General features: G+C 73.0%; 58 protein-coding genes and 1 tRNA gene (1 of these 59 running past the window's edge). 25 read left to right on the plus strand and 34 right to left on the minus strand.

Going from position 1 to position 53,765, the window contains the following annotated elements; genetic code table 11:
* From Mam01_RS32270 to Mam01_RS32285, 4 genes are all read right to left on the minus strand, one after another.
* Positions 1-551, minus strand: a 551-nt coding sequence (locus tag Mam01_RS32270; protein WP_204288967.1) for a cellulose-binding domain-containing protein, incomplete at its 3' end; no start/stop codon positions are given.
* A gap of 505 nt (positions 552-1,056) precedes the next feature.
* A complete protein-coding gene (locus tag Mam01_RS32275) occupies positions 1,057-1,905 on the minus strand; it encodes an alpha/beta fold hydrolase (RefSeq protein ID WP_204288968.1) in 849 nt (282 codons plus the stop codon).
* 41 nt (positions 1,906-1,946) lie between these two features.
* Positions 1,947-2,864 carry a DUF72 domain-containing protein gene (locus Mam01_RS32280; protein WP_204288969.1) on the minus strand — a complete coding sequence of 306 codons (918 nt, stop codon included), beginning with the start codon at positions 2,862-2,864 and terminating at the stop codon, positions 1,947-1,949.
* 64 nt (positions 2,865-2,928) lie between these two features.
* Positions 2,929-3,402: a MarR family winged helix-turn-helix transcriptional regulator gene (locus Mam01_RS32285; protein ID WP_204288970.1), complete on the minus strand. Its 474-nt coding sequence runs from the start codon at positions 3,400-3,402 to the stop codon at positions 2,929-2,931.
* 76 nt (positions 3,403-3,478) lie between these two features.
* Here Mam01_RS32285 and Mam01_RS32290 point away from each other — a divergent pair, with 76 nt between their 5' ends.
* Positions 3,479-3,916, plus strand: coding sequence for a hypothetical protein (locus Mam01_RS32290; protein WP_204288971.1), 438 nt, complete (start codon positions 3,479-3,481; stop codon positions 3,914-3,916).
* Entirely contained in the window at positions 3,910-5,475 is a 1,566-nt protein-coding gene (locus Mam01_RS32295) for a multicopper oxidase family protein (RefSeq protein WP_204288972.1), read from the plus strand. The genes Mam01_RS32290 and Mam01_RS32295 overlap by 7 nt, the downstream gene beginning before the upstream one ends.
* On the opposite strand, the gene Mam01_RS32300 is transcribed toward Mam01_RS32295, so the two are convergent.
* The 3 genes from Mam01_RS32300 to Mam01_RS32310 all read right to left on the minus strand — a co-directional run bounded on the left by Mam01_RS32300 (position 5,459) and on the right by Mam01_RS32310 (position 9,451).
* Entirely contained in the window at positions 5,459-6,604 is a 1,146-nt protein-coding gene (locus Mam01_RS32300; RefSeq protein ID WP_204288973.1) for an acyltransferase family protein, read from the minus strand. The genes Mam01_RS32295 and Mam01_RS32300 overlap by 17 nt on opposite strands.
* A gap of 10 nt (positions 6,605-6,614) precedes the next feature.
* The gene (locus Mam01_RS32305; protein ID WP_204288974.1) at positions 6,615-8,258 is read right to left on the minus strand and encodes a serine/threonine-protein kinase; all 1,644 of its coding nucleotides are present in this window, start codon (positions 8,256-8,258) and stop codon (positions 6,615-6,617) included.
* Between the two features lie 287 nt (positions 8,259-8,545).
* The gene (locus tag Mam01_RS32310; RefSeq protein WP_204288975.1) at positions 8,546-9,451 is read right to left on the minus strand and encodes a DUF72 domain-containing protein; all 906 of its coding nucleotides are present in this window, start codon (positions 9,449-9,451) and stop codon (positions 8,546-8,548) included.
* A gap of 127 nt (positions 9,452-9,578) precedes the next feature.
* On the opposite strand from Mam01_RS32310, the gene Mam01_RS32315 reads away from it, so the two are divergent.
* Positions 9,579-10,370, plus strand: a complete 792-nt coding sequence (locus tag Mam01_RS32315; protein WP_204288976.1) for a hypothetical protein — start codon at positions 9,579-9,581, stop codon at positions 10,368-10,370.
* The gene (locus tag Mam01_RS32320; protein ID WP_204288977.1) at positions 10,357-11,559 is read left to right on the plus strand and encodes a helix-turn-helix domain-containing protein; all 1,203 of its coding nucleotides are present in this window, start codon (positions 10,357-10,359) and stop codon (positions 11,557-11,559) included. Before Mam01_RS32315 ends, Mam01_RS32320 begins: the two co-directional genes overlap by 14 nt.
* On the opposite strand, the gene Mam01_RS32325 is transcribed toward Mam01_RS32320, so the two are convergent.
* From Mam01_RS32325 to Mam01_RS32380, 12 genes are all read right to left on the minus strand, one after another.
* Positions 11,529-12,950, minus strand: a complete 1,422-nt coding sequence (locus tag Mam01_RS32325) for a DHA2 family efflux MFS transporter permease subunit (RefSeq protein WP_204288978.1) — start codon at positions 12,948-12,950, stop codon at positions 11,529-11,531. The two genes, Mam01_RS32320 and Mam01_RS32325, sit on opposite strands and share 31 nt — an antisense overlap.
* The gene (locus tag Mam01_RS32330; protein ID WP_204288979.1) at positions 12,947-13,492 is read right to left on the minus strand and encodes a PadR family transcriptional regulator; all 546 of its coding nucleotides are present in this window, start codon (positions 13,490-13,492) and stop codon (positions 12,947-12,949) included. The genes Mam01_RS32325 and Mam01_RS32330 overlap by 4 nt, the downstream gene beginning before the upstream one ends.
* 58 nt (positions 13,493-13,550) lie before the next feature.
* Positions 13,551-13,919, minus strand: a complete 369-nt coding sequence (locus Mam01_RS32335) for a group I truncated hemoglobin (RefSeq protein ID WP_204288980.1) — start codon at positions 13,917-13,919, stop codon at positions 13,551-13,553.
* Between the two features lie 189 nt (positions 13,920-14,108).
* A complete protein-coding gene (locus Mam01_RS32340) occupies positions 14,109-15,242 on the minus strand; it encodes an endo-1,4-beta-xylanase (RefSeq protein WP_204288981.1) in 1,134 nt (377 codons plus the stop codon).
* Positions 15,243-15,477: 235 nt separating this feature from the next.
* Entirely contained in the window at positions 15,478-16,461 is a 984-nt protein-coding gene (locus Mam01_RS32345) for a GerMN domain-containing protein (protein ID WP_204288982.1), read from the minus strand.
* A 286-nt stretch (positions 16,462-16,747) separates the two neighbouring features.
* On the minus strand, positions 16,748-17,878 hold the full coding sequence (locus Mam01_RS32350; protein WP_204288983.1) for a glycoside hydrolase family 12 protein: 1,131 nt from the start codon (positions 17,876-17,878) through the stop codon (positions 16,748-16,750).
* Positions 17,879-18,012: 134 nt separating this feature from the next.
* Positions 18,013-18,588: an alkaline shock response membrane anchor protein AmaP gene (locus tag Mam01_RS32355; RefSeq protein ID WP_204288984.1), complete on the minus strand. Its 576-nt coding sequence runs from the start codon at positions 18,586-18,588 to the stop codon at positions 18,013-18,015.
* Positions 18,589-18,624: 36 nt separating this feature from the next.
* Positions 18,625-19,233, minus strand: coding sequence for a DUF6286 domain-containing protein (locus tag Mam01_RS32360; RefSeq protein WP_204288985.1), 609 nt, complete (start codon positions 19,231-19,233; stop codon positions 18,625-18,627).
* Complete coding sequence (locus tag Mam01_RS32365) at positions 19,208-19,534, minus strand: Asp23/Gls24 family envelope stress response protein (protein WP_204288986.1); 327 nt, start codon at positions 19,532-19,534, stop codon at positions 19,208-19,210. The genes Mam01_RS32360 and Mam01_RS32365 overlap by 26 nt, the downstream gene beginning before the upstream one ends.
* A complete protein-coding gene (locus Mam01_RS32370) occupies positions 19,531-19,716 on the minus strand; it encodes a hypothetical protein (RefSeq protein ID WP_204289038.1) in 186 nt (61 codons plus the stop codon). Before Mam01_RS32370 ends, Mam01_RS32365 begins: the two co-directional genes overlap by 4 nt.
* 2 nt (positions 19,717-19,718) lie before the next feature.
* Positions 19,719-20,075, minus strand: a complete 357-nt coding sequence (locus Mam01_RS32375; RefSeq protein WP_239101788.1) for an Asp23/Gls24 family envelope stress response protein — start codon at positions 20,073-20,075, stop codon at positions 19,719-19,721.
* 11 nt (positions 20,076-20,086) lie between these two features.
* Entirely contained in the window at positions 20,087-20,560 is a 474-nt protein-coding gene (locus tag Mam01_RS32380) for an Asp23/Gls24 family envelope stress response protein (protein WP_150939955.1), read from the minus strand.
* A 339-nt stretch (positions 20,561-20,899) separates the two neighbouring features.
* On the opposite strand from Mam01_RS32380, the gene Mam01_RS32385 reads away from it, so the two are divergent.
* From Mam01_RS32385 to Mam01_RS37080, 13 genes are all read left to right on the plus strand, one after another.
* Positions 20,900-21,463 carry a hypothetical protein gene (locus tag Mam01_RS32385; protein WP_204288987.1) on the plus strand — a complete coding sequence of 188 codons (564 nt, stop codon included), beginning with the start codon at positions 20,900-20,902 and terminating at the stop codon, positions 21,461-21,463.
* A gap of 4 nt (positions 21,464-21,467) precedes the next feature.
* Positions 21,468-22,970, plus strand: a complete 1,503-nt coding sequence (locus Mam01_RS32390) for an SRPBCC family protein (RefSeq protein ID WP_204288988.1) — start codon at positions 21,468-21,470, stop codon at positions 22,968-22,970.
* A 54-nt stretch (positions 22,971-23,024) separates the two neighbouring features.
* Positions 23,025-23,441, plus strand: coding sequence for a gas vesicle protein GvpJ (gvpJ, locus tag Mam01_RS32395; protein ID WP_204288989.1), 417 nt, complete (start codon positions 23,025-23,027; stop codon positions 23,439-23,441).
* 1 nt (position 23,442) lies between these two features.
* Entirely contained in the window at positions 23,443-24,231 is a 789-nt protein-coding gene (locus Mam01_RS32400; RefSeq protein WP_150939946.1) for a GvpL/GvpF family gas vesicle protein, read from the plus strand.
* 39 nt (positions 24,232-24,270) lie between these two features.
* Positions 24,271-24,504, plus strand: coding sequence for a gas vesicle protein GvpG (locus Mam01_RS32405; RefSeq protein ID WP_204288990.1), 234 nt, complete (start codon positions 24,271-24,273; stop codon positions 24,502-24,504).
* A 6-nt stretch (positions 24,505-24,510) separates the two neighbouring features.
* Positions 24,511-24,843 carry a gas vesicle protein GvpO gene (gene gvpO, locus Mam01_RS32410; protein ID WP_204288991.1) on the plus strand — a complete coding sequence of 111 codons (333 nt, stop codon included), beginning with the start codon at positions 24,511-24,513 and terminating at the stop codon, positions 24,841-24,843.
* Positions 24,840-25,346, plus strand: coding sequence for a gas vesicle protein (locus Mam01_RS32415; RefSeq protein ID WP_239101789.1), 507 nt, complete (start codon positions 24,840-24,842; stop codon positions 25,344-25,346). The genes gvpO and Mam01_RS32415 overlap by 4 nt, the downstream gene beginning before the upstream one ends.
* Positions 25,339-26,268 carry a GvpL/GvpF family gas vesicle protein gene (locus Mam01_RS32420; protein ID WP_239101790.1) on the plus strand — a complete coding sequence of 310 codons (930 nt, stop codon included), beginning with the start codon at positions 25,339-25,341 and terminating at the stop codon, positions 26,266-26,268. Before Mam01_RS32415 ends, Mam01_RS32420 begins: the two co-directional genes overlap by 8 nt.
* Entirely contained in the window at positions 26,265-26,591 is a 327-nt protein-coding gene (locus tag Mam01_RS32425) for a gas vesicle protein (protein ID WP_239101791.1), read from the plus strand. Before Mam01_RS32420 ends, Mam01_RS32425 begins: the two co-directional genes overlap by 4 nt.
* Positions 26,572-26,958, plus strand: coding sequence for a gas vesicle protein K (locus Mam01_RS32430; protein WP_239101792.1), 387 nt, complete (start codon positions 26,572-26,574; stop codon positions 26,956-26,958). The genes Mam01_RS32425 and Mam01_RS32430 overlap by 20 nt, the downstream gene beginning before the upstream one ends.
* A gap of 67 nt (positions 26,959-27,025) precedes the next feature.
* Positions 27,026-27,262 carry a hypothetical protein gene (locus Mam01_RS32435; RefSeq protein ID WP_204288992.1) on the plus strand — a complete coding sequence of 79 codons (237 nt, stop codon included), beginning with the start codon at positions 27,026-27,028 and terminating at the stop codon, positions 27,260-27,262.
* Between the two features lie 61 nt (positions 27,263-27,323).
* Entirely contained in the window at positions 27,324-28,064 is a 741-nt protein-coding gene (locus Mam01_RS32440; protein WP_204288993.1) for a class I SAM-dependent DNA methyltransferase, read from the plus strand.
* Entirely contained in the window at positions 28,064-30,421 is a 2,358-nt protein-coding gene (locus Mam01_RS37080; protein ID WP_239101793.1) for an iron-containing redox enzyme family protein, read from the plus strand. Before Mam01_RS32440 ends, Mam01_RS37080 begins: the two co-directional genes overlap by 1 nt.
* Positions 30,422-30,691: 270 nt before the next feature.
* On the opposite strand, the gene Mam01_RS32455 is transcribed toward Mam01_RS37080, so the two are convergent.
* Entirely contained in the window at positions 30,692-30,934 is a 243-nt protein-coding gene (locus tag Mam01_RS32455; RefSeq protein ID WP_150939936.1) for a CDGSH iron-sulfur domain-containing protein, read from the minus strand.
* A 55-nt stretch (positions 30,935-30,989) separates the two neighbouring features.
* Complete coding sequence (locus Mam01_RS32460) at positions 30,990-31,847, minus strand: hypothetical protein (RefSeq protein WP_204288994.1); 858 nt, start codon at positions 31,845-31,847, stop codon at positions 30,990-30,992.
* A gap of 139 nt (positions 31,848-31,986) precedes the next feature.
* Between Mam01_RS32460 and Mam01_RS32465 the strand changes: the two genes are divergently transcribed.
* Positions 31,987-32,169 carry a hypothetical protein gene (locus Mam01_RS32465; protein ID WP_204288995.1) on the plus strand — a complete coding sequence of 61 codons (183 nt, stop codon included), beginning with the start codon at positions 31,987-31,989 and terminating at the stop codon, positions 32,167-32,169.
* A gap of 708 nt (positions 32,170-32,877) precedes the next feature.
* On the opposite strand, the gene Mam01_RS32470 is transcribed toward Mam01_RS32465, so the two are convergent.
* The 3 genes from Mam01_RS32470 to Mam01_RS32480 all read right to left on the minus strand — a co-directional run bounded on the left by Mam01_RS32470 (position 32,878) and on the right by Mam01_RS32480 (position 37,254).
* Entirely contained in the window at positions 32,878-33,630 is a 753-nt protein-coding gene (locus Mam01_RS32470) for a hypothetical protein (RefSeq protein ID WP_204288996.1), read from the minus strand.
* Complete coding sequence (locus Mam01_RS32475; RefSeq protein WP_150939930.1) at positions 33,630-34,610, minus strand: MinD/ParA family ATP-binding protein; 981 nt, start codon at positions 34,608-34,610, stop codon at positions 33,630-33,632. The genes Mam01_RS32470 and Mam01_RS32475 overlap by 1 nt, the downstream gene beginning before the upstream one ends.
* Before the next feature lie 61 nt (positions 34,611-34,671).
* Complete coding sequence (locus Mam01_RS32480; RefSeq protein ID WP_204288997.1) at positions 34,672-37,254, minus strand: hypothetical protein; 2,583 nt, start codon at positions 37,252-37,254, stop codon at positions 34,672-34,674.
* 622 nt (positions 37,255-37,876) lie between these two features.
* On the opposite strand from Mam01_RS32480, the gene Mam01_RS32485 reads away from it, so the two are divergent.
* Together Mam01_RS32485 and Mam01_RS32490 are read left to right on the plus strand one after the other, a co-directional pair.
* On the plus strand, positions 37,877-38,488 hold the full coding sequence (locus Mam01_RS32485; protein ID WP_204288998.1) for a DUF998 domain-containing protein: 612 nt from the start codon (positions 37,877-37,879) through the stop codon (positions 38,486-38,488).
* A gap of 69 nt (positions 38,489-38,557) precedes the next feature.
* The gene (locus tag Mam01_RS32490) at positions 38,558-39,853 is read left to right on the plus strand and encodes a cryptochrome/photolyase family protein (RefSeq protein WP_204288999.1); all 1,296 of its coding nucleotides are present in this window, start codon (positions 38,558-38,560) and stop codon (positions 39,851-39,853) included.
* Between the two features lie 11 nt (positions 39,854-39,864).
* Here the strand turns inward: Mam01_RS32490 and Mam01_RS32495 are convergent, their stop codons facing one another.
* Both Mam01_RS32495 and Mam01_RS32500 read right to left on the minus strand, forming a co-directional pair.
* Complete coding sequence (locus Mam01_RS32495) at positions 39,865-40,503, minus strand: NADP-dependent oxidoreductase (RefSeq protein ID WP_204289000.1); 639 nt, start codon at positions 40,501-40,503, stop codon at positions 39,865-39,867.
* Positions 40,504-40,555: 52 nt separating this feature from the next.
* Positions 40,556-40,723 (minus strand): hypothetical protein, encoded by a 168-nt coding sequence (locus tag Mam01_RS32500; protein WP_204289001.1) that lies wholly within the window; start codon positions 40,721-40,723, stop codon positions 40,556-40,558.
* Between Mam01_RS32500 and Mam01_RS32505 the strand changes: the two genes are divergently transcribed.
* Positions 40,722-40,979, plus strand: coding sequence for a PNPOx family protein (locus Mam01_RS32505; RefSeq protein ID WP_204289002.1), 258 nt, complete (start codon positions 40,722-40,724; stop codon positions 40,977-40,979). The genes Mam01_RS32500 and Mam01_RS32505 overlap by 2 nt on opposite strands.
* On the opposite strand, the gene Mam01_RS32510 is transcribed toward Mam01_RS32505, so the two are convergent.
* Together Mam01_RS32510 and selA are read right to left on the minus strand one after the other, a co-directional pair.
* The gene (locus Mam01_RS32510; protein WP_204289003.1) at positions 40,971-42,752 is read right to left on the minus strand and encodes a selenocysteine-specific translation elongation factor; all 1,782 of its coding nucleotides are present in this window, start codon (positions 42,750-42,752) and stop codon (positions 40,971-40,973) included. The genes Mam01_RS32505 and Mam01_RS32510 overlap by 9 nt on opposite strands.
* A 51-nt stretch (positions 42,753-42,803) precedes the next feature.
* On the minus strand, positions 42,804-44,087 hold the full coding sequence (gene selA, locus Mam01_RS32515) for an L-seryl-tRNA(Sec) selenium transferase (RefSeq protein WP_239101794.1): 1,284 nt from the start codon (positions 44,085-44,087) through the stop codon (positions 42,804-42,806).
* Positions 44,088-44,233: 146 nt separating this feature from the next.
* On the opposite strand from selA, the gene Mam01_RS32520 reads away from it, so the two are divergent.
* Positions 44,234-45,010, plus strand: a complete 777-nt coding sequence (locus Mam01_RS32520) for an IclR family transcriptional regulator (RefSeq protein ID WP_204289005.1) — start codon at positions 44,234-44,236, stop codon at positions 45,008-45,010.
* A gap of 119 nt (positions 45,011-45,129) precedes the next feature.
* Here the strand turns inward: Mam01_RS32520 and Mam01_RS32525 are convergent.
* A tRNA-Sec gene (locus Mam01_RS32525) sits at positions 45,130-45,223 on the minus strand.
* Positions 45,224-45,316: 93 nt separating this feature from the next.
* On the opposite strand from Mam01_RS32525, the gene selD reads away from it, so the two are divergent.
* A complete protein-coding gene (selD, locus tag Mam01_RS32530; protein WP_204289006.1) occupies positions 45,317-46,330 on the plus strand; it encodes a selenide, water dikinase SelD in 1,014 nt (337 codons plus the stop codon).
* Positions 46,331-46,365: 35 nt separating this feature from the next.
* Here the strand turns inward: selD and nrfD are convergent, their stop codons facing one another.
* The 3 genes from nrfD to fdh all read right to left on the minus strand — a co-directional run bounded on the left by nrfD (position 46,366) and on the right by fdh (position 51,323).
* A complete protein-coding gene (gene nrfD / locus Mam01_RS32535) occupies positions 46,366-47,301 on the minus strand; it encodes an NrfD/PsrC family molybdoenzyme membrane anchor subunit (RefSeq protein ID WP_239101795.1) in 936 nt (311 codons plus the stop codon).
* A gap of 103 nt (positions 47,302-47,404) precedes the next feature.
* Positions 47,405-48,157, minus strand: a complete 753-nt coding sequence (locus tag Mam01_RS32540) for a 4Fe-4S dicluster domain-containing protein (RefSeq protein ID WP_204289007.1) — start codon at positions 48,155-48,157, stop codon at positions 47,405-47,407.
* Positions 48,150-51,323, minus strand: a complete 3,174-nt coding sequence (gene fdh / locus Mam01_RS32545; protein ID WP_204289008.1) for a formate dehydrogenase — start codon at positions 51,321-51,323, stop codon at positions 48,150-48,152. Before fdh ends, Mam01_RS32540 begins: the two co-directional genes overlap by 8 nt.
* A 176-nt stretch (positions 51,324-51,499) precedes the next feature.
* On the opposite strand from fdh, the gene Mam01_RS32550 reads away from it, so the two are divergent.
* Positions 51,500-51,802 (plus strand): hypothetical protein, encoded by a 303-nt coding sequence (locus tag Mam01_RS32550; RefSeq protein WP_150939898.1) that lies wholly within the window; start codon positions 51,500-51,502, stop codon positions 51,800-51,802.
* Positions 51,803-51,865: 63 nt separating this feature from the next.
* On the opposite strand, the gene Mam01_RS32555 is transcribed toward Mam01_RS32550, so the two are convergent.
* Together Mam01_RS32555 and Mam01_RS32560 are read right to left on the minus strand one after the other, a co-directional pair.
* Entirely contained in the window at positions 51,866-52,873 is a 1,008-nt protein-coding gene (locus Mam01_RS32555; protein WP_204289009.1) for an alpha/beta hydrolase family protein, read from the minus strand.
* A gap of 56 nt (positions 52,874-52,929) precedes the next feature.
* Positions 52,930-53,286 (minus strand): hypothetical protein, encoded by a 357-nt coding sequence (locus tag Mam01_RS32560; RefSeq protein ID WP_204289010.1) that lies wholly within the window; start codon positions 53,284-53,286, stop codon positions 52,930-52,932.
* A gap of 86 nt (positions 53,287-53,372) precedes the next feature.
* On the opposite strand from Mam01_RS32560, the gene Mam01_RS32565 reads away from it, so the two are divergent.
* A protein-coding gene (locus Mam01_RS32565; RefSeq protein ID WP_204289011.1) for a helix-turn-helix domain-containing protein crosses the window boundary here: on the plus strand, positions 53,373-53,765 show its 5' portion. The gene runs 141 nt beyond the window's last position; only the first 393 of its 534 coding nucleotides appear in the window; the start codon lies at positions 53,373-53,375; its stop codon lies off the right edge, out of view.

Consider the following 53,765-nt stretch of genomic DNA (forward strand, 5'->3'; position numbering starts at 1 on the left):
CCGGCGGCGTAGATGTCACACGGCCGGTTGCCCGCCGGTGACGAGGGCGACGCCGAAGGCGATGCCGAGGGAGACGCCGAAGGGGACGCCGAGGGCGAGCCGCCGGGGGACGGAGAGGTGACGCCGCCGGTGCAGGTCACGCCGTTCAGGGCGAAGCTCGCCGGCTTCGGGTTGGAGCCGCTGAAGGCTCCGTTGAACCCGAACTCGGTGCTGCCACCGCTGGGGATGCTGCCGTTGTACGAGACGTTCGTGACCGTGACCTGGGAGCCCGACTGGGTGTAGGTGCCGTTCCACAGCTGGGTGATGGTCTGCCCGGCGGGGAAGGACCAGGTCAGCCTCCAGCCGTTGATCGGGTCACCGAGGTTGTCGACCTTGACGCTTGCGCCGAATCCGCCCGGCCATTCGCTGGACACCGTGTAGGTGACCTGGCATCCGGCCGCGGCCGCCGAAGCCGCGTGCGTCCCTGCCACACCGGCGCCGGCCACCAGAAGGGCGGCGACGGCGGCGGCCGAGAGCTTCAGGCGCCGACGTAATGAGCTGACATTTAGCACAGGTGTTTCCCATTCTCCGAGATGTGCGTGTTCTCCGCGGCGTCATCGCCGCGGACGATCAGGCCACCTGTTGGGAGTCGGTGCATATCCGTGTTTTGTTAGCGTTAACATTTACCGGCCGGTCACGGACGCGGCTCCGTTCATGGTGGTGGTGTGCTGTTGAGCCAATCCCGGCGCGCGGCATCAGTCAATCGGCCGGACCCCGGGTACACCTCCCGCGCGACTGTCGACCGTGTTGAAGTGGAACGATGAACCGCGGCGAAGACCGGCGGTTGTCACACAAAGTGAAAGTTTCAGTCCTCCGACCATTCCACGAGGGTCCGAGAACTCCGAGAGGTGTTCCCAAAGATAGAACGTCACAATAATGACGACCGGTTATCCGACCTTTCCGCCAAACATCGGGTCACGGCCGCTCCGCGGCACAGGATCGCGAGCACGGTGGGCGAGCACGGTGGGCGAGGCCGCACCTGTAGCCCCGGGACCCGGGACGGCTCTGAGCGGCGCGTCAGGGCCGGGTGAGGAACTCCGCCGTCGTCGTCGTGAAACGGCGGGCGTCGTCGAGCCAGGGGAAGTGCCCCGCCCCCGGCTGTACGACGAACTCGGCGTGCGGGAACAGCGCGGCGAACTCGGCGACGACGTCCGGCGGCGTGTTCAGGTCGACCTCCCCGGCGAGCAGCAGCACCGGAGCGGTGAACGCGCCCAGCGCGGCGCGGGTGGCCGGCGGGTCGAACGCGCCCGGGGCGCCGAAGACGGCGGCGGCCTCCTCGTTCCGCCGGCCCTCCTGGGCCGCCTGATGGGCCCGGGCGGCGGTGTCCCAACGCCCGTAGAAGAAGGGGTCGACGCGCTTCCAGTCGTCGTCGTCGGCGGCACCGGCCACGATCGCCTCGAGGGCCGCGAACGCGTCGCCGAACCACGGCTCGTCCCGGCGCAACCGGGCGGTCGCGAGCCGCGACTCCCCCGTGGCCTCGATGCCGACGGCCCTGGTGCTCGGAGTGATCAGGGCGAGCCTGCGTACCCGTCCGGGGTGCCGGGCGGCGTACAGCGTCGCGAGGTTCGCGCCGGCGCAGTGCGCGAGCAGGTCGATCCGGTCGGCGCCGAGATGCTCGCGCAGCGCCTCGACGTCGTCGACGAGCCGGTCGCAGCGGTAGGAGGAGACGTCCTCCGGTGCCGCGGACCGGCCGGCGCCCCGGGGATCGAGCTTGAGCAGGCGCCGGTGCGCCGGCAGGCCGCCGAGTTCGCCGAGGTAGTCGGCGCTCTGCATCGGGCCGCCGGGCAGGCAGACCACGGGATCGCCCGTTCCGGACACGCGATAGGCCAGGGTCGTTCCGTCATGGGCGGAGTATGTCTGAAGCATGCCGAGAACCCTGTCAACGGCGTTTCGCCTGCTGCAACGGATTAACGCGGCGGCACGGGATCCGGGCTGACGACATCGGCGCCGAGCCGCCCCAGCAGCTCGGTCAGCCGCTCGGCGTTGCGCTGGGCGTTGTCGGCGCAGCAGTTGTTGTGCAGCACGTGGGTGGTCACCGCCTGGCCGGCCAGGCCCGCGATCCGGTCCGCCCAGCTCCGGAGCTCGTCCTCCGAGTAGAGGTAGCCGAAGCGCTCCTCGATGACGCGGCTCGTCCACTTGTCCGAGTGACCGTGCAGGCGGACGACCGCGAGGTCGGAGGTGGCCGCGAGCACGGGCGGGATCGACGACGGATGCCCCTGCGGCATGTCCACTCCGACGTACGGCAGGTCGTTGTCCGCCAGGAAGCCGAGGGTCTCGTCCCGCGCGTCGGGGGTCATCCACGCCGCGTTGCGGAACTCGACGCACACCCGCATCGGCAGGCAGCGGTCCCGGCATTCGAGGATGTAGCGGCGGTTGGCGCTGCCGGGCGGGAACCACTGGGGGAACTGGAACAGCACCGCGCCCAGCTTTCCCGCCTCGTGCAGCGGCTCCAGCGCGGAGAGGAAGCGCCGCCACACCTCCTCGACGACCTCGGTGGGAAGGTCACGCGCGTAGAGCGTGCGCCTGGGCTCCCCCAGCGCGGCCCGCAGGTCCTTGTACAGCGCCGAGGGCCGGGTCGGATGCCCGGTGAGCAGCGAGAACGCCTTGACGTTGAAGGTGAAGCCCTTGGGCGTGCGGTCCCGCCACAGCTCGGCCGTACGCCGGGCGGGCGGGTTGTAGTAGGTGGCGTCCACCTCGACCAGGGGGAAGCGGGCGGCGTAGTAACCGAGCCGGGTCTCGGGTGTGGACGCCTCGGGGGGATACCAGCCGGACGCGAGAAGCGACTTGTCGGTCCAGGAGGCCGTACCGATCAGGATCTTGCCCATCCCCCGACCGTAGGCGCTTCCGCCTCTCCGCGGTGGTCCTACGCGGTGGTCCTACGCGGTGGTCCTACGCGGGGTCCGGGCCGACGACGTCGGGAACGGTGAAGCCGGGGGTGCCGAGGGCGACGAAACGGACCAGCAGGGCGCGGAACGCCCGCTGTTCCTCAGGAGTGAAGCCGCCGAGCAGGTCGGCCGACACCCGCTGGGCGATCTCACTGGCCCGGGCCAGCAGCCGCCGGCCCTCCGGGGTCAGCTCCACGGTACGGGCCCGGCGGTCTCCGGGCACCGGGCGGCGGACGACCAGTCCCTGCTGCTCCAGCACGTCGACGGTCCGCATCATGGCGGTCTTGTCGCTGCCCAGCTCGCCGGTCAGCCGGGACTGGGAGGCCGGCCCGAGCCTGGCCAGTGTGGTCAGCACGCCGAAGTGCCTGCCCTCGATGCCCAGCGGAGACAGCGCCCGGGTGAACTCGCGGGCCGCGTGCTGGTGGGCCAGGCGCAGCAGCAGCCCGACCTCCGGCCCCACCGATCTCTCCGACGTCATCTCCTCAGAATATTCCCGGCCAAATTCGTCTCAGATGAGAAGCTCTCACTTGAGAGCATATTGCTAGGCTGGGCGCATGGCTGAGGACAAGAGACCGGGCTGGGCGCACTGGCCCTTCCGGGTGGCGATGACCGTCGCGGCCCTGATGCTGTTCGACCAGGCGGTCTTCGCCGGGCAGATGCTCTCCGGCTCGTTCGGGGCGCTGCACACGCACCGGGAGAACGCCACCTACGCGGGCATCGCCGTGATCGTCGCCGCGCTCTGCGCCCTCCTCCTGCGCTGGCCCGGCCGGGGGCCGTTGTGGCCCGCCCTGGCGTGCGCCGGCCTGTTCGGCCTGATCGCGCAGCAGATCGTCCTGGGATTCGCCCGTACGGTCACGCTGCACATCCCGCTCGGCGTGGCGATCATCCTGCTGGGTGGAGCGCTGACGCTCTGGGCCTGGCGCTATCGGCCCGCGCCGCCGCGCGAGGGGATCGAGCGCGCTGCCGCGAAGGCCGGAGCGGAGGCATGGTGATCGGCAGGCGTCGCTTCCTGGGGATCCTCGGCGGCGCCGGCTCGGCGGCCGTCGTCGGGGTGCCGCTGATATCGGGGATGGGCGGGTCTTCCAGCACGGGCGAACTCCTGCCCAGCCGGCTGCCGCTGCCCCGGCCGTACACCCTGCCGTTCCGGGTGCCGCCGGTGCTGCGGCCCACGAGCACGGACGGCGCCGCGGACCGCTACGAGATCGTCCAGCGTACGGCGGTCGCCGAGATCCTGCCGGGCGTGCGGACCGAGATCTGGGGATACAACGGGATCTTCCCCGGTCCGACCATCGTGTCCACCAGTGGCCGCCGAACGATCGTCACCCACCGCAACCGGCTGCCGGCGCCCGTCGTCGTCCACCTGCACGGCGGCCGCACGCCCCCGGAGCACGACGGCTACCCGACCGACCTGGTGTATCCGGAGGGCGCCTCCGGCCACCACATGGCCGGCGCCGGGCACACGGCCATGAGCGGCGACGTCTCCATGGGGCGGCGCGACTACGTCTATCCCCTCCGGCAGCCCGCCGCGACGCTCTGGTACCACGACCACCGGATGGACTTCACCGGCCCCGGGGTGTGGCGCGGCCTGGCGGGCTTCCACATCGTCCACGACCGGCACGAACTGTCCCTCGGCCTGCCCGGCGGCGACCGGGACATGCCGATCGCGATCATGGATCGCTCGTTCGCCGAGGACGGCGGCCTGCGGTACCCGAGCCTGGACCCCACTCTCACGCACACGCCGGGGGTGCGCTCCCCGTACGGGCCCGGGGTCCTCGGAGACGTGATCCTGGTCAACGGCGTGCCGTGGCCGCTGGCCCCGGTGCCCGCCGTACGGCACCGCCTGCGCCTGCTCAACGCGTCCAACGCCCGGCGCTACCGCCTCGTCCTCGACCCGCCCCCGCCCGGCGGGAACGCCTTCGTACAGGTCGGCACGGACGGCGGCCTGCTCAGCCGGCCGATCCCGCACGACGCGCTGGAGATGGCGCCGGCCCAGCGTTTCGACGTGGTGGTCGACTTCGGCCGCTACCGTCCGGGCCAGTACGTCACGGTGCGCAACGAGTGGGGCGACGGCACCACCGCCGACGTCATGCGCTTCCACGTCACCGCCCGTGCCGACGACCGCAGCCGGGTGCCGGACGTGCTCACCGCGGCCGTCCCCCTGCGCGAGAAGGACGCCGTCGTCACCCGCCGGTTCGAGTTCCGGCACGACACCGTGCGCGGGATGCCGGGCTGGACGATCAACGGCCGGGCGTTCTCGCCCACCGACAGCATCATGAGCCCGAAGCTCGGCACCACCGAGATCTGGCGGCTGCTCTCCGACTTCCACCACCCGATCCACGTCCACCTGTCCCACTTCCAGGTCCTGTCCCGGGGCCTCGGCGGGCCCGGGCCGTACGACCACGGGCCGAAGGACACCGTGGACCTGCGCCCGGGTGAGCAGATGGCCGTCCTGGTCAGGTTCGACGACTACGCGGGCCGGTACGTCATGCACTGCCACAACCTCGAACACGAGGACATGGGGATGATGGCCACCTTCACCACGGTCCGCTGATCTCGGCCGCCGGCGCCCGGGACGACCGGGCCAGGCGGCGGCCGAGGCGCTGGCCCGGGGCCTCCACGAGGCGGTGGGTCACGTGGCCGAGCGCCACCGTGGCGAGGAGGAACAGCGGCAGGTTCGGCGCGATCCGCAGCAGGAGCGGATGTAAGAGGTAGAGCGAGAAGCTGATCACTCCGAGGTGGGTGAGCCACCGGGGGAACGCCCGGCCCCGCAGCGCGAAGGCGGCCAGGAAACAGGCCGCCGCGAGCACGATCGCCACCGTGTGCGTGGGATCGTGCTCGGCGACCACCGTGCAGGCCAGGACGGCCAGCAGGGCCGCCGCGGCCGTACGCCACCGGATCGCTCCGCGCTCGGCCCGGTAGACGGCCGTCCCGGCGAACATCGCCGCCGCGATGACCAGCCCCTGTCCGGCGCCGCCCCGGCTGCCCAGCACGACCAGCGCCAGACCGAGGAGGCCCCCGATGACCGCCGCCGCCCTGCGGACGGCGCCGTACGGCCCCGCGGACGCCGCGATGGCCAGCACGACCGCGACGGCGAGGACCAGAGCGGCGGCGCCCGCACGGCCGTTGATCGTCGCGCGCGGCAGCAGCAGGCCGAGGGGCACCGCGGCGAGCGCCAGGACGACGGCGACCGGCGCCGGCCGGTGTGCCTGCCGTACGGCGAAGAGCCCCGCGACCATCAGGTAGAACGCCATCTCGTAGGAGAGCGTCCACATCACGTTGATCACGGCGGGCAGGCCGAGCAGTTCCTGCAGCATCGTGAGGTTGCCGAGGGCGACGAGCGCCAGCGGACGCCGGTTCAGGTCGGGTGACGGCACGAACGCGCCGGCGTACGCGAGGAGCAGCGCGAGGGCGAGCGCGGTGAGCAGCAGGGGCAGCAGCCGGAAGGCCCGGCCGGTCCAGAAGGCCCGCAGGTCGCCGCGCCGTTCCAGGGAGGCCGGGATGATGTATCCGCTGACCAGGAAGAACGCGAAGACGCCCCAGGTGCCGACGTCGACGGCCCCGTCCACTTCCGCCCAGAACTCCGGGACGAAGGTCCAGGCCCCGTGGTGCAGTGCCACGCCCAGCGCGGCGACTCCGCGCAACGCGTCCAGCCATGCCAGCCGAGAGGGGTTCGCCGCCATTCAGGTGACTTTAGCCCGCCTTGCGCACGCTGAAGTCGTCGAACGAGACGGTGACCGTGCCGCCTCCGGCCTCGGGCACGCGGGCGAGGACCCCCGCCTGGCTGTGCGGGCCCGCAGGGAGAGGATGGGCGTCCACGGCGTCGAGGGCGCGCGTGCCGTCGACCCAGAACGTCAGCCGGGACCCCCGGCAGGAGGCCTGGAGGCGCACCGCGCGCCCGGCGTGCGGCGCGGCCGCCTTCACCGGCGGGACGACGTCGAGGTCCAGGCCCTCGGACCGGCGCACGACGCGGGCGGTGCCGTCGAAGCCCAGCAGGAACGCGTAGCCGTTGGGGACGTCCTCGTCCCACCGGCACACGAGCCCGAAGCCGCCCTGCCCGGGGGCGTCCCGCGGCTCGGCCGTCACGCCGACCAGCACGTCGCGCCCCGCCGCCGCGTCGGTCTTGGCGGGTACGGGCGACAGCGCGACATTGCCCGGCTCGGTGCCGTCGGCGCGGAGCGTGTAGACGCCGCGCTCGATCTCGTAGCCGTGCGTCGTGCGCTGGTCGCCGGTCGCGTCCGGGTCGAAGGTGTAGCCGTCCCAGTTGCCCCGGTCGCCGAAGTCGTCGCCGTACAGCAGGCTCCCGCCCCGGGGCCCCGCCTCGCCGCCGCGGGACGCGTACAGGAGGATCCAGCCCACGACGAGCACGGCCGTCACTCCCGCCGCGAGGCCGACGAGCCACCGCCGCCGCGGCGGGTCGCCCGTGTCCGCGCCTGCCGGGATCGCGCCGCCGCCGGAGACGACCGTATGGGCCGGATCGGCCGGTGCCTGGGTGAACGCCGGCGTGGTGGACGCCGACGTGGCGGCCGTGACCGCGTCGTCGCCGGTGAGGGCGCGCAGCACGGCGGAGGCGGCCGGCCGGGCGGCCGGGTCCTTCGCCAGGCACGCCTCCAGCAGTGGCCGGAAGTCGGCGGGCACGCCGGACAGGTCGGGCTCGTGCGCCGAGATGGCCATCAGAATGGCCGGAACGGTCGGCCCGCCGAACGGCAGGCGCCCGGTCGCGGCGTACGCGATCGTCACGGCCCAGCTGAAGACGTCGGAGGCGGGGCCGGGCCGCTGCCCGGCGAGCTGCTCGGGGGCGATGAAGGCGGGCGTGCCCGCCATCGCGCCGCCGCTGACGGTGTGGTCGGCGGCGCTCGCGATGCCGAAGTCGATGACCACGGGCCCCTCGGGTCCGAGGATCACGTTGCCGGGCTTGAAGTCGCGGTGCACGATCCCGGCCCGGTGGATCGCGGCGAGGGACGTCAGCGTGGCGACGGCGAGGCGGTGCAGCCCGCTGCCCGTACGCGGGCCGTCCCCGGCGACCGCCGCCGCCAGCGAGGGCCCGGGAATGTACTCGGTGACGATGTACGGCCGTCCGTGGTGGGACCCGGCGTCGAGCACGCGGGCGGTGCAGAAGAGGGCGAGCCCGCGCGCCGTCTCCGCCTCCCGGAGGAAGCGGCGGCGGCTCGTGGCGTCCGCGGCCTCCCTGGCGTGCAGCAGCTTGATCGCGACCTGGCCGCCCGAGGCGTCCTGAGCGAGGTAGACCGTGCCCTGGCCGCCCTCGCCGAGCACGCCGACGAGGCGGTGGTCGCCGATCCGCTCGGGGTCACCGGGGTCGAGGGGGCGTCGCGGCACGGCGGGGCCCGTCACGCGCGGCGGTCGCAGGTGATCCGTTCCGGCAATTCCCGCATTCGTCCCGCTCCCTCGCGATGCCGCCGGTATATCGGTGGAACAGGCCGGATCCTGTCATATCTGGAGATAGGTCGGCAGCGAAATCGCACCCCCGGCTCAGGGGCGGGAGGAGATGCGCCGGTGCCGGGACGAGCCCTCCGAGCCCCCCGGCGCGTGGGGGCGGGCCGGGCGCGTGGGGGCGGGCCGGGCGCGTGGGGGCGGGCCGGGCGCGCGGGCTCCGGCCACGCGCCTCACCGAGGCGGCCGGGGGCGGACCTCGCAGTCCGGCATGCCCGCCAGCACGGCGGCGAGTTGCCGGGCGTTGGTCTGCGCGTAGTCGCGGTAGCAGTTGTTCATCAGCACGTGCGTGGTGGTCGCCTCGGCGCCCAGATCACGCAGCCTCGGCGCCCACCGCTCCAGCTCCTCCGGCGAGTAGTGGTAGCCGAAGCGCTCGTGGACGTCGTGGCTGGTCCACTTGTCGCTGTGCCCGTGGAAGCGCACGACCTCCAGGTCGGAGGTGGCCGCGACGACCGGGGGGACCGAGTCGGGATAGCCCTGCGGCATGTCCACGCACACGTACGGCAGCCCGTACGACCGGAGGAAGTCGAGGGTCTCGGCCCGGTTCTCCTCGCTCATCCAGGTGTGGTTGCGGAACTCCACGGAGATCCGGAGCGGTTCGCAGCGCCGCTTGCACTCCAGGATGTAGTGCTTGTTCGCCCGGCCGATCGGGAACCACCGGGGGAACTGGAAGAGCACCGCCCCGAGCTTGCCCGCGTCCCGCAACGGCAGCAGGGCGCTGAGGAACCGCTCCCAGACCTGCTCGACGATCCGCGGATCGAGGTCGCGGGCGTACAGGTTCTTGCCGTCGCCGCTCGGCCGCAGGTCCTTCGGCAGCGCGGCCGGCCGGGTGGGATGCCGCGTGAGCAGGGAGAACGCCTTGACGTCGAAGACGAACCCCGGGGGCGTGCGCGCGGCCCACAGCCTCACGGTGGCCTCGGCGGGCGGCGCGTAGTAGGTCGAGTCGACCTCCACCAGCGGAAACTCGCCCGCGTAGTGGCGCAGGCGTTCCTCGGGTGTCGTGACGCCGGGCGGATACCACCCGGACTCCAGCAGCGTCTTGTCGGTCCACGACGCCGTGCCGACCAGGATCTCCCCCATATCTCACGATAAGTCAGGAGAGGTGTGTCGGGTGTGACGTGTGAAGCGCCGACGGGTCTATGATGTTGGAAAATAAAGCGGCTCCGGCGTGCGCCGGTCGCCGGCCGAAGCGCACCGGAGGTGGCCGATGCTGTCGACCTGGGCCCTGGAGACGTTCGGGCCACGCGCCGGGCAGATCCGCCGCGGCGTCGCCGAGGCGCTGGCGATCGCCCTGGAGAACGCCCGGGACGCCCAGCAGACCGCGCGGACCCGGCATCTGCATCCGTTCGGCTTCACGATGATGTCGCGCAAGTTCGAGGCGCTGGCCCGCGCGTTCGCGGACATGGCCGACGTCGAGATCGTCAAGCCGCCGGGCTCCCAGCACGAGCTCGTCGTCCTCGGCGGCAACCTGCTCTTCCCCTTCCGCTACGCGAAGGACCGGTCGGTCGGCGTCGTGAACGCCCGGATCGGCGACGGCAGGCCGTCGGGGCTGGTCCAGGCGTTGTTCACCCGGTTCGGCCCCCGGCCCTGGACCGAGCAGCTGACGCTGGGCGGCGTCGAGGACGGCATGCCCGAGCCGGTCACCCCGGCCGCCCGGGCGCTGACGCAGCTCCCCGAGGGCACCCGCCTGGTGCTCATCGCGTACGCGTGCAACGCCGGGGCCGGGCTGCTCGACGCGTGGTGGGGCGAGGCCGAGCTGCTCGACCGCACCGGCAACCTGCGCTGGCACCACTACGAGGAGATCCCCCTCGCCGGGGCCGCCCTCGCGGGAACCCTGTCCGCCGGGACGTTGTCCGTCGAGACGCCGCCCGTCTTCTCCGGGGGCGCGATGCCCGCCCCCGAGATGAACACCCGCTCGCCGTACGAGCGCGCGGCGGCCCTGCCGCCGGAGAGCGAGGCGCCGGCGGACGCGCCGGACGTCGCCGATGAAGGACGATAGGCGACCGCGCCTGGTCGCGAGGCAGCCGGACGGGGAGCCGGGCGAGGGCCGCGCCCCGCGCGAGCCCAGCCCGCAGGCGGTGGCGGACGCCTTCGACGGGACGCGGCTCACCCAGGCCAGACGGCTCGCCGCGCTGACCAAGAAGGAGGTGGCCGAGCGCGTCGGCGTGTCGCCCGCCGCGGTCGGCCAGTACGAGGCCGGGGTCACCCGGCCGCGTCCCGACCTGGTCCCGCTCCTCGCCGAGGTGCTCGCGGTGCCGGCGGCGTTCTTCCTGCCGGGCCGCCCGCACGGCAAGCTCGACGGCTCGATGGCGCACTTCCGCAGCCTGCGCTCCACCCGGGCCTACCAGCGGGCCAAGGCCGTGGCCTTCGTCGAGCAGGTCTGGGAGCTGACGTACGCGCTGGAGAAGCGGGTGCGGCTCCCCTTCGTCGACCTGCCGGGTTTCGCCGGGGGCGAGGTCGACTCCGGCACCGCCCTCCCCCGCGATCCCGTGGGCGCGGCCCGCGCGCTGCGGGCCCACTGGGGCCTCGGCGCCGGGCCGGTCAGCCACCTGGTGCGGCACATGGAGTCGCGGGGCATCGTCGTCGTCTTCCCCCGGGCCGACGAGGACGCGGTCACGGTCGACGCCTTCTCCACCTCCAGCCTGCCCCGGCCCATCGTCGTCCTGACGCCCAACCGCTTCGACGACGTCTACCGGCACCGCTTCACCGCCGCCCACGAACTGGGCCACCTCGTCCTGCACGGCGACGCGGCGGCCGGGGACAGCCAGCAGGAGCGCGAGGCCGACTCCTTCGCCGCCGAGTTCCTCACGCCGCGCGACAGCATCGGGCCGAGCCTGCCCGCCCGCGCCGACCTGCGGCGGCTGGCCGAGCTGCGCCGCGTCTGGGGGGTGTCGGTCGACTCCCTGCTCTACCGGTGCCGGGAGGTCGGGCTGCTCTCCGACTCGGCGGCGGGCCGGGCCTGGCAGCGGCTCGCCGCACTGCGCGACCAGCCGGGCTTCGCGGCGGAGCCGGTGTCGGGCTACCCCGGCGAGCAACCCGTGCTGCTCGCCCGGGCCTTCGAGATGGCGGCGGCCGAGGCCCGGCTGACCGTGTCCGCGCTCGCGCGGGAGCTCGCCTGGCCGCCGGCGCGGGTGCGCGAGCTCATCGGCCTCCCGAATCACCGCCCGGAGCTGAAACTGGTCCTCTGACCAGGGGCGCCCGCTCCGTCTGCCGCCTGTCGCCGCAGCAGCGCCGCGCCGGGAGCGCCGAGCAGCGCCGTCGCGGCGAGGACCAGCATGGTCTCCCGGAAGCCCGTGAGCGCGGACCCGGCGGCCGCGCCACGGGTGGTGAGGAACGTCACCAGCAGCGCGATCCCGAACGACCCGGCCAGCCGCTGCACGACGCTGAACAGGGTGTTCGCATCCGGGACGCGCTCGGGCGGCAGCCCGCCCAGCAGCGAGACGACCAGGGGCTGGCTGGTGAACCCGATCGCCAGGCCGCGGCCGCAGAGCAGGAGCGTGGTCAGCCAGACGGGCGTGCCGGCCGACAGCAGCGCCATGAGACCGGTCGTGACCGCGAGGAACAGCATGCCGGCCACCACCACGAACCGCACCGAGAAGCGCTCGGCGACCCTGGTGCCGGCGGCGGCCGACACTCCCATCGCCAGCCCCTGCGGCAGGAGCGCGAGCCCGGTGACGAGGCCGGTGTGGTGCTGGATCGTCTGGAGATACAGCGGCGCGAGGAACAGCACGGCGAACAGCACGATGCTCGACACCGCGCACAGGGCGAGCGTGAGCGCCCGTACGGGATCCCGGGCCAGGTCGAGCGCCAGAGCGGCCTGCGGCCGGCGGCGCGCCCACAACACGTAGGCGGCCAGGAGCACCAGGCCGGCCGGCCAGGAGAGGGTGGCCCACCCGTGCGCCGCCGCCCGCTCCACTCCGTAGGAGGTCAGGCCGAGCCCGGCCGCCAGCAGGACCAGCCCGAGCAGGTCCGGCCGTACGGCGCGGTCGCCCCTCGCGCCGAGGCCGGCCCGGCGGGCCGCCAGCGCGCCGGGCAGGGCGAGCAGCCCGACCGGCAGGTTGACCAGGAAGATGGAGCGCCAGCCGTACGCGCCGATCAGCAGGCCGCCCAGGGAGACGCCCAGCGCGGGCGCGGCGAAGAACGCGAGACCGGCGGTGAGCGGCACCCTGCCACGCGCCCCCTCGGTGGCGCCTCCCTGTCCGATGAGCAGGCCGATCGCCAGCGGGACCAGGGGCGCCCCGGCGAGGCCCTGCACGACCCGGAAGCAGATCAGCATGCCGGCGTCCGCGCTGAGCGCGCACGCGACGGAGGAGACCGTGAACAGGGCCAGGCTCCCGGCGTACGTCGGCACCAGGCCGAAGCGCCTGGCCAGGTACGACGTGGCGGCCAGGCCGATCGCCAGGGCGAGCAGATAGCCGCTCACCGTCCATTGGACGACCTCCAGCGGGCGGCCCAGCTCGCGGACGAGATCCGGCACCGCGAGGTTGACCACCGACGAGTCGATCATCGAGAGCACCGGCCCCGCGACGAGGCCGGCCGACATGAGGCGGGTGGGTGTCGCGCCCGCGGCGGCGGTCACCCCTTGTCCTCCAGCGCCGTCTCCTCAGGCGCCGTCTCCTCCAGCACCGCCTCCAGCTCGGCCAGCCAGAGCAGCTCCAGCCGGAGCCGTTCGACGGTGAAGGCGAGGACGCGCTCGCCCCAGGGCGCGTGCCCGGCGGCGGCGGCCAGCTCCTCCTGCAGGGCCAGCTCGTGTTCGACGCGCTCCCGCCTGACCTCGACGATCCTGCGCCGGTCGGCGACGGGCAGCAGGTCGAACAGGCCGACCCTGACCTGGAACTCCTCGTCCTTCACCAGCACCTGGGGATCGGCGGTGCGCAGCAGCGCCAGCAGGCGTTCCCGCCCCTTGCCGGTGATCCGGTAGACGGTGCGCTGGGGACGGCCGGGCGCCACCTCCTCGGCGATCTTCTCGATCTCCCCGCGCTGCTCGAAGCGGCGCAGGGCGGGATAGAGCGTGTTGTTGTTGAGAAGACCGCCCGTGAGGCGCTCCATGTACTTCTTGATCTCGTAACCGTGCTTCGGCGCGGTGAGCAGGCCGCGCAGGATCATTATGTCGGAGTACACCCATCCAACATAACCTAGGTTATTTTAACCTACGAGTCCCGGCGTGCCGAGGGACGGATCAGGCGACGGCCTGGCTCTGCACGACCTGGTCCTTCAGCGGGGCGAGGGCCCCGGCGATGGCGCCGATCGTCTCCCCGTCCACCCCGCACGACTCCAGCGCACCGGCCAGGTGGACGACCACCTGGCCGAACTCCTCGGCGGTGATGCCGAGCCCGGCGTGCGCCACGTCCATCGACTTGCCCCGGTACTCCTGCGGACCGCCGAGCGCCGCGGCGACGAAGCTGCGCTGGTGCGCCTTCAGCTTGTCCATGTCGACGTCCGCGAAGTATCCCTGCAGCATCGGATCGGCGACGACCCGTGTGTAGAACTCGTCGACCACGGCCGAGACCGCTGCCGATCCGCCGATCTGATCGAAGATGGACGGCATACCGTTTCCTCTCGTGTCTGTGTGACCTCCTCGCCCGATGCTCGACACGGAAAGTTACAGTGCGATTACCACCCGGAAATACGTGCGTAGCGGCCCGCTCACGCAGTCGACACGTTCGACCCGGAACGGTGCCCGCACCCCCGAGCGCGGGCACCGTCGTACCGGAAGGGCCGGAACCGTGCGGAGGGGTCAGTGCCGTCCCGCGCTCCGCAGCGCGTCCCGGATCGCGGTGTACGCGGGCTTGGGTTGGAGGTTCTCGTCGTACGGCAGCGCCGCGCCCTCACCCTGGAAGACGGCGGGAATCCAGGAGTACTTGTCGGTGTAGTCCCAGACGGTGATGCCGACGCAGCGGCGGACGGCGAGGCAGGCCTTGGTGACCCTGGCGTACCAGTCGGCCTGGGTGGCGAGCTTGGTCGCGTCGGCCGGGACGTACATGCGGATGTCCAGTTCGGTGATGGCCACGTCCAGGCCGAGGTCCGCGAAACGCCGCAGGTTCTGCTCAAGCGTGTCGGGATACCCGTACTGCAGCGCGAGGTGTCCCTGGAAGCCGACGCCGTCGATCGGCACGTGCTGGGCCCTGAGCGACTTCACGAGGGCGTAGTACGCGTCGCTCTTCGGCCCGATCGCCTCGATGTTGTAGTCGTTCAGGTAGAGCTTCGCGTGCGGGTCGGCCTCACGCGCCCAGCGCAGCGCGTCGGCGATGTAGCCGGGGCCGAGCGTCCGGTAGAAGATCGTGTCGCGGTAGGTGCCGTCCTCGTTGAACGCCTCGTTCACGACGTCCCACGAGTAGACCTTGCCCTTGTAGTGGCGGGCCACGGTCGTGATGTGCTTCTTGAGGATCGCCCGGAGCTGGTCGGCGGTGAAGGTGCCGTTGTTCAGCCAGTCGGGCAGCTGGTTGTGCCAGACCAGGGTGTGCGCCCGGAACGACATGTGGTGCCTGCGGGCGAAGTCGAGCACCTGGTCGCCCTGGGTGAAGTCGAACACGCCCTGCTGCGGCTCGGTGGCGTACCACTTCAGCGCGTTGCCCGCGGTGGTGGAGTTGAACTCGCTGCCGAGGATGCCGAGGTACGCCGCGTCCGAGAACTCGGGGTTGTCGGTCGCCGAACCGAAGTAGCGGTGGGTGTCCGCGGCCAGCCGGCCCAGCGTCGTGTCGTCGTGCCGGTCGGGGCCGGCGGAGGCCGGCGTCGCCGCCATCGCGGTGACGAGCCCGGCGGCGGCCAGTGAGGCGGCGACTGAGGCGGCGAGTCTGTGCGGCATGAGGAAGGTCCTCCGGTGGGGGATACGGAGCGGGACGTCCAGATCCACGAGCAAGACTGCGCTCACCCGAGCATCCGAAATGTTTCGATATATTGCCCTAACTTTCCGTTGACGTACCCTATGAATCCTTCACTCGCCGGTCAATACGAGATGACAAATCGCCTTTCTAACAGCCATAATGACATTGGACGACTTGACAGACGTCCGAAACTTTCAGCTCCGCGTCCTTCTCAGGGGTAAGGACGCGGTCATGGAAAGGGGAGGGCCGGGTCGTCCCGGCCCTCCCCTCCGTACGATCCGGTCAGGGCTCCAGGCTCTCCGGGACGGAGTCGGAGCGGCCCGCCGGGTGCTGGGTGCGGCCCCTGGCGTCGTAGATCTTCACCCAGTGGATGCCGGGCAGCCGCTTGAGCGTGGGCGTGATCTCGTCGGCGACGGTGAACGCCGACCCGCCGCTGCCGACCGCGCCGGTGAGCCGCACGTGGGCGACCCCGCCGCGGACGACCACGGACCGGAAGCCGGTGGCTCCCGAGGCGACGAAGCGCAGCCCGGCGGCGTACTCCGCCCGGGTCGGCCCGGCGAACAGCCGCTGGAGCGCGCCGCGCGCGAGGGACGGCGGCGCCACCGGCCGCCGCACCGCCCGCGTGTACGGCTCCCGTCCCGCGTCGTAGCGGCGGGAGTCGAGGAAGTGGACGCCCACCGGCACGGTGCGGCGCGGCGCCTTGATGTCCACGACCACCCGGCTCGGACGGCTGAGCGTGTAGACGCGGTAGGGCGCCTTGCGCGCCAGGCCGATGCCGAAGGTGAGCACCGCCTCGAAGTCGCCGGCTCTGACGACCTGGATCACCTCGGGCAGCGCGAAGGTCTCGCGGGCGGGGCCGTGGGTGGAGGCGCCGCTCCCGTCGTGGCCGACCGCGCGCTCGAAGCGCAGGCCGAGGATCGCGTCACCGGCCACCGGGATGGTGTCTCCCGAGCCGTCGGCGATCAGCCGGGACACGTAGCCGGCGGTCCGCCGCGCCGGGAGCGGGCCGCGGAACTCGAAGACGACCCGGTCCAGGCCGGGGTGGTGCGAGGCGCGCACGCCGACCAGGGTCGCCACGGGCGCGGCCGCCCGCGTCGCGGCGACCGGGGCCGCGGCGTTGGGGGCCGCGGAGACCGGGGCCGCGGAGACCGGGGCCGCGGCGACGGGCGCGGCGGCCACCGGGGACGACGGCGTCACCACCAGCGTGGCCGCGCTCACCAGCGACGCGGCCGACGCCGCGAGCGAGCGCATGGGGGGCAGAAACATGAGGGCTCCTCTGCCGGGTTCCTTTCGCGGGGTTGGGGGACCCGCAGGGGCCGGGACCGTTCCAGCGGTCCGGCTCCTGACTGGAGTATCTCCACATGGCCACAGCCCCCGGCGCGACAGACATGTCACTTTCGGTCGCACTTTTCTACCCCAGGGACGGCAGAGTGAGGTCTCAGCCGCCCCCGCCGGTCCGGCGTACCCGGAACGTCCGTGGAAACGGAGCGCCGCCGGAGGGACGTCCCTCCGGCGGCGCTCCTTCTCAGGGGGTGTCAGGCGTTCAGCGGGGTCAGGCGTTGGTGCAGGCGGTGCCGTTCAGCGTGAAGCCGGTCGGGTTGCCGTTCGAGCCGCTCCAGGTGCCCTGGAAGCCGAACGAGATGCTGCCGCCCGCGCCGACGGAGCCGTTGTACGACAGGTTCTTCGCGGTGACCGAGGACCCGTTCTGGGTCACGGTGGCGTTCCAGCCACTGGTGATCTTCTGGCCGTTCGGGAAGTTGAAGCCCACGGTCCAGTTGTTCACCGCGCTGGAGGGGGTGACGGTGACGTCGGCGGTGAAGCCGCCCTGCCACTCGTTCTTCGTGTACTTCACCTTGCAGCCGCCGCCGTTGCCCGGATTGGTCGGCGTGGAGGTCGGCGTCGAGCTCGGCGTCGAGGTCGGGAGGGAGCCGCCGATGCTGTAGGAGAAGTTGTTCACGGCGAGGCCGGCGCCGCCCACCCAGGGCTCGAATCCGGCCTGGACGCTGGTGAGGTACCACGACCGCTGGCCGTAGCCCCGGTTCACGGTGTCGTCGTAGAAGTTGCGCACCGCGAAACTGATCGAGTTCGTCGGCGAGGTCCGCACGTAGGAGATGACGTTCCAGCCGATGTTGCCGAACCAGACGTCCCAGGTGGCGCCGGCGATGTTGGCGGTGCCGACGCGGGATCCGACGGGCTGCACGGACCCGGTGTGGTTGAGCCACACCATGATCTCGGCGCCGGTGTTCTGGCCGTCCTTGCGGGGCGTGGGGTCGAACCAGATGTCGTACGCCGCGTCGTAGATCCCGGAGCCCGGGTAGCTCATGCTGACGCTGGTCTGCACCGTGTTGAACTGGCTGTTGCTCGCCTGGAGAGGCAGGCCGCTGTTGGTGGAGCAGTTGGCGTAGTGGCAGCCGGCGTAGATGGCCGGGTAGGCCGCCGGGGTGCCGCCCGTGTTGTTGTGCTGTGCCTGCGTCACCGTGAAGCCGTTGTTCGTGACGTTGATGCACTGGGTGGCGCTGCTGCCCCACACGTTGTTGATGACGACGTACTTCCCGTTCTGGACGGTCGTACTGCCGTACTTGTCGCAGATCACCGTGTCCGCATGCGCCGCCTGACCGACGACGAGCGACGCGGCGACGGAGCCGAGCATGGCGAGGCTCGCCGTGATCATTCGCATCCTCATGACCCGGACCATAGACACTTGACCATGGACCGCAACATGAGTTGATTTGGTCGACAAACTGGACGAAACCGCAACCAGCCACAACGCTGTGACGGTAGGTGAAACTTTCACCTACACCTCTGTCACTTTGTCCGTCAGTGGACCACCCGCGTACGACGGCCGGAGGCGAGGCGCAGCCGGACGAGCGTGGGGAGGCGGCGCAGCCCGAGGGTGGTGCGCAGGCCGGGGACGGCCTCCTCGTGCAGCCGGGTGACCAGCGCCCCGAGGTCGGCCGGTGCGACGGCGGAGACCCCGAGGTCGAGGTGCGGGTCGTCGGAGGAGCCGCGCAGCACGGCGTGCGCCCTGCGCACGTCCGGGTACGCGCTGACCTGCTCGGCCAGGGCCGCGCTCGCCGGGTAGGCGTCGACCTCCGTCACGCCGGAGGCGCCCGACTCCAGGCGCAGCCGCCGCGGCCGGTCGAGCCGGAGCAGCGCGAGCAGCCAGGCCAGCCCGAGAAGCGCGAGCACCACGCCGATCGCGGCCACCACCGGCCAGAACCACGGGGTGGTCGCCGCGAAGGACGTGGTCCCCGCGTCGAGCACGGGCCGCCGCGCGGCGTCGCCGCCGAAGGCCCCGAGCGCCCGCGCCAGCGCCAGGCCGCCCGCGGCCAGCAGGACCAGCCCGAACAGCGTGAGGCCCGTCCTATTCCCCTTGGACGGTTTCGTCGTCACTGCCCCGCCTCCTTCGGCGTCTTCGGTTCGGGCGGCCTACCTGGGCCCGTGGACCCGGACCCGCAGCGATATCGGGTGAGCGGGGGCGAGCCGGGCGATCTCCCGCTCCGCCGCCGCGCGGACGCGCTCTCGGAGGAGGGCGGTGTCGCGCAGGTCGGTCCGGACGGACACGTCGGCGTGCCATCCGCGCACCCGTGCGCCCGCCGCACGCACGCCGTCCACGCGGCCTGCCGCGCCGGTCAGCACGCGCGCCAGCGCGCGGCGCGGCACGCCGACCACCAGGTCGGGGTCGGCCGTGCGCAGCGCGACCAGCCGTCCCCGCCCGGGCACGGCCGCGATCAGCACCAGCACCAGCCCGATCAGGGCCAGCGCGGCGGCCGCCGCGAGCGCCCGGTCGTCGTTCCACGCCGTGGTCCTCGCCCACCCGGCCACCTGTTCGTACGGCACCAGCCCGGCGGGACGCCCGAGCAGCGCGGAGATCACCTCGACGGCGGTCAGCACGCCGATCGCCAGCAGCGCGAGCGCGGCGACCACGGCGGGCAGGCCCCGGCCGGGCCGGAAGGCCCGTTCGGCCCCCGCGCCGTCGAACCCCCGCACCGGCACGAAGAGCGGGGTCCTCTCAGACCGGCCTCCGCCTTCGCTCATCGCCACTCCTCTGCTCGGGCACGAGCCCGACGACCTCGATGTCCACGTTCTCCACGGCGACGCCGGTGAGTTCGCGGACGCGCCGCCGGACCCGCTCACGGATCTCTCCGGCCACCCGCGGCACCGGCGACGGGTAGCGGATGGTGACGTCGCAGCGGACCGCCGCGACCATCCCGCTCAGGGACGCCGACACGTGCGGAGGCTCGGTCACATGTTCCTCCTCGCCCACCACCCGCTCGACGATCTTCGTGAGCGCGCGCTCGGAGATCGTCGTCGTGCCGCGCTCGGCCGGGAGGCTCACTGCCGTCTCGGGTGCATCTGGGGCATGCGTACGCCGCCTTCGAGCACCATGCCGACGAAGAACCCGGCGATGCCGAGGACCAGGACGATGAGGAACGCGTTGAGGCCGCCGAAGGCCCCGACCACCCCCAGCACCGTGCCGAACAGCAGCCCCGCGAGGGCCCAGATCGGATACCCCTGCATGATCATTCCTTCTTTCCGTCGGTTGTGACGACGTCGGCGATCGCGACGTCCGTCCTGCGGCCCGCCGCGAGGTCGCCGATCGCGTCGCGGATCAGTTCGGCGACCTCCGGGAGCGGCCTGCCGTACCGCGCGACGACGTGAACTTCGATCACGTCGTCCCGTACGGCCACGCCCGGGACGAGGTCGCCGGGGAGATAGGTCGCCACCGCGCCGAACGGCCCTCTGGACAGGCCGGCGACGTCGGGGCAGGACAGCACGCGTTCGGCGATCCGCCGTGCCGTCGGGGGCTGGGGTCCGGCGGCCGCCTCCCGGTCGCCGCCCTCCCGGCTCGCGACCGCGTCGCCCGGGCCCGCGTTCATGGGGCCGGCGTTCACTGGACCCGCGGTTCCCCGTCGGCGGGCGCCGACGACTCCTGCCGGGGGAGATGGACGTCGTCGACGGCGATGTTCACCTCGGTGACTTCCAGCCCGCACATACGCTCCACCGCGCGGATCACGTTGCCCCGTACGGCCTGCGCGAGGTCGGGGATCGCGACGCCGTACTCGACGACGAGATGGATGTCGGCGGCCGCCTGCCGCTCGCCCACCTCGACCGACACCCCTTTGGTGACGCCGTCCTCCCCGCCGAGCGCGCCCTTGATGGCCCCGAACGCGCGGACCCCGCCGGCGCCGAACTCGTGGACGCCTTCGATCTCACGGGCGGCCATCCCGGCCACCTTGGCGACCACCTCGTCCGCGATGGTGGTGCGCCCGCGCTCGGTCATCAGGCTGGAGCCGCCCTGGCCTCCGTGTGGTCGGACGGGAGCCTGCTCCGCGGTCACGGACGACGTTCTGGTCTCGGTCATGGGACTCCCCCGCTTCGCGTGCGCGGCAGATATGGCCGCTTCCCGCCGATTCACGGCCGTAATACCCGGTTCGCGCACAGTAATCGTGCGAGGTGAGGCGAGGTTGGGTCATCGGAGATCCTCGAACACACCAAGACCACGGAGCCGGTCACAGCTCCGGGCAGGGCCGGAACCCATGCCCTAAGGAAGGGGTTATGGCACGCCAAAACTGTCCGCTATGTCATCGATTGAGTTTTTGTGTCACCTTCTGGGGCATTCATACCGTTCGATTGGATCGCAGCGCCGCGCGGCGAGACGACCGGCATCGGCGCTCCGGGCCGGCCAGTAGGAGGCGCGATCATGAAAGACGGACTGAAGGTGGCGCTGGCCGTCATCGCGGGCTACTACCTGGGGCGGCATCACAAGCTGCGCTTCGCGCTGGTGCTCGCCCTGGCCATTCTCGCCGCTCGCCTGCGCGGAGAGGGAGCCGCCGGCGCCCTCCTGGAGCAGGTGCCCAAGATCCTCGGCGGAGCCGCCCCCGACTTCAGCAAGATCACCGATCGGGTCCGCGGCGACCTGGTGGACATCGGCAAGGCCGCGGCCAGGCGCGCCACCAGCCGGCAGATCGACACGCTCAGCGACAAGCTGCACGAACGCGCGGAGGCGCTCCGGCAGCCCCGGGGGCGCGGCCGGGCGGCGGAGGAAGAGGAAGAGGAGCGCCCGGAGGAGCCCCGCCGCAGGCCGGGGCGCGGGCGGGCGCGCCGGGCCGAGCCCGAGCCCGAAGAGGCCTACGAGGAGGAAGAGGAGTACGAGGAGGAGCCGTACGAGGAAGAGGAAGAGGAAGAGGAGCCCGAGCCCGAGCCTGAGGAGCGGCCCAAGCCCCGAGCCCGGTCTGCCCGGCCCGTGACACGGACCCGGAGGTGAGCCCATGACCGAGGAGACACGGGAACGGGCACGGGAATCGGAAGAGACCGCGCTCCCCACCGAGCGCCTGGGCCAGGAGGTCCAGAACCTGCTGACGGCCGCGGCGGAACGCGCGCTGTCCGGTGTGGCCGGAAGGGTCGACCGGATGGCCGGCCGTCTCACCGAATACGTGGACCAGGGCGGCTCCGGCCTGTTCGACGCGGTCACCGGCAGGCAGCGGAACGGCGGTCCCGGAGTGCTCGGCAACCTGACCGAGCGGCTGACCGGAGGCCAGGGTGGCCAGGGGCTGCTGCGGTCGCTCGCCGACCGCCTCGGCGCCACCGGCGGAGGCGGCCTGCTCGGCACCCTCACCGAGGCGCTGACCGAGGGCGGCGGCGGTGGCGGCGGCAGCCACCCCGTACGCGCCGCCCTGTTCGCGTACGGCAAGGAGAAGATCAAGGGCCTGTTCGGCGGCGGAGGCAAGGGCAAGGGCCGCAAGGGCAAGAAGCTGAAGCTCACCAACATCGTCGAGTCGCTCGACGTCGGCGCGCCCATCCGCGTGGTCTACAACCAGTGGACGCAGTTCGAGGACTGGCCGGGCTTCATGAAGAAGGTCGAGACGGTCGAGCAGAAGTCCGACGAGAAGCTCGCGTGGAAGGCCCAGGTCTGGTGGTCGCACCGCACGTGGGAGTCGACCATCGTCGAGCAGGTCCCCGACAGCAGGATCGTCTGGCGGTCGCAGGGGCCCAAGGGCTGGCCGGACGGCTCGGTCACCTTCCACGAGGTCACACCCGAGATGACCCGGGTCCTGCTGGTGATCGAGTACAACCCGCAGGGCCTGTTCGAGCGCATCGGCAACCTGTGGCGGGCCCAGGGCCGCCGGGTCCGGCTGGAGTTCAAGCACTTCAGACGGCACGTCATGAACAACACCCTGCTGCACGCCGACGAGATCGAGGGCTGGCGGGGCGAGATCCGCGACAGCAAGGTCGTCAAGGACCACGAGACGGCCCTCCGCGAGGAGCGCGAAGAGGAAGAGGGCGAGGAGGCCCGCGAAGAGGCTCCCGAAGAGGCCGCCGAGGCGGCGGAGGAGGAGGCCCCTGAAGAAGGCGCGGAAGAAGGCGCGGAAGAGGCCCCCGAGGAGGAGCCCGAAGAGGAAGAGGCCCCCGAGGAGCTCGAAGAAGAGGAAGAAGAGGAGAGCGAGGGGGAGGAGCCCGAAGAGGAGGAGGAGCGCGAGCGCGCTCCGGCCCGCGCCGAGGCGGGCGGACGGGCCAGGGCCCGGGTGGTCACACGGAGACGCGCGCCGGAGCGGGAACCGGAGGAACAGGAGCCCGAGGAACGGCGGACCACCCGGACGCGCGGAGCCCGGACCGCCGAACCCGCGCGGCGTGGCGCCCGGACGCCCGCACGGCGGCGTGCGGAGAGCGCGGCCGAGCGCGGCGAAGGCGAGCAGGAGCGCGGGGCCGAGGAGGCCGGCGAGCCCGAGCAGCCGGCGCGGCGTCCGGTCCGGCGCCGCCGGCCCCAGGAGTGACACGCGGGGACATCTGACCACGGCACCGGACACAAGGACAAGGAGGAAGCGCCCATGACGATAGCCGTTCCACCAGCGGGTGGCGGCGGCGGACTGCCGGGCCGGTCGTCGGGATCCGGCCTGGCGGACGTCATCGACACGATCCTGGACAAGGGCCTCGTGATCGACGCGTACGTGCGGGTGTCACTGGTCGGGATCGAGATCCTGACGATCGACGTGCGGGTCGTCGTCGCGAGCGTCGACACCTATCTCCGCTTCGCGGAGGCGGTCAACCGGCTCGACATCGCCGCACAGCAGAAGGGGCTGCCCGACCTCCTGTCGGAGGCGCCGCAGAGCATCGCCCGCGGCAAGTCCAAGGGCATCGCGCAGGGCGTGCTGGAGGCGGCCGGGGAGAAGCTGCAGGACCTCATGACGAACTACGGGGAGGAACCCGCCCCGCGGGCCCGCCGCCGGCGACGGGAGGAGGACTGAGATGTCCCGCGCCATCAGGGAGTCCGGACCCGGCGACCGCGCCGAGACCCGTCCGGACGTCGCATGTTACGTCTACGGCATCCTCCCCGAGGACGTCGAGATGACCGAGGACGCCCTCGGAGTGGGCGATCCCCCGGCCAAGGTCAGGATCGTCCGGCACGGCGAGATCGCCGCGCTGGTGAGCGACGTCGACGTGGACCGCCCGCTCGGCCGGGCGCAGGACCTCGTGGCCCACGAGCAGCTTCTCGACGACGTCGCCGCCGAGGTCCCCGTGCTCCCCCTGCGGTTCGGCGCCGTGATGACCACGCCGGAGGCGGTCGTGGAGGAACTGCTGGCCCCGCACCACGACTCGTTCGCGGCGGCGCTGAAGCAGATCGAGGGCCGCGCGCAGTTCGTCCTCAAGGCGCGGTACGCCGAGCAGCCGGTGCTGATCGAGGTGCTGTCGGAGAGCGCCGAGGCCAGACAGCTGCGCGACCGGATCAGGCAGTTGCCCGAAGAGGTGACGCGGAGCGAACGAATGCGGCTCGGCGAGCTGATCACGCACATCATCGCCGCCAAGCGGGAGGCCGACACGCAGGCGGTCGTCGACCGGTTCGAGCCCGTCACCGCGGGAGCGGTCGTACGGGAGCCCAGTCACGAACGCGACGCCGCGCACGTGGCGTTCCTCGTGGAGAACGACCGCCGGAACGACTTCGAGCGGGCCGTCGAGGAGTTGCGCGGCGAGTGGGGCGCCCGGGTGGAGGTCCGCCTGCTCGGGCCGATGGCGCCGTACGACTTCGTCGTCAGCTGACTCGTCAGCCGACCCGTCACCATCTGGAGGGAGGCCGCCGTGGGACTGGTCAGTCTGCTGTTCACCTGGCCGCTCGCCCCGGTCCACGGAGTGATCCGGCTGGGCGAGCTGATCCAGCAGCAGGTCGAGCACGAACTGAAGGACCCGGCGGCGGTGCGGCGGCGGCTGGAGGCCGTCGAGGAGGCCAGGCGCTCGGGACAGATCTCCGAAGAGGAGGAGGCCCAGGCCGTGGAGGAGATCCTGCGCCTCATGAGCGGACCGCGGAGAGGGTGACGTCCCGTGCCTCCGCGGCGGAAGGACCGCTTCGACGAGGACACCGGTGAGGAGGAGCCGCGCCGGCGGCGCCCGCTGAACGCGGCCTCGGCCGGCCGGCTCGGCCTGCGGTACATCGCCGACCTGACGTCCAAGGACACCGAGGGGATCACGCTGGTCGAACCCCTGGAGGACGGCTGGGTGGTCGACGTCGAGGTCGTCGAGGACCGCAGGATCCCGTCCTCCAGCGACATGCTGTCGACCTACGAGGTGCAGGTCGACGACGACGGCGACCTCCTGTCCTACCGCCGCACCCGGACCTACCGGCGCGGCACGGGCGCGTTCGGCGGTGGCGTATGACCGATCCCCGCTCGCGTCCCGTGCTGCGGGAGTCGTACGCGCCGCCGTCCGCCATGCCCCGGGAGTCGACCAACCTGGGCGACATCCTGGAGCGCGTGCTCGACCGGGGCATCGTGATCGCGGGCGACATCCGGGTGAACCTGCTGGACATCGAGCTGCTGACGATCAAGCTGCGGCTGGTCATCGCCTCGGTCGACACCGCCCGGGAGATCGGCATCGACTGGTGGGAACGCGACCCGTGGCTCAGCGGCAAGGACCGGGAACTGGTCGAGGAGAACCGCCGCCTCCGCGAACGCCTCACCGCGGTCGAGGAGCGCCTCCTCGCCTGGGAGGACCGGGCGGAGCTGGAACCGGGCGAGAGCCGGTACGAGCGCCCCGGCGGCCACACGGACACCACGTCCGGAACCCCCGCGACCCGCAGGGCACCCGGAACCTCCGCCGGCACGGTACGGCCCGCGCGCCCGCGCGACGCTCCGCGCGACAGGGAGCGCGACCGTGACTGACCACGCGCCCGCCGACGTGACCCGGCCGCCGCCGCCCGGCCCGGCGGACACACCGCGCGCCGGCGGCACGGGCGGGGCGGGGCCTGGTCAGGGCGTCTACCTGTACGCGGTGACGCCCGCCCGCGAGACGTACGCCCAGCACGACGGCGTGGCAGGCGGTGAGCTGCGGGGTGTGGGGGGCGGTGCGGTGCGGCCGGTCGCCCGGGGTGGCCTCGTGGCCCATGTCAGCGACGTGCCGCTCGACGAGTTCGGCGAGGAGCCGCTGCGGCGGCACCTGGAGGACCTCGACTGGGTGGAGGGCGTCGCCCGCGCCCATCACGCGGTCGTCGAGGCGCTGGCCGGGGCCGGGCCGACGGCCCCCGTGCGCCTCGTGACCGTCTACACGGGTGAGGAGCAGGTGCGCGACCTGCTCGACCGGCGGCACGACGACTTCGCCGAGATCCTCGCCCACGTGGCGGGACGCCGGGAATGGGGCGTCAAGGCCTACCTGCGCCGCGAGACGGCCCAGCCCGCGACCACTCCCCCCGATCGGTCCGCGGCGTCTCCGGCTCGCACCTCGGCCGAACCCGAGGGCGGTGGCCCCGGCGCGGCGTACCTCCGCCGGCGCAAGGAGAGCCTGCGGGGCAGGGAGGACCTGTGGCGCGCGGCCGCCGAGCGGGCCGAAGAGCTGCACGCCGCGCTGGGACGGCTCGCCGTGGCGAGCCGCCGCCACCGGCCGCAGGATCCCCGCCTGTCCGGAAGGAGCGAGTCGATGCTGCTGAACGGCGCCTATCTCGTGGACCCGGCGCACGAGGAGGAGTTCGCCGCCGTGGTCGCCGCCCACCGCGACCGGTTCCTGGACGTCGAGATCACCGGCCCGTGGGCGCCGTACTCCTTCACCATGATCGACCTCGGGACGGATCGGGACGGAGGCGTCCGGTGACCCCGGACGGCCTGCCGCCGTACGCGCCGGAGCGGTCGCCTGGCAGGGTCCTCGCCGCCGAGGGCCGCCTGCCGCCCGAGCGCGTGGCGCTCGTCGACATCCTCGACCGGCTGCTCGCCGGCGGCGTGGTGATCGCCGGTGACATCGTGTTGTCGATCGCCGACATCGACCTCGTCCGCATCTCCCTGCGGGCGCTGCTCGGCTCCGTACGCGGCACCGAGCCCTTCGATCCGCTCGGCGAGCCATACGCGGAGAGGGGGCGGGAGGCCGACCACCTCCGCGCGGAACGATGGGAGGGAGACGATGACGGCTACGGGTGGTGAGGCCGGGGCGGGCCCGTGGCGGATGGGCGCCGTGCCCGGGACGGCCGGCGCCGGGGAGCGGAGCGGGAACCCGCGCGCCGGGCCGGACGCCTGGCGCCTCAACACCGATCCCGAGGCGGTGCGGCGCGACCTGAGCCGGCTCGTGCTGACGCTCGTCGAGCTGATCCGCCAGCTTGTGGAGCGGCAGTGTGTGCGGCGGATGGACCAGGGCGACCTGTCCGACGAGCAGATCGAGACGCTGGGCCTGACGCTGATGCGCCTGGAGGAGGCGATGACCGAGCTGTGCGAGCGGTTCGGACTGTCCCCCTCCGACCTCAACCTCGATCTCGGCCCCCTCGGCACGCTGCTGCCCACGGACACCCCATGAGTCCGCATACGTGTATGACCAGGTCAAGAGGGTAGGCGGACGAGACCGGGGGGCGGAAGGAGTCGTCATGAGGATCGTCGGCCGGGACGAGGTCAGAGCCCTGCTGGAGTCGCCGTCGCCCGACGCGACGCTGGTGCTGGTCGGCGGACGGTGCGAGATCGTGCCCGAGGCGCAGGCCGAGGGCCTCGTGATCGTCAGCACCCGCGACCTGCGGTTTCAGACGGGGGACGGCCCCATCGACGACCGGAGGGTCGACGAACTGGCCGACCGGCTCGACACGCTGGCCCGCGAGCTGGGGGGCTGACGGCCCGCCGGAGCGACCGGCACGGCCGAGGGGGCGCGTGGGGACGCGTGGGGGGAAACACGTGGGGGAATGGTTTGACGCGTCCGCGTACGGGCGGACGATCGCGGACATCTACGACGACACGGCGCGGCGGCTGCCCGTCGAGCCCGTGGTCGAGACGATCTCCCGGCTGGCCGGGGGAGGTCCGGTGCTGGAGTTCGGCATCGGCACCGGCAGGCTGGCGCTCCCCCTCGCCGCCCGGGGCATCCCCGTGGCGGGCGTCGACGGCTCCCCCGAGATGGTGGAGATCCTGCGGGCCAAGCCGGGCGGCGACCGCGTCCCGGTGACCGTGGGCGATTTCTCCGAGGCGCGGGTCGAGGGCGTCTTCTCGCTCGTCCTGCTGGCCGTCAACACCGTCTTCGCGCTGCCCACCCAGGACGCGCAGGTGCGGTGCTTCCGCAACGCGGCGGCCCATCTGCGGCCCGGCGGCAGGTTCGTGGTCGAGGCGTGGGTGCCTGACCCGGCGGCGTTCCGCGACCTGACGTCGCTGCGCCTGCTGTCGGTCGCCGCGGAGGAGGTGGTCGTCGAGGCCGCCCGTCTGTGCCCGGCCGAGCAGCTCATGCACACCACGAAGCTGCGGATGACCACGGACGGCCTGCGGCTGCTGCCGGCCAACCACCGCTACGCCTGGCCGTGCGAGCTGGATCTCATGGCCCGGCTGGCCGGGATGGAGCGTGAACGACGCTGGGCCGACTGGTCGGGCACGCCGTTCACCGACGACAGCCGCGCCCACGTGTCCGTCTACCGCGTCCTGGAGGGCTGATGCTCCTGCCCGCGCCACGAGGCCCGATCACCGACCGGCTCCGCGGCGAGCTGACCCGCCCGCCACACCTGTTCGACCCGCCGCCCGACGAGGCGTACGGCGACGAGGAGGACCTCCACCTCGCGTTGTACGTGTGTTACGAGCTGCACTACCAGGGCTTCGACGGCGTCGACGACCGCTGGGAGTGGCACCCGTCGGTGCTGGCCCTGCGGGAACGCCTGGAGAGGTGGTTCGAGGCCGAGCTGGCCCGGCTCGTGCCCCGCCCGCCCGCGCCCGCGCCGGAGGAGGTGCCCCGGGCCCTGGCGGCCCTGGTCGCCGCCGACCAGGGCCCCTCACTCTCCGCGTACCTGCGGACCAGGGCCGATCTCGGCCGGTTCGCGGAGTTCGTCGCCCACCGGTCCCTCTACCAGCTCAAGGAGGCCGACCCGCACACGTGGGGCATCCCGCGGCTGCTCGGCCGGTCGAAGGCGGCGCTGGTCGAGATCCAGGCCGACGAGTACGGCGGGGGCAGCCCGGAGCGCATGCACGCCGAGCTGTTCCGCGCGACCATGCGGGCGGTCGGCCTCGACGACACCTACGGCGCCTACCTGGACCGCGTTCCCGGAGCGACGCTCGCGGTCGGCAACGTCATGTCGCTGTTCGGGCTGCACCGCCGCCACCGGGGCGCGCTCCTCGGGCACCTCGCGGCGTTCGAGATGACCTCGTCGACCCCCAACCGCCGCTACAGCCATGGCCTGCGGCGGCTGGGCGGCGACGCCGGCGCGCGCCGCTACTTCGAGGAGCACGTGCAAGCCGACGCCGTGCACGAGCAGATCGCCGCGCACGACATGTGCGGCGCGTTCGCCGCCGAGCATCCCGGCCTGACCGGGGACATCCTGTACGGCGCCGCCTGCGCGCTCGCCCTCGACCGGATCTTCGCCGAGCGGCTGCTGGGCCGGTGGCGGGCCGGGCGATCCTCCCTTAGGCAGCCCCTCGGGAGCCCGCCCCAGGCGCCGCTCGGAGCGCATCCCCAGGCCCCGCTCGAAAGGCCGCCGCAGGACCCGGGAGGAAGCCCGCCGCAGGACACGGAAGGAAGCCCGCCCTCGCGGTCGCTCCCGCGACCCATCCCGCCGCGGTCACCGGCCGGCCGACTGGCGACGTGCCCGCCCGAACCCGTATCCGAGTCCGAGACCGGTCCCGAGTCCGAGACCGGGGCCGAATGCGGGCCCGGGACCGGGACCGGGTCCGAGACCGGAGCCGAATCCGAGCCCGAGGTCGGGGCCGAGCCCGAGGTCGGGGCCGAGCCCGAGGTCGGGGCCGAGCCCGGAGCCGAATCCGAGCCCGAGGCCGAATCCGAGCCCGAGGTCGGGGCCGAATGCGAGCCGGAACCCGCGCCGCCGATCGACTACGTGCTGCCGTTGCGCTGGCAGGACGACACCGGCCTGGAGGAACTGACCGCCTATCTGCGCCGGCTGTCCCGGCACGCCCGGATCGTCGTCGTCGACGGCTCGCCGTCGCCGCTCTTCGGACGGCATGCCCGGCTGTGGCGGGAGATCGCCGAACACCTGCGGCCCGACGACGACATCCACGTGGCCAACGGCAAGGTGGCGGGAGTGCTCACCGGCATGCGCAGAGCCCGGAACGAGCACGTGATCATCGCCGACGACGACGTGCGTTACGAGATCGCGGCGCTCGGCCGGATGAGCGCCCTGTTGAAGAACGCCGACCTGGTCCGCCCGCAGAACCACTTCCACCCGCTCCCCTGGCACGCCCGCTGGGACAGCGCCCGCACCCTGCTCAACCGCGGCCTCGGCGCCGACTATCCCGGGACCTTCGGCGTACGCCGTTCGTTCTTCGCCCGGATGGGCGGCTACGACGGCGACGTGCTGTTCGAGAACCTGGAGCTCATCCGGACCGTCCGCGCCCACGGCGGCCGGGAGGCGTGCCCGCTCGACCTGTACGTCCGGCGCCTGCCGCCCGGCACCCGGCGGTTCTGGTCGCAGCGCGTCCGGCAGGCGTACGACGACCTCGCGCAGCCCGTGCGGATGGCGGTCTTCCTGGCCGTGCTGCCCGCCGTGGGCGCGGCGTTGTGGCGACGGCGCCCGGAACTGGTGGCGGCGGGTGCGGCGGCGGTCGCCGGCCTCGCGGAGATCGGACGCCGCCGGGCCGGAGGCCGCCGGGTCTTCCCCGCCACGGCCCCGCTGTTCGCCCCGGTGTGGGTACTCGAACGTGCCACCTGCAGCTGGGCGGCGCTCACGGCCAGGTTCCTGTTCGGCGGTGTCCCCTACGCCGGGCGTCGCCTGCGGGTGGCCGCGCACTCGACGCGGCGGCTCCGCCACCGGGCGACCGGGCCGCCCACTCCGCTCACGTCCCCGTGAGAACCGGGACGCACGGCGGATCCGGCGCTCAGCCCCTATCCCGCTGAGGACGGCCGACCGGGGAGTAGCCGCGCCACACCCAGCGTGTGCCGGCCTGTCGTGGCGCACACCTTTCGCGCGATCCGCTGGGGGCAAGCCAGCCGGTCAGGCCGGGGAAGGCTCAGTCTCGGGGATAGCAGGCGGACCGGGCACTGAGCGCGCTGGAGTCTCTGCCCCCGCCGCCCCGCCGTAGGGGTGCTCGCGCTCGGCGCGGACGACGGCGAGGACCGATCAGGTGGGCGGGTCGGGCTCGCTCGTCGCGCGGAACCCGACCGCCTTGTGCGAGCCGTCGCAGAACGGCTTGGCCGAGGAACGGCCGCAGCGGCACAACGCCACCGTCGCCCTGCCCGGATCGATGCGCCGCCCGTCCTGCGTGGTGAGCGTGAACGGCCCGCGCACCAGCAGCGGACCGTCCTCGCACGGCGTCACCGTGACCGCCGCCGCCGTGACCTGCTCGTCCGCATGGCGCTCCATAGGAGCACCGTGCCCGGCAGGGCGGCGGGGTAACCCACGGGTCCTCCCGGTTCGCTCAGTCGGCTCGCGCGCACACCGCCGAAGGACTGAACGCCCAGCACCCGGACCGTTCGTCGACCGAACCGGCCTGGACGAACGTCTGCGCCCCGGCGAACGCCGCCCGGGGAGCGGTGAACACGCCGGGAATGCCGGAGCCGGAGGGGCTGGACACCGGGATCTTCCCGCCCGGCGGGGCGAACGCCCACTGCGGCGTCGCCGGGCTGTCCGCCTCCCCGCCCGGTACGGCCCCCAGGGAGAATCCGGACGTACGGCTCCGCCAGGGCGCCAGGCTCCAGCAGCCCGCGGCGTAGCCGTGGCCGCACCCGTCCGCGCGGGAGTGGGAGGCGAGCGGCGGCAGCGGCAGGTAGCCGGGGATCGCCAACGGCGCCGACGGCTGGCGGGCGTTGACCGCCTGCGGCGGCACCGCCCCGGACCCGCCGACCGGCAGGGGAATCGTTCCCGTCTGACCACTCGGGGGCAGCGCCTGCTCGGCCGCGGCAGCCGGCGGCGCGGTGGTGGTCACGATCGGCTTTGGCACCGGGTGCGACCCCTTGGGCGGCTTCGCGGCTTTGCCGCCGGCCTTCGGGGGGTGCGCCTTGGGCGGCTTCGCCGATTTGCCTTCGGATTTGGTGTCGGACTTGTCGTCAGACTTGGGCTTGTCGTCGGACTTGCCCTTGGGGTCCTTGTCCTTCTCGTCCTTGTCCTTCTCGTCCTTGTCCTTCGGTTTGTCGGTGTCCTTCGATTTGTCGGTGTCCTCCGGGGACGGCGCGGGCGACGCCTCCGTAGTCGGCGCGGTGCTCGGGGCCGTGCTCGTTTCGGGGGACGGGACGGGCGCGGGGGTCACCGTGATGTCCGGAGCCGGGGTCGCCGTCACGGTGTCGTGGGGAGCCGCCGTCGCGCTCGTCTCGGTGTGCGGAGCCGGAGTCTCCTGACCGGTCGGAACGGGCGTCGCCGTCTCCGTGGGAGCGCCGCTCGCGGTGGGTGCGGGCTGCCCGGATCCGGACGGCGCGGGCGTGGGCGCTCCTGACGACCCCGCGGGCGCGGGTGAGGACGTCGCGCCGGTCGCTTTGGGGGCCGGCCGCCGCTGGTGCGCGGTGCCGCCGCTTCCGCCCGCCGAACGGCCCGAGGTGCTGTGCCCGGAGGTGCTGTGCCCGGAGGTGCTGTGCCCGGAAGAACTGCGGCCGGAAGAGCTGTGACCGCCCGACGTGCTGTGCCCGCCGGATGCGCCGCTCCCGCCGGACCCGCCGTGCTTGGAGGCGCGAGCGGGGCGCGAGCCGTCGGCCGTACGAGCCCCGGCGGGGTCTCCACCGGACCCGCTGTCCGACGAGTGCGCGGAAGTGTCGGCGGCCTCCCGCGAGTCGCCGCCGGACCCGCCCGACGACCGGTGGGAACCACCGGAGGAATGGCGGGACGTGCCGCCCTTGCCGGAAGAGCCGGCCGAGGTGCCGACGGCGAGGCGGGGGGATCCGGAGCCGGAGTCGCTTCCGGAGTCGCCCCCGGAGGCCGCGCTACGTGCCATCCGCGCCCCTCCGTCGGCGGGCGCGGACTCACGACCGGCGCGGGGGGCGGAATCGCTGTGCGACGCCGCCGCACGCGAAGCGCCGTCCGATCCGCTCGCGGACGTCCTGTGACTCGAACCGCCGCCCGAATCGCCTGTGGAGGCTTCGCGGGCGCCGGACGCGCCGTCGTCGTGACGGGCGGCGGAGTCGTCCGTATGTCCGCCGCCTGCGAGGTCGAGAGCGACCGATCCGTCCGGCGAGGAGCCGCTGCCGGGCTCCGCCACGGCGGTCCAGGGTTGTGCGGCGACGGCGCCTGCGGTGGCGGAGACCGCGGCCAGGAGCAGGCCGGAGACCAGTTTGGCGCGTCGAGGAGAAATTCGGGGGGGCATGAGGCTCATCCTCGATCTAGGGGGTGGGCCGGGGATCGACGAGGGACTTCCAGCCCGCCGCGGCGAACTCGGGTGTCCCCGGGAGAGCGGCTGCGGGCACGGACGGAGGCGTGGGATCGGGGATGTTCACCCAGTCGCCCTTGTTCGTGCCACGCATGTCGGGCGCCCACGCCATGAGCAGGCTCATCGCGTACGGGCTGGAGTAGACGGGGCCGTTGCCACCGGCGCCCGTGGTCGCCGTCACCTTGACCAGGACCGACACCTGCACCTGGTCGTCGGAGCGGACGTTCCACTGCACGCCGATCGTCTGGGTCCGCAGGGCCGCCCCTGCGGGGAGGTCACCCTCGACGGGAAGGCCGAGGGTCTCGCGCCAGCCGCGTACGGCCTCGCGCGCGCCGTCACGCGCCGCCTTCTGCTGGTCCGGCGGCGCGTAGAGCGCGGCGGCCTGCTCGGCCTGGCCGACGTCGAGGGTCCAGGCGGCCTCCAGGGCGGCCGCCGCGGCGGACGCCGCGCCGAGCTCGGTCCGCGGGAAGCCGACCGGGTAGCCTCCGTCGCCTTCGTGATCGCTGGGCATCGCCAGGGCGACGGCCGGGGCGACCGCCCGGACGGGCGTGGCCGGCGGCTCGGAGTCCCGGGTCTGCAGCACGATCACCGCCACCGCGACAACGGTGACGACCCCCGCGATCACGACGATCAGATGCCGGGGGTCCCACCGCCGGGGTGGTCCGAGATCCCAGTCGAGCTCCGGCTCGGGGAAGATCTGTCCCACTATTTGCCCCGGTCCGGTCGCTGTCCGAACGCCTGCCCCGCCGCCGCGGCCAGGCGCAGGTAGGCGCCGCGGGTGGTGGGGCGCAGCCGGGTCAGGTCGACCTCCGCGCCCTCCTTGAGGTGCGGGTCGAACGGCACCCGCACCACCGTGCGGCACCGGCCGGAGAAGTGGCGTTCGAGCAGGTCCACGTCGACGTGCGACTTGGGTTCGACCGCGTTCAGCACCACGATGGCGTTCTTGACGAGGTGTCCGTGGCCGTGGGCGGTGAGCCAGTCGAGGGTCGCCGCCGCCGAGCTCGCTCCGTCCACCGCCACCATGGTGACCAGCACGATCTGGTCGGCGAGCTCCAGCGTCGCCCCCATCGCGCCGTGCAGGAGCCCGGTGCCGCAGTCGGTGATGCAGATCGAGTAGTAGCGCTCGATCAGGTTGGCGACCGTGCGGTAGTCCTCCGCGTTGAACGCCTCGCTCACCGCCGGGTCGGTGTCGGAGGCGAGGACCTCCAGGCGGGCGGACGACTGTGAGGTGAACGCGCGGGCGTCGGCGTACCGGACGATGTGCGGCGCCTCGGCCAGCAGTGTCCTTATCGTCGCCGCGGTCTCCGACTTGACCTTGATGCCGAGCGTGCCCCGGTCCGGGTTGGCGTCGATCGCGATCACCCGGTCACCGCGCAGGGAGGCGAGCGTGTTGCCCAGCGCCGCCGTTGTCGTGGTCTTCCCCACGCCGCCCTTGAGGCTCATCACCGCGATCCGGTGGTGACCGCTGGCCACGGGAGTCTGCGCCTGGGCGATCAGCGTGCGGCGCTCCAGCTCCGCCGCCGACTCCGACGGGTTGATCCGGCCGCCGGAGATCTGGTAGACGAGCCGCCGCCAGCCGCCGGTGGGTTCGATCCGGCGGTTGATGAGCAGGTGCTCGGCCGTGAGGGGCACGCTGTCCGGAAACTGCTCGGGGGGTGTCGGCGCCGAGGTGCGGATCTCGGTCATGGTCGGGTCCTTTCACCGAGGACGAGGGAGAACGGGGAGGCGGTCAACAGGTGTTCCATCGTCAACAGGTGCTCCATCGCACTGTGGCGGTGCGTTCGCCCTTCGGGCCGTGCATAACGAGCGGCGTCGTCGTGGGCGCGGGGACCCCGCACCAGTAACGGACCCGCAGCGCGCGCACCGTGAGGACGGCCGTGTGCCGGGGCTTGAGCGTTCCACTGGACGGCGCGACCGACAGGCCGGGAGCTGATATCCGCCACTTCACCGCTTTGCCGGAGGTCGTCGAGAGAGAGATCGTGCCTCTGCCGAAGGCGTCGAGCGTGATGACGTTCGGCGCCTGGATCCCCCACGAGCCCATCAGCACAGCGGCCGGGGAGGCCGGGGTGTCCGCGGGGGCGGGCTGGCCACCCGCCTGCGAGCCGTTTCCGGAAGAGGCGGTCGCGGTCGCCTCCGGCCCGCCGGAGGCCCCGTCTGAAGCGCCGTCTGAAGCGCCGTCCGAAGCGCCGCCGTCCGTGGCGCCGTCGGTTCCCGCCGCCCCGTCCGTCGAGACGTCACCGCCGGAGCCGGTGCCGGAGCCGGTGCCGTTCGTTGACGCCGCCTTTTCCGCCGGGGTGTCGCCACCTGCGCCCGTTCCGGCCGCCGGGGTCTCCACCGCGATGCTCGCGGGGGTGTCAGCCGTCCCCGCGCCGAGAGGGGCGCCCGCCCCGGCCGCTCCGGGACCGGCCGTCGTCTGCGTGACGCCCGCCTCCAGGCCCTTGGGCTGGGGAGCCGGGGCGAAGAGGTTGATTCCGGTCACCGTCCCCGCCGCTCCCGCGACCACGACGATGACGATCCGTACGGCGGTCGCGCGCAGCAGCGTGAGGATCCGCGCGAACATCGCGACGATCCTGATCTGGATGCCGGACGACGGACGCGCGGAGCGCTCCAGGTCGTCCGCCGGAGCCGGAGTCAGGGCTGCGGCTGGGACGAGGGCGGCGCTCGTCTCGGGCGCGTGGGTGGGTGCCGTCTCCCTGGCCCTGATCTGCGAGAGCAGGGCGTCGTACAGGGGCGTGTCCGGGCCCGGGGTCGTTGCGGGCCCGCCCGCGGAGCCCGGCGCACCGGCGGCTCCGGGAGGAGCGGCATGCGTGGACGTCCCGGACCGGGATCCGCCCGGCTGGCCCGGCGGCCGTCCCGCACCCGGCGGCCGGGAGGGTCGTGACGTGCCTCGGGGCCGTACGAGGCTCGGCTGTGTGTCCTCCTGGGAGAAGGGCCGCACCGGTCGATCCGGCGCCCCTTCGGCGGCCCGTCCCGGCCGGGAGTCGCGCCGGGAGTCACGCCGGGAGTCGCGGCCGCCCTCCGGCTCGCTGTCCGGAGTGGCCGGGGCCGCCGGGGCCTGTGGCGGAACCACCTTGGAAGTCGCGGGGGCGACGGGGGCGGGGGCCGTCCCCACCGGCGCGGTGAGCGGCACCCCGAAGGACGACGGAGGACGGCGCACCGACGACGCCGCCTGCCCGGACGCGGGCTGGTCCGCCATCGGTTCATCAGGCGAAGCCTGGCCAGTCACGTCCTGGCCGGGCACCGGCCGAGCCGGCGCGACATCGGCGGACACGGACCGGGCGGGCGTGCTCTGCGCGGCCGGCTGGGAGGAGGCGACCTGCGGGGGTGACTGAGACGGCGACCGCGTGGGCGTGCTTCGGGTGGACGACGGCCGGGCGGGCGTACCGGGCGTGGCCGGCTGGGCGGTCCCGCTCTGAGCGGACGACGGCTGGGCGGTCCCGCTCTGAGCGGACGACGGCTGAGCGGACGACGGCCGGGCGGGGGCGGTGGGGACAGGGGATCGCCGGAAGGGCACGACCGGGGCGGGAGCGATCGGGGCCGGAGCGACCGGGGCGGGAGCGACCGGGGCGGGAGCGACCGGGGCGGGAGCGATCGGGGCCGGAGCGATCGGGGCGGGGGCGGGGCGGTTCAGGGCGTCGAGGAGCCGCTGCCGAGTCTCGGAGGTGAGGTCGGCCACCGGCGGGCGGGAGAGCACCTGCGGCACGGTGTACCGGATGTTGATGGGCCTCTTGCAGACCACGCAGGTCACGATGTGCGTGAGCAGAGCCGTACGAGCGGCGCCGAAGTCGGCGGCCTCGCTGTTCTCGTCCGGAAAGACGGCGGCGACCAGCGGGGCGAGTTCCGGGCAAATGGGACGGCCCCTGGCGAGGCCGTCCAGCCCGCTCACCAGGATCTCCACGACGTCCTGCGTGCGCGCGACGAGCCGGCCGGCCTCCTTGGAGGGCAGGGCGAGCACGTGCACGAGATCGCGTAACCCGAGTTCGTGGCGGTAGAGCAGGCGCAGCGTCTCGGCGCCCAGAGGGTCGGCCAGCCGCCACGCGCGCCGCACCGCGAGGGGGTCCGGCCCTGCCGAACCCGCACCCGGCAGGAACCCCCGCCCCGGTCCGGTGGCGCACTCCCTGCGCAGCGCGGAGAAAAGCAGTGCGCGGTCTGTCACGTTCCCAGGCCGCTCCCGGCCGGCGCACGACCGCATCGCGGCGGTCACCGCCGTGAGGGTGGCGGACGACTCAAGATGGTAGGACGCGTAGTCCACGAGGTGAGCGCCGTGCTCGTCGACCCATGCCATCCCCCGGCCGGGGTCGAGCGTCACATCCCCGGTGGGCGGGCTCATGCGCACCGGTTCGGGTGGAGGACGGCGACTGCGTCATGTTCGGCCAGAGCATCACCGCGGCCAAGGCGCCCCACTTGCGCGGCGGGAAAATCCGATGCATACCGATACATAGAACGAGATCTTAGACTGACTCGGATGTGTTGGGAAGGAAAAGAACCCGAGCAATCTACAGTTGAGGATAAGCCGCAAATAACACTGATATGGCTATCCGAAAGGGGCCCAGGAGGGATGTCCGTTATTATCTCCCCGCTTGTCTGGAGAAGTCGCGACACGTCTCCCCTTCCCCTCAGCATGACCTGTATGACCTGCACGTACCTTCCCATTCTTCGCACGCGCACGCACGCGCCGGGGATGGTTTCCGTCACCGTCCGCCGTCCGTCATCCGATCGCCACATCCGATGTGAATAACCTTCATATTTCCGGGGAATAACCTGCCTTTCATGCTTTCTCGGTATTACGGCGCGCACCCGCACCGTCTCCGCCCGGCATCGCCCGCCCCGGTCGCCCGGAACGGCCACCGAAGCTCTTGGAAACGCGATCTCAGCGATTTCCCGGCGCAAGACAGCCAGGAACGTGTCAGTCCAGATTGACAGCCCGCTCGCTGTCAGTCTACGTTGACGCCATGCTTGACCGACTGCTGCTCACCTGCGGGCTGGTCGCGGGCCCCCTCTTCACCGTCGCGTACCTCACGGAGGGCGCCCTGCGCGCCCACTACAGGCCGCTACGCCACCCGGTCAGCTCCCTCGCCATCGGCGACCGCGGATGGACCCAGACCGTCAATTTCATGGTCGGGGGCCTGCTCTCCCTGGCCTTCGCCGCCGGCCTCTGGCGCGCCGGACCCTCGCACTGGGGTGCGTCGCTGGTCGGCGTGTGGGCGATCGGCCTGCTCTGTGCGGGGATCTTCCGTACGGATCCGGTGAGCGGCTTTCCTCCCGGAACCCCCGACCTGCCCCAGCCCAACACCCGGCAGGGGCTTCTCCACGATCTCTTCTCCCTGGCCGGGTTCGTGGCGCTGGCCGCGGCCTGCGTCGTGTTCGCCTGGTCGGGCACGCCCGGGTGGGCGATCTACTCGGTCGTGAGCGGTGTGCTCTTCGCCGTGACGATGGTGCTGGCGAGCGCCGCCTTCGCCCAGAAGGAGAGCCTCGTCGATCTGGGCGGACTGATCCAGCGCGTCTCGGTCACCATCGGCTGGACCTGGCTCGCGGTTCTCGCCGTACGCACCCTGAACGGCTGATCTTCGCGATCTCCGTCGATTCCGGGCGCTCCCGCAACCATCGGTGCCGGGGACCACGAAGAGACGAGCGTGGAGGCCGTCGTCGTGTTGTTCAACCGGGATCTGCGGGTCCACGACCACCCCGCGCTGGCGGAGGCCTGCGCCTCGGCGAGGCACGTCGTGCCGCTGTTCGTGCTCGACCCCGCGATCGCGGCCCGGCACCGCCGCGACTTCCTGCACGCCTGCCTCCACGACCTGCGGTCGTCTCTCCGGGCGCTCGGCGGGAACCTCGCCGTACGGCACGGCGATCCGGTGGCGCAGGCCGTACGGCTGGCGGCCGAGGTGGGCGCGTCGGCGGTCTGGGCGAGTGAGGACGTCAGTTCGCTGGCCCGGCGGCGGGAACGCCGCCTCGCGGCGGAGTGCGAGACCCACCGGCTGGAGTTCCGGCTCTTCCCCGGAGTGACCGTGGTGCCCCCCGGCGCGCTGACCCCCGGCTCGGCCGGGGCGAACCACTATCGGGTGTTCTCGCCGTACTGGCGGGCCTGGTCGGGCATGGTCCACCGGCCGGTGCTCGGCGCGCCCCACCGGCTGCGCCTGCCGCCGGGCGTCGACCCCGGAGAGCTGCCCGAAGTGCCGCCGGAGCCGTACGGGATCGTGCGGGGCGGGGAGAGCGAGGGACGGCGGCGGCTCGACCACTGGATACGCCACGGGCTCGCGTCGTACGCCGAGGACCGCGACCGGATGGCGGGCCGCACCTCGATGCTCAGCGCCTATCTCCACTTCGGCTGCGTGTCGCCCTCGGAGGTCGTCGACCGCGCGGCCGGGCGGCCGGGCGGCGAGGAGTACGTCCGGCAGTTGTGCTGGCGCGACTTCCACTACCAGGTCGTCAACGACTTCCCTGAGATGGGCCGGCGCGACTACCGGGACAGGGACGTGGAGTGGCGGCGCGACGAGGAGGCGGAGGCGGCCTGGCGAGAGGGCATGACGGGCGTCCCGATCGTCGACGCGGGGATGCGGCAGCTACGCGCCGAGGGGTGGATGCACAACCGGGTGCGGCTCATCACCGGCTCCTACCTGACCAAGCGGCTCGGGATCGACTGGCGTGCGGGCCTGGCGCACTTCGGCGAGTGGCTCGTGGACGGCGACATGGCGAACAACTCCGGCAACTGGCAGTGGGTCGCGGGGACGGGCAACGACACCCGGCCCTACCGCACGCTCAACCCCCTGCGGCAGGCGAAGAAGTTCGACCCCGACGGCGAGTACGTGCGGCGGTACGTCCCCGAGCTGGCGTCCCTCCCGGACAACCTGGTCCACGAGCCGTGGAAGGTCCGCGGCGGCGTGCCGGGCTACCCCGCCTCTCCCCTGGGCGGCGAGCTCACGGCTTGACCGGCGGAGGCTCAGAAGACCAGGACGACCTTGCCGGTGACGTGGCCGGACTCGACCATCCGGTGCGCCCGCGCCGCCTCCTCGACCGGAACGGCCTCCTGGATGCGCACCCGCAGCTCGCCCTTCTCCCACAGGGCGACGAGCCCGGCGAGCCGCGCCGTGGAGCGCTCGGTGCTCAGCCGCTGAACGCCGAGCCGGTCGGCGGCCGGCTGGTAGGCGATCGTGCCCACCCGGGTGCGGTCGGCCACGAGCTCCGCCGAGACCTCCAGGGCCTCCACGGTCCCGGCCGCGTCGAGCGCGGCGTCCACCCCGCCCGGGGCCGCGTCGCGCACCCTCCCGGCCAGCCCGTCGCCGTACGTCACCGGGATCACGCCGAGCTCGCGCAGGTAGGCGTGGTTGCGCTCGCTCGCGGTGCCGACGACCGTCGCCCCGGCGGCCCTGGCGATCTGCACGGCGAACGTGCCGACCCCGCCCGCCGCCGCGTGCACGAGCAGGGTGTCGCCCGCGCCGACGCGCAGCCGCTCCAGCGCGGTGGCCGCGGTCTGCCCGGACGCCGACAGCACTCCGGCCTCCGGCCACGGCATGGCCGCCGGCTTCGCGGCCACCTGGTCCGCGGGGACGACGACGTGCTCGGCGTACGACGCGAGCATGGCCCAGCCGACGACCTCGTGCCGCCGTAGGCGGAGAACACGACCGTCCTGCTCATGAACGTCTCCTCGTCATGGCCGCCAGCTGTCCGGCGACCCACTCGCGGTACTCCTTCGACAGCGGATCGGCGCCGACGATCCCTTCGACCACCCGCGGCAGCGCGATGGGCGCGAAGGTCAGGGCGTAGGCGACCAGCAGGACGAACATCGCCGGGCGCGCCATGGCGGCGAGCCGCAAGTTCCGCAACGTCCTGGCCAACGGCAGGGTCGCGTTCGTCGTGGACGACGTCCCGTCCGTCGACCCCTGGCAGGTGCGCTGCCTGGAGATACGCGGGTACGGCGAGGCCCTGGCCGAACCGGCGGACTCGGCGGCGCCCCTCCCGGGCCCGATCATCCGCGTCCACCCGCGGCGCGTCATCAGCTTCGGCGTCGACCCCGGCAACCCGGCGTCCGGCGCCCGCGACGTCCCCTCACACTGACCGGCGGTGGACGTCGTCCACGCGCTCGGTGAACCCGCGGCGGTCGAGGTGCTCCAGCAGGGGCACGGCCACCCGGCGGCTGGTGCCGAGTGCGCTCCTCGCCTGGCTGACCGTGAACGGCTGCGGCAGCCGGGCCAGCACCGCCGCCGCCCGGGCGTCGGCGCCCGGTGTGAGGACCACCCCGTCGGCCACCCGCAGCAGCGCCCCGGCGCGTACGGCGGCGGCGAGCTCGCGCGGCCCCAGGCCCAGCTCCGCCAGCCGCCCGGCCTCCGGCGCCTGGAAGGGCGTCTCGGCGAGACCGTCCAGCAGCGTCCGCACCGCCCGGGCGACGGGAGCGGGCAGCCCCGCCGTCCCGGCCGCCGTCCGGCCGGTCGCGATCCGGCCGTCCGCCACGGTCAGCGGGGGCCGTACGAGGGCGGTCACGAGCCTGCGGTCGGGCAGGCCGAGTTCGTGCCGGGCGGCCTCCAGCGGCATCGCGGGCTCCAGCGGATGCGCCTCGGCGTACCGCCGCGCGACCTCGGGGAGCCGGGCGAGCAGGCCGGTCCAGTGGCCGGGATCGGCGTGCCAGTCCGCGGTCACCGGCCGTCCCGGCGGCGGGCAGCCCATCGCGACCAGGTCGCCCTCGCGCAGCAGCAGGTGCGTGCGCAGGAGGGACGCCGCATCGGCGGACGCCTCCGCGAGCGCCCTCGCCCGTTCCCGGGCCGCGCCCCGCCGCCGCAGCTCCGGCGGCCGCACGTCGAGGACCGTCGCCCGGGCCAGCACCCGGAGCTCGCCCTGTCCCCGGCCGGGGTCCCGCAGCAGCAGCACGTCGCCCAGGTGGAGCGGCAGCGGCCGGGCCAGGCGCAGCCGCGCCGCCTCCGCGCCGAGCGGCCGGACCTCGCACGGCACCGACGCGGAGCCGATGTGGGCGGTGAGCCGTCCCGGCAGCGGCCCCCGCGCGCCCTCGGCCATCGTCACGCGCACGTCGGCCAGGCTGGTCGCCGTCCAGGCGCCGGGCGTGACGAGCGCGTGCCCGCGGTCCGCGGCGGCCCGCCCGCGCAGGTTGAGCGCCACCCTGGCCACCCCGGTGACCGACTCGGCCCGCTCCTTCAGCGACTCCAGGCCGCGCACCCGCACCGGCTCGCCGTCCAGGTCCAGCTCGTCGCCGGCCTCGACGCGACCGGCGGGCAGCGTGCCGGTGACGACGGTGCCGCTGCCGCGCACGCTGAACGCCCGGTCGATCCACAACCGCACCGGCGCCTCCGGATCGGGCGCGGGCAGCGCCGCCACCAGCCGGTCGAGGGCGGCGCGCAGCGCGTCGAGGCCCTCGCCGGTGCGCCCGCTCACCGCCAGCGTCTCCACCGCTCCGCCCGACGGTCCCGTACGGAGACCTGCCTCGGTGAGACGGCCGCCCGCGTCCTTCGCCGCCGGTCCGGGGTCGGCGAGGTCCGCGCGGGTCACGACAAGCAGGCCGTGCCGTACGCCGAGGGTGCGCAGCGCGACCAGGTGCTCCTCCGACTGGGGCATCCACCCCTCGTCGGCGGCGACCACGAACATCACGGCGGGCACCGGGCCGACCCCGGCGAGCATCGTGCCGAGGAACCGCTCGTGGCCGGGCACGTCGACGAAGGCGACCCGCTCTCCCGAGGGCAGGGCCGTCCAGGCGTACCCGAGCTCGATCGTCAGCCCGCGCCGCCGCTCCTCCTCCAGACGGTCGGGCTCCATCCCGGTCAGCGCCCGCACCAGCGTCGACTTACCGTGGTCGACGTGCCCCGCCGTGGCCACGACGTGCATTCGTCCCTCCTTCGCCACGCTGGCGGCTTTCGTACGTGGACCGGCCGTGTGTCAACGCACCGTCCTGTGGTTGGCCCTGAGCACGGCGTCGATCACCTCGGCGTCCCGTTCCGGCGGCACGGTACGCAGGTCGAGCAGCAGCCGGCCTCCTTCGACCCGCCCCACCACCGGGGGCTCGCCCTGCCGCAGCGGTACGGCGAGCCGTTCCGGCAGGCTCACCGCCACGCTCGGCAGCCGCACGCCGGGTGCGCCGCCGCCGCCCACGGTCGCCTCGGCGGGCACCGCGTCGGCGTCGAGGCCCGCCTGGCACATCGCCTTCGCCAGCGCCTCGGCCCGCTCGCGCAACATGAGGGGGTCGGTGTGCAGGGCCTGCCGTACGGGTGTCTCAGGGCCGCGCAGCGTCGCCTCCAGCGCGGCCAGCGTCAGCTTGTCCACCCGCAGCGCGCGGGCGAGCGGATGCCGCCTGAGCCGTTCGACGAGGTCGCGGCGGCCGAGCAGCAGGCCCGCCTGCGGGCCGCCGAGCAGCTTGTCGCCACTCGCGGCGACCAGGTCGGCGCCGGCCCGCAGCACGCTCGCCGCGTCGGGCTCCTCGGGCAGCAGCGGATCGCGTTCCAGCAGGCCGGAGCCGATGTCGACGACCACCGGCACGCCCAGCCCGGTCAGCTCCCCCACCTCCACGGCGCCGGTGAAGCCCTCGACCCGGAAGTTCGACGGGTGGACCTTGAGCACGAACCCCGTCTGCGGGCCGACCACCTCCCGGTAGTCGGCCAGGGTGGTGCGGTTGGTCGTGCCCACCTCACGCAGCCGCGCGCCGGTGGAGACGAGCAGGTCGGGGATGCGGAATCCGTCGCCGATCTCCACCAGCTCACCGCGGCTGATCACGATCTCGCGTCCGGCGGCGAGCGCGGTCGCGGCGAGGACCAGGGCCGCGGCGTTGTTGTTGACCACGTGCACGTGCTCGGCGCCCGGCACGGCACGCGCGAGCGCCTCGGCCGCGCCGCGCCCGCGGCGGGCCCGCGCTCCGGTGACGAGGTCGAACTCGACGTCCGTCGCCCCCGCCGCCACCGTCACCGCCTCGACGGCGGCCGGGGACAGCGGGGCCCGGCCCAGGTTCGTGTGGAGCAGCACGCCGGTCATGTTGAGGACCGGGCGAAGGCTCGTCGCGTGTCTCGGCAGCGCCGCCAGTGCCGCCTCCGCGACGTCCTCCGGCTCGATCTCGCCCTGCCGCACCCGCTGCTGCGCTCGCACGACCGCGTCCTTGACCACCGGACGACCGAGCCGCCCGGCCGCCTCGGCCAGCCGGGGGTCCGCCAGCACGGCGTCCGTACGCGGCACCCGCCTCCGTGGATCCACACCTCAACTTACTGCGCCCACCTGCGCGGGCTCCCCGGGGCCCGCCGGTCACGCTCTTCTCCCCGTACGGACGGTAACGGCGCGGTCGTCGTCGGCGAGTTCCTGATGACGTCTCAAGAGGGAGCCCTATGGAAGTGCGAGGCCACGCCGGCGCCGGTCCCGGCCAGGAGACGGCGGACCGGGCCGGGGCGCCGCCCGGACGCGGCGTGCTCGAAGGGGCGTTCCACCTGCTCGACGTCCTGTCGGCGGCCGAGGGGGGAGCCGGGCTGTCCGAGCTCGCCCGCGACGCCGGCATGCCGAAGGCGACCACCTATCGGCTGCTCCGGCAGCTCGCGAGCCTCGGCGCGGTGCAGCGGCACGGGCAGCGATATCTCGTGGGCCGGCGGCTCGCCCGCCTGGGCGACGCCTGGCAGCCCGACCCGCGGCTGCAGGCCGCCGCCCGCGAACCCGTACGCCTGCTGTCCTCGCTGACCACGACGGTCACGTTCCTCACCGTGCTGGAAGACGACCGGATCAGGGTCATCACGGCCACGCGGGGAGACATCACGGAGGTGCCGCCGGTCCTGCCGGGCTCCGAACTGGCCGGGGCGACCGCCGCGGGCCGGGTGCTGCTCATGCACCGGCCGGACGACGACGCGCCGCCGGGGTTCACGCCGGCCGAATGGCGGCGGGCCCGGACGGCCTTCCGGCGGGCCGGGTCGATCGCCGCCGATCACCAGGACGTCCTTCCCGGGATCTGCTGCGTGGCCGTACCCGTCCGGGGGCCGGACGGCGAGGTCGTCGCGTCGGTGAGCGCGCTCGCGATACGGCCGGCGGTGCCGGCCGGGCTCTCCGAACTCGTGCTGCGCGCGTCGAGGGAGATCACCCGCAACCTCGGCCGGGCCGACGCGCGGTCCGCTGAGTGAACCGCGCTGTTCCCTCCGCCGGGTCCCCCGGCCGACACTGCGTCGAGCCGGCACCACGTGCGGCCGGCCCGGTCGGGGGCCAGGGTGCGGGTGCCGGAACCAAAAGGAACATGATGTGAGCGGAGGTGGACGGGAATCGAACCCGCCAGGCCGAGGACCTCGGCCTCGTCGGTTTTGAAGACCGCGGGGGCCACCAGGCACCCACACACCTCCAGGCAGAAACCTAGCCGGATCAGGGTAGGGACCCGGCGGCGCCCCCACGGCGGCGGCGCGGCGTACGTGAAAGACGACCCGGACGGGGGCGGCATGACCGAGACGACGGAACGGGCCGGGTTGCGGCTGACCCAGCAGGCGCACGGCGGCGGCTGCGCCTGCAAGATTCCCCCGGGTGAGCTGGAGAGCATCGTGGCCGGGCTCGTGGCCCCGGATCCGTCGGCGTACGCGAACGAACTGGTGATCGGGCTGGACGACGGCGACGACGCGGCCGTGGTCAGGATCGAGGGGGGCAGGGCGGTCGTCGCCACCGCCGACTTCTTCACCCCTGTCGTGGACGATCCGTACGACTGGGGGCGGATCGCGGCGACCAACGCGCTGTCCGACGTGTACGCCGTGGGCGGCGAACCGGTCGTCGCGGTGAACCTGCTGGGCTGGCCGAGGGAGACCCTGTCCATGGACCTCGCCCGGGAGGTGCTGCGCGGCGGCCTCGACGTGGCGCGGGCGGCGGGCTGTCACGTCGCGGGCGGGCACAGCGTGGACGACCCCGAGCCGAAGTACGGCATGGCGGTCACCGGCCTGGCCGACCCCGAGCGGCTGCTGCGCATCGACGCGGGCCGGGCGGGGACTCCGATCTCCCTCACCAAACCGCTCGGCGTGGGCGTGCTCAACACCAGGCACAAGGCGACCGGCGAGGTGTTCGCGCAGGCGGTCGAGGTGATGACGACGCTCAACCGGGACGCCTCACGGGCGGCGCTGGCCGCCGGGGTCCGCTGCGCGACCGACGTGACCGGCTTCGGGCTGCTCGGTCACCTCTACAAGCTGGCCAGGGCGAGCGGCGTCACGGCGGTGGTCGACGCGGCGGCCGTGCCCTACCTGGAGGGCGCGCGGCAGGCCGTACGCGACGGTTATGTCAGCGGCGGCACGCGCCGCAACCTCGACTGGGTGCGCCCGCATCTCGACCCGGGCGGCCTCGGCGAGGAGGACCTGCTCCTGCTCGCCGACGCGCAGACCTCCGGCGGCCTCCTGGTCGCGGGCGAGGTCCCCGGCGCACCGGTCGTCGGCGAACTCGTTCCCCGCGAGGCCTCCGTCCTGCGACTCACCTGACCTCCGCCGACGCCCGTGCTCTCGTGGCGACGGGTTCAACGGCCGGGGACGTGGGCGGGAGCGCCGGCGTCGAGGCGGTCTCGCTGGGGGACGACGGTGTATTTGGGGTCCCTGGCCGAGACGCGGCCCGCCTCCAGCACGCCGAACCGGGTGCACAGGGCGCCGGCGGTGATCGCGAGCCCGGACAGCGCCGTAAGGGTCCGGCTGCGCCCGGCGACCGTGGCCAGCAGGCCGCCGCCGAGGGTGAGCGCGCGCGAGGCCCGCATGAGTGTGCCCGCCCTGCCCTTCCGGTACGGCTCGCCGAGCATGCCCAGACGACGCTCCATCACCTCGCCGGCGACGACCTCGGTCACGGCGCCGGCGACCGCCGCGGCGCGGGCGGGTCCCGCCAGCGCTCTGGGCGTGGTCAGCATGACGGCCGCACCTGCCGAGGCGAGGGCGCTCCCGGCGAACAGGAACGGCAGTTCCCGCATCGCCTCGTGCCAGGCCGGAACCGCGGTGTCGGCCAGCAGGACGGCCGTGTAGGTGGCCATCGCGACCCCGCTCAGGCCGCTCGCGAGCGTCGCGGCGTCACCCACCACGGGCAGCACACCGGTCACCGCCGAGCCCATCGCCACCGAGGTCAGCCCTCCCTGCGCGGCGAGCGTCCAGGACCCGACGCTCATCGGCGAGCTCGGCTTGAACACCCGCAGCATGTTGAGGAAGCGCATCGGCCGGCCCAGTTCGGCCACGAGGAAGGCCGCGCCGGCGGTTCCCCCGGCGAAGGCGGCCGTCCGGGCGGCGAGTTCGAGCCGTTCGTGGCCGGTCAGGCGAGCGACGGCCGCCATCGCGGACGCCGCACCGGACATCCCGCCGAGATACAGGTACGTCGGCATGTGCGGCTCGTGCCAGATGGGCTGCTTGACGACCGGCTGGCCGTAGTACGACCGGAACGGCGCCTCCGGCACCACCTCGCCCTGGCCTTTCGGCATCAGACCCTCCCCACCGAACCCGAAGCCACGGAACCCGAACCCGAACCCGAAGCCGAAGCCGAAGCCGAAGCCGAAGCCGAAGCCACGGAATTCACCGAAACGATCACGGCTTTCTCCCGGCGAAGCACACGGCCACGCCGGCGGCGAGGGCGAGCGCGGCGCCGCCCGCCCAGCGCCACATCGCGGGCAGGTCACGGGTGGTCACCACCGGGTCCGGCGGCAGGCCGTACGTCTCCGGCTCGTCCATCAGCAGGAAGAACGCGCCCGTGCCGCCGACGCCGTTGTCCGGGCTCTCGCCGTACAGCCGGGCGTCGGTCATGCCCTCGGCGTGCAGCCGTTCGACGCGTTCCTGGGCCCGCTCCCGCAGTTCGTCCAGCGGCCCGAACTGGATGGACTTGGTCGGGCACGCCTTGGCGCAGGCCGGTTCCATGCCGCCGCGCAGCCGGTCGTAGCAGAGGGTGCACTTCCAGGCCCGGCCGTCGTCCTCCCGGCGGTCGATCACGCCGTACGGGCAGGCGGGCACGCAGTAACCGCAGCCGTTGCACACGTCCGGCTGGACGACGACGGTGTCGAACTCGGTGCGGAACAAGGCCCCGGTCGGGCAGACGTCGAGGCAGGCGGCGTGGGTGCAGTGCTTGCACACGTCCGACATCATCAGCCAGCGGCCGTCCTGCTCGACGAACGCGACGTGCCGCCAGGTGCTCGCGCCGAGCGAACCGGTGTTGTCGTAGGAGGTGGCGCGGAACACGAACCCGTCGTCGGGCACGTCGTTCCACTCCTTGCAGGCCACCTCGCACGCCTTGCAGCCGATGCAGACGGTCGTGTCGGTGAAGAAGCCCATCCGCTGCTCAGCCATGGCGATACCTCTCGACCAGGTCGAGCAGCGCCCGGCCGCGCGGGCGCCGTCCCGGCAGGACGTCGCAGGTGCCGGCCTTGCTCTCCTGGATGTAGACGTTCGGGTCGAGCACGACCGACCCCAGGTCGTTGACGACGTCTCCGGTGATCACTCCGCCCCCGCCGTAGCCCCAGTGGTAGGGCATGATCACCTGGTGGACGGTCCTGCGGTTGACGCGCAGCGGCCGCACCCGCCCGGTCACCAGCACGCGTAGCTCGATCGCCGTACGGGCGGTGACGATCGTCGCCCAGCCGCCGTTCTCCAGGCCGAGCTCCTCGGCCATCTCCCGGGACACCTCGCAGAACGCCTCGGGCTGGAGCTCCGCCAGGTACGGCAGGGGGCGGCTCATCGCGCCGGTCGTGTGGTGCTCGGTCAACCGGCTGGTCGTGTAGACGTACGGGAACCGGGGCGACAGCGCCGGGTTGTACGGATTCTCCGCCCGGTCGATGGTCCGGCGGGCCGGGTTGGACTGCTGCCCGTACAACGTGTTGCGCACCGCCGACTCGTGCGGCTCGTAGTGCGTGGGCAGGGGCCCGTCCGCCAGGCCCGACGGCACGTACAGCCAGCCCCTGCCGTCCGACTGCATGATGAACGGGTCGGTGCCGGCCAGCGCGTGCTGCGCCTTGGCCCCCTCCGGCGGCACGTAGCCGGGCGCCTTGTCCTCCTCGAAGTCCGGCACGTCGGGGCCGACCCATCTGCCCTGCTCGGCGTCCCAGTAGACGTACTTCTTCCGCTCGCTCCACGGGCGCCCGTCGGGGTCGGCCGAGGCGCGGTTGTAGAGGATGCGCCGGTTGGCCGGCCAGGCCCAGCCCCATTCGAGGGCGGCCGGGCCCTGCTCGGTGTGCGGCTTGCGCCGGGCGGCCTGGTTGACCCCGTCGGCGTACACCCCGCAGTAGATCCAGCAGCCGCAGCTCGTCGAGCCGTCCGGCTTCAGCTCGCGCAGCGACGCCAGCGGACGGCCGTCGGCGTCCGAGCCGTTGATCTCCCGCAGCACGGCCTCGGCGTCGGGCTCACGCCGCTCGCCGATCTCGGGGTAGTCCCAGGTCAGCTCCGTCACCGGGCGGTCGATCGCGTCGCCGCCGAGCCGCTGCCTGATCCGCTTGCCGAGGTGGTGGTAGAACCACAGGTCGCTGCGGCAGTCCTCCGGCGGGTCGAGCGCCTTCTCGCGCCACTGCAGCAGGCGCTGGGTGTTGGTGAAGGTGCCTTCCTTCTCCACGTGGGTCGCGGCCGGCATGAAGAAGACCTCGGTGCCGATCTCCTCGGTCCGCAGCTCCCCGGTCTCGATCTCGGGCGCGTCCTTCCAGAACGTCGCGGTCTCGACCGTCACGAGGTCGCGGACCACCAGCCAGTCGAGGTTGGCCAGGCCGAGCCGCTGCGCCTTGCCGTTCGCCGACCCCACCGCGGGGTTCTCCCCCACGACGAAGTAGCCCTTGACCTTCCCGTCAATTTGGCCCATGACCGTCGAGTAGTGGCCGTGGTCGCCGGTGAGCCGCGGCAGGTAGTCGAAGTGGTAGTCGTTGTCCTCGGTCGCCGCGTCGCCCCACCACGCCTTGAGCAGGCTGACGACGTACGCCCGCCGGTTGCCCCACCAGCCGGTGTCGGAGCCCTCCCGCTCCAGGTAGTCGTCGAGGCCGTCGTGGCGGTGGGCGTGCGGCATCGCGATGTATCCCGGCAGCAGGTTGAACAGCGTCGGGATGTCCGTCGAGCCCTGGATGCTGGCGTGGCCGCGCAGCGCCATGATCCCGCCGCCCGGACGGCCCATGTTGCCGAGCAGCAACTGCAGGATCGAGGCGGCCCTGATGTACTGCACGCCCACCGAGTGCTGTGTCCAGCCCACCGAGTAGACCCAGGCGGTGGTCCGCTCCCGGCCCGAGTTGGCGGTGACCGCCTCGGCCAGCTCCCGGAACCGCTCCGGCGGGATGCCGCACAGCTCCTCGACCATCTCCGGCGTGTAGCGGGAGTAGTGCCTCTTGAGGATCTGGTACACGCAGCGCGGGTTCGTCAGCGTCGGGTCGGACGGCGGCGTGGCGCTCGCGCCCGCGCCGCGCGCGCCGTAGGAGTCGGACCCCGCCGCCTCCGCGTGGTGCCTGCCGCCCTCGGTGAGCTCCTCCTCCTCGGGCATGTCGCCCTCGTACGCCCAGGTGGACGGGTCGTACCTGCCGGTCTCCTCGTCATAGCCGGAGAACAGGCCGTCGAGGTCCTCGGTGTCGCGGAACTCCTGGTTCACCAGGGTCGCCGCGTTCGTGTACGCGAGGACGTACTCGCGGAAGTCGAGCCCGTTCGACAGCACGTGGTTGATGAGCGCGCCGAGCAGCACGATGTCGCTTCCGGCGCGGATCGGCAGATACCGGTCCACCGACGCGCTGGTCCGGCTGAACCGCGGGTCGATGTGGAAGACCTTCGTGCCGCGCTGACGTGCCTCCATCACCCACTGGAACCCCACCGGATGGCATTCGGCCATGTTGGAGCCCTGGATGACGATGCAGTCGGCGTTCGCGAGGTCCTGCTGGGACTGGGTCGCGCCGCCGCGCCCGAAGCTGGTCCCCAGACCGGGGACGGTGGAGGAGTGTCAAATGCGCGCCTGGTTCTCCACCTGGATCGCGCCGAGGGCGGTGTACAGCTTCTTCATCAGGTAGTTCTCTTCGTTGTCGAGCGTCGCCCCGCCCAGGCTGGCGATGCCCAGAGTCCTCCTGACCTCTTCACCCTCGTGTGTCTGCTGCCAGGTCTCGCGCCGGGTCCGCACGACCCGGTCGGCGATCATGTCCATCGCGGTCTCGAGGTCGAGCGGCTCCCACTCGGTGCCGTACGGCCTGCGGTAGAGGACCTTCGTCTGACGGCCGGGGTGGGTGACGAGCTGCTTGCTGGCCGACCCCTTCGGGCACAGCCGCCCGCGCGAGATCGGCGAGGCCGGGTCGCCCTCGATCTGGGTGACCTTCCCGTCCTTCACGTAGACGAGCTGGCCGCAGCCCACGGCGCAGTAGGGGCAGACGGAGCGCGCCACCGTGTCGGCGTCCTCCACCCTGGGGCGAAGGGCGTCCGTACGTGGCGAGCGCGCCGCCCGCCCCCTGGCGTCCTCTCCCTTGAGCTGCCGCATCACCGGCCATCGGGAGAGCCATCCAGCACCCATGACGCCTCTATTGCCCTAGTCACCCCAGTTTCAATCACGAAGAACTCCCAAAGGTTAAGGAGTGATCGGGTGTAGAGCGCGTACGGGGGGCATTAGGCCCTGATCCGGCACACTCCGGGGGCGAGTCGTGCCTACGGGAAGACCGCACGGGAAAGACCTCCACGCAGAGGACGGCGATGAGCGACCAACCGCCCGAGTGGGCGAGAAACATCGAGAAAGTGGCCGTCGAGGCGGCGCGGGAGTTCGGGGCCGCCGTCGAACGGGCCGGCCGGGCTCTCGGCCGGGCGGTCGACCAGGCGGGGCGGACCGCCAGGGCGCAGGCGGCGATGGCGGCGGCCTACCAGGCCGATCTGGAAGCCCTGGAGAAGGTGCTGCGCGCCCTGCCTCCCGAACAGGTCAGGGAGATCTCCACGGCGGCGGCCGTGGTGGCGGCGACCGCCGACCAGGTCCTGGCCCAGACGCCGAAGGACGCCGACTGACCCGGGGATGACCCGCCGACGTCGCCGGCGAAGCGGAGGGCGAGGGGGCCCGGCGCGCGGACGTCAGGGACGGGCGTCCGGGGCCAGGCGTTCCGCGAGCCAGTTCGTGACGAGGTCCTTCACCTGCGCGTCGACCGGCTCCCGCGCCTCACGGCGGTAGGCGCGCAGCGACGGCGGGCCGGGCTGCCGGCGCAGGATGTGGTCGAGGTCGGGGATCACGTGGGTCTCCACCGGACCCGGGACCGACTCGGCGACCCGGGCGAGGTCGGCGGGGTCCACCTGGAGGTCCTTCTCCCCGGTGACGGCCAGGACCGGAGCGTGGATCCCCTTGAGGTCGGCGGCGGGGTCGTGGTCGAGGAACTCCCGGGTCCAGCGCGCGTTGACCCGCACGCCGCCGATCCTGGCGACGTCCGTGGTCGTACGGCGGATCCGCTCGTGGTTCTTCAGCACCTTCGTGACCAGGTCGGTGCGGGTCAGCCGCAGCAGCCACCGGACGGCCGCCGGCATCGAGGGCGCCAGGCGCTCCGCCTGCCATCGCAGTGTCTCCGCGCCCGGCTTGGCGGACGGCGACAGCAGCACCACCGCCGCAACGACCGGCCGGGCGGCGGCTCCGGCCCCTTCCTCGGACCCGCCGGGCTCTCCGGTCGGCACGCGGGCCGGCTCCGGGGCCGGCTCGGCGGTCGCGGCGAGGTTCGCCGCGATCAGGGCGCCCTCGCTGTGCCCGGCCACCGCGACCCGGGAAGGATCGATCTCGGGATGTGCGCGCAGCGCGGCGAGCGCCGCGGCGGCGTCGGTCATGCCCTCCAGGAAGCCCGTCGGGAGGAACTCGCCGGTGCTGGCGCCGACGCCCCTCTTGTCATAGCGGTACGTCGCGATCCCGGCGGCGGCCAGCGCCTCGGCCAGTTCGCGGGTCACCTTCAGCGGGAGCCGCCGGTGGTCGGAGTCGCGGTCGACCGGCCCGGAGCCCGGCAGGAGCAGGGCGGCCGGGAACGGGCCGTCCCCGTCCGGCAGCGTCAGCGTGCCCGCGAACCGGTGGCCGGCCGAGTCGAAGGTGAAGTCGATGTCGCGCATGTCTGACCGTGTCTTTCCGTGTCTTCGGGTGGTGCCGGTGCGGCTCTCGGAGGTCCTCACGCCTCGGACGGCGTGGGGGCCAGTGCGGCGACCACGGCCCGGGGGTCGTCCACGCCGAGCAGCAGCGAGTCATACCTGTGCCCCTCCAGGTGGATGCGCACCGCCGCCCGGCCGCCGCGCACGTCCACGAACTCCCTGCTCCCGGGCCGGTGCCAGGTGCCGAGCTTACGCGCGCCCGGGATGGCGAGACCGGTGCGCAGCCCGCGGGGGGCCCGCAGCGGCGCGCCCTCGACCACCTCGACGGACCGGACCGCCGAGCGCGGCACGCGGAGGTCCCCGCGCAGCGCGCCGACCTTCTCCGCGGTGGTCAGGCGGACGGTTACGGCGTCGGCGGTGATGGTCACGGTGCTCATCGTGGCGGCTCCTTTGTCGCTTCTGTCGGGTACGAGCCCATTGTTATCGACTATGAGAATGATGTCAATTGTGAGAACATAGGGTCATGGCCACAGCGGAACTACTCCTCCATCCCGTCCGGCTGCGCATCGTCCAGGCACTTCTCGGCGACCGGACGCTGACGACGGGAGAGCTGCGATCGGAACTGCCCGACGTGCCGACGGCCACGTTGTACCGCCAGGTCGCGGCGCTCGTGGAGGGCGAGATCATCGAGATCGTGGCGGAACGCAAGGTCAGGGGAACGTTCGAGCGGTCCTACCGGCTGCGTACGGCGAACGCGACCGTGACCGCGGAGGACGCGGCCGGGCTCGGCGCGGACGACCACCGGCAGGCGTTCATGACGTTCGTCGCGTCGCTGCTCGCGGACTTCGACCGATATCTCGACCGCGACGACTTCGACCTCGGCCGGGACGGAGTGGGCTACCGGCAGGTGGCGATG

Source organism: Microbispora amethystogenes, assembly GCF_016863015.1.
In the GTDB taxonomy this organism is placed as follows: domain Bacteria; phylum Actinomycetota; class Actinomycetes; order Streptosporangiales; family Streptosporangiaceae; genus Microbispora; species Microbispora amethystogenes.

What these genes read in the sequence shown, in the direction of transcription:
- Mam01_RS32495 (WP_204289000.1), bottom strand. Translation starts at nt 40,503, where the DNA reads ATGCTCGCGTCGTACGCCGAGCACGTCGTCGTCCCCGCGGACCAGGTG.
- Mam01_RS32510 (WP_204289003.1), bottom strand. Translation starts at nt 42,752, where the DNA reads ATGCACGTCGTGGCCACGGCGGGGCACGTCGACCACGGTAAGTCGACG.
- Mam01_RS32520 (WP_204289005.1), top strand. Translation starts at nt 44,234, where the DNA reads ATGGAAGTGCGAGGCCACGCCGGCGCCGGTCCCGGCCAGGAGACGGCG.
- Mam01_RS32555 (WP_204289009.1), bottom strand. Translation starts at nt 52,873, where the DNA reads ATGCGCGACATCGACTTCACCTTCGACTCGGCCGGCCACCGGTTCGCG.
- Mam01_RS32455 (WP_150939936.1), bottom strand. Translation starts at nt 30,934, where the DNA reads ATGGAGCGCCATGCGGACGAGCAGGTCACGGCGGCGGCGGTCACGGTG.
- Mam01_RS32350 (WP_204288983.1), bottom strand. Translation starts at nt 17,878, where the DNA reads ATGAGGATGCGAATGATCACGGCGAGCCTCGCCATGCTCGGCTCCGTC.
- Mam01_RS32280 (WP_204288969.1), bottom strand. Translation starts at nt 2,864, where the DNA reads ATGGGCAAGATCCTGATCGGTACGGCCTCCTGGACCGACAAGTCGCTT.
- Mam01_RS32505 (WP_204289002.1), top strand. Translation starts at nt 40,722, where the DNA reads ATGGCGGCGAGCCGCAAGTTCCGCAACGTCCTGGCCAACGGCAGGGTC.
- Mam01_RS32290 (WP_204288971.1), top strand. Translation starts at nt 3,479, where the DNA reads ATGGCTGAGGACAAGAGACCGGGCTGGGCGCACTGGCCCTTCCGGGTG.
- Mam01_RS32360 (WP_204288985.1), bottom strand. Translation starts at nt 19,233, where the DNA reads ATGAGCGAAGGCGGAGGCCGGTCTGAGAGGACCCCGCTCTTCGTGCCG.
- Mam01_RS32295 (WP_204288972.1), top strand. Translation starts at nt 3,910, where the DNA reads ATGGTGATCGGCAGGCGTCGCTTCCTGGGGATCCTCGGCGGCGCCGGC.
- Mam01_RS32485 (WP_204288998.1), top strand. Translation starts at nt 37,877, where the DNA reads ATGCTTGACCGACTGCTGCTCACCTGCGGGCTGGTCGCGGGCCCCCTC.
- nrfD (WP_239101795.1), bottom strand. Translation starts at nt 47,301, where the DNA reads ATGCCGAAAGGCCAGGGCGAGGTGGTGCCGGAGGCGCCGTTCCGGTCG.
- Mam01_RS32415 (WP_239101789.1), top strand. Translation starts at nt 24,840, where the DNA reads ATGACCGATCCCCGCTCGCGTCCCGTGCTGCGGGAGTCGTACGCGCCG.
- Mam01_RS32550 (WP_150939898.1), top strand. Translation starts at nt 51,500, where the DNA reads ATGAGCGACCAACCGCCCGAGTGGGCGAGAAACATCGAGAAAGTGGCC.
- Mam01_RS32540 (WP_204289007.1), bottom strand. Translation starts at nt 48,157, where the DNA reads ATGGCTGAGCAGCGGATGGGCTTCTTCACCGACACGACCGTCTGCATC.
- gvpJ (WP_204288989.1), top strand. Translation starts at nt 23,025, where the DNA reads ATGACGATAGCCGTTCCACCAGCGGGTGGCGGCGGCGGACTGCCGGGC.
- Mam01_RS32430 (WP_239101792.1), top strand. Translation starts at nt 26,572, where the DNA reads ATGACGGCTACGGGTGGTGAGGCCGGGGCGGGCCCGTGGCGGATGGGC.
- Mam01_RS32390 (WP_204288988.1), top strand. Translation starts at nt 21,468, where the DNA reads ATGACCGAGGAGACACGGGAACGGGCACGGGAATCGGAAGAGACCGCG.
- Mam01_RS32320 (WP_204288977.1), top strand. Translation starts at nt 10,357, where the DNA reads ATGAAGGACGATAGGCGACCGCGCCTGGTCGCGAGGCAGCCGGACGGG.
- Mam01_RS32315 (WP_204288976.1), top strand. Translation starts at nt 9,579, where the DNA reads ATGCTGTCGACCTGGGCCCTGGAGACGTTCGGGCCACGCGCCGGGCAG.
- Mam01_RS32385 (WP_204288987.1), top strand. Translation starts at nt 20,900, where the DNA reads ATGAAAGACGGACTGAAGGTGGCGCTGGCCGTCATCGCGGGCTACTAC.
- Mam01_RS32310 (WP_204288975.1), bottom strand. Translation starts at nt 9,451, where the DNA reads ATGGGGGAGATCCTGGTCGGCACGGCGTCGTGGACCGACAAGACGCTG.
- Mam01_RS32370 (WP_204289038.1), bottom strand. Translation starts at nt 19,716, where the DNA reads ATGCAGGGGTATCCGATCTGGGCCCTCGCGGGGCTGCTGTTCGGCACG.
- Mam01_RS32475 (WP_150939930.1), bottom strand. Translation starts at nt 34,610, where the DNA reads ATGACCGAGATCCGCACCTCGGCGCCGACACCCCCCGAGCAGTTTCCG.
- Mam01_RS32275 (WP_204288968.1), bottom strand. Translation starts at nt 1,905, where the DNA reads ATGCTTCAGACATACTCCGCCCATGACGGAACGACCCTGGCCTATCGC.
- Mam01_RS32500 (WP_204289001.1), bottom strand. Translation starts at nt 40,723, where the DNA reads ATGGCGCGCCCGGCGATGTTCGTCCTGCTGGTCGCCTACGCCCTGACC.
- Mam01_RS32300 (WP_204288973.1), bottom strand. Translation starts at nt 6,604, where the DNA reads ATGGCGGCGAACCCCTCTCGGCTGGCATGGCTGGACGCGTTGCGCGGA.
- Mam01_RS32480 (WP_204288997.1), bottom strand. Translation starts at nt 37,254, where the DNA reads ATGAGCCCGCCCACCGGGGATGTGACGCTCGACCCCGGCCGGGGGATG.
- Mam01_RS32435 (WP_204288992.1), top strand. Translation starts at nt 27,026, where the DNA reads ATGAGGATCGTCGGCCGGGACGAGGTCAGAGCCCTGCTGGAGTCGCCG.
- Mam01_RS32285 (WP_204288970.1), bottom strand. Translation starts at nt 3,402, where the DNA reads ATGACGTCGGAGAGATCGGTGGGGCCGGAGGTCGGGCTGCTGCTGCGC.
- Mam01_RS32375 (WP_239101788.1), bottom strand. Translation starts at nt 20,075, where the DNA reads ATGAACGCGGGCCCGGGCGACGCGGTCGCGAGCCGGGAGGGCGGCGAC.
- Mam01_RS32560 (WP_204289010.1), bottom strand. Translation starts at nt 53,286, where the DNA reads ATGAGCACCGTGACCATCACCGCCGACGCCGTAACCGTCCGCCTGACC.
- Mam01_RS37080 (WP_239101793.1), top strand. Translation starts at nt 28,064, where the DNA reads ATGCTCCTGCCCGCGCCACGAGGCCCGATCACCGACCGGCTCCGCGGC.
- selD (WP_204289006.1), top strand. Translation starts at nt 45,317, where the DNA reads ATGACCGAGACGACGGAACGGGCCGGGTTGCGGCTGACCCAGCAGGCG.
- Mam01_RS32345 (WP_204288982.1), bottom strand. Translation starts at nt 16,461, where the DNA reads ATGTTTCTGCCCCCCATGCGCTCGCTCGCGGCGTCGGCCGCGTCGCTG.
- Mam01_RS32380 (WP_150939955.1), bottom strand. Translation starts at nt 20,560, where the DNA reads ATGACCGAGACCAGAACGTCGTCCGTGACCGCGGAGCAGGCTCCCGTC.
- Mam01_RS32400 (WP_150939946.1), top strand. Translation starts at nt 23,443, where the DNA reads ATGTCCCGCGCCATCAGGGAGTCCGGACCCGGCGACCGCGCCGAGACC.
- Mam01_RS32335 (WP_204288980.1), bottom strand. Translation starts at nt 13,919, where the DNA reads ATGCCGTCCATCTTCGATCAGATCGGCGGATCGGCAGCGGTCTCGGCC.